The organism is Streptomyces sp. NPDC051921, assembly GCF_040680975.1.
In the GTDB taxonomy this organism is placed as follows: Bacteria; Actinomycetota; Actinomycetes; order Streptomycetales; family Streptomycetaceae; genus Streptomyces.
Map to the genome: position 1 here is coordinate 88457 of NZ_JBFAXU010000013.1, position 54711 is coordinate 143167.

The 54711-nt window shown below is 72.8% G+C and carries 58 protein-coding genes, 3 tRNA genes and 2 pseudogenes (2 of these 63 only partly in view); 34 read left to right on the plus strand and 29 right to left on the minus strand.

Translation table 11 applies throughout. The features are described 5' to 3' along the window. Together AB0M16_RS18795 and AB0M16_RS18800 are read right to left on the minus strand one after the other, a co-directional pair. Positions 1-1645, minus strand: the 5' portion of a protein-coding gene (locus AB0M16_RS18795; protein WP_365344158.1) for a hypothetical protein. 167 nt of this gene lie to the left of the window's left edge; only the first 1645 of its 1812 coding nucleotides appear in the window; the start codon lies at positions 1643-1645; its stop codon lies off the left edge, out of view. Between the two features lie 579 nt (positions 1646-2224). Continuing rightward, positions 2225-2542 (minus strand): hypothetical protein, encoded by a 318-nt coding sequence (locus AB0M16_RS18800; RefSeq protein WP_365344160.1) that lies wholly within the window; start codon positions 2540-2542, stop codon positions 2225-2227. Between the two features lie 168 nt (positions 2543-2710). On the opposite strand from AB0M16_RS18800, the gene AB0M16_RS18805 reads away from it, so the two are divergent. Together AB0M16_RS18805 and AB0M16_RS18810 are read left to right on the plus strand one after the other, a co-directional pair. Next, on the plus strand, positions 2711-3340 hold the full coding sequence (locus AB0M16_RS18805; RefSeq protein WP_365344162.1) for a GNAT family protein: 630 nt from the start codon (positions 2711-2713) through the stop codon (positions 3338-3340). A 214-nt stretch (positions 3341-3554) separates the two neighbouring features. Next, positions 3555-3794 (plus strand): DUF4287 domain-containing protein, encoded by a 240-nt coding sequence (locus AB0M16_RS18810; protein ID WP_365344407.1) that lies wholly within the window; start codon positions 3555-3557, stop codon positions 3792-3794. Between the two features lie 147 nt (positions 3795-3941). On the opposite strand, the pseudogene AB0M16_RS18815 reads toward AB0M16_RS18810, so the two are convergent. After that, a pseudogene (locus AB0M16_RS18815) lies at positions 3942-4961 on the minus strand (MFS transporter); the annotation flags it as partial. Positions 4962-5062: 101 nt separating this feature from the next. Between AB0M16_RS18815 and AB0M16_RS18820 the strand changes: the two are divergent. The 7 genes from AB0M16_RS18820 (at position 5063) to AB0M16_RS18850 (ending at position 11195) form a co-directional block, all read left to right on the plus strand. Beyond that, positions 5063-6040, plus strand: a complete 978-nt coding sequence (locus AB0M16_RS18820; protein WP_365344164.1) for a DUF5937 family protein — start codon at positions 5063-5065, stop codon at positions 6038-6040. Continuing rightward, positions 6037-6933, plus strand: coding sequence for an alpha/beta hydrolase (locus tag AB0M16_RS18825; protein ID WP_365344166.1), 897 nt, complete (start codon positions 6037-6039; stop codon positions 6931-6933). The genes AB0M16_RS18820 and AB0M16_RS18825 overlap by 4 nt, the downstream gene beginning before the upstream one ends. A gap of 10 nt (positions 6934-6943) precedes the next feature. Continuing rightward, a complete protein-coding gene (locus AB0M16_RS18830; protein ID WP_365344168.1) occupies positions 6944-8005 on the plus strand; it encodes an aldo/keto reductase in 1062 nt (353 codons plus the stop codon). A gap of 279 nt (positions 8006-8284) precedes the next feature. Next, a complete protein-coding gene (locus AB0M16_RS18835) occupies positions 8285-9481 on the plus strand; it encodes a winged helix DNA-binding domain-containing protein (protein WP_365344170.1) in 1197 nt (398 codons plus the stop codon). After that, the gene (locus AB0M16_RS18840; protein WP_365344172.1) at positions 9478-10248 is read left to right on the plus strand and encodes an ATP-grasp domain-containing protein; all 771 of its coding nucleotides are present in this window, start codon (positions 9478-9480) and stop codon (positions 10246-10248) included. The genes AB0M16_RS18835 and AB0M16_RS18840 overlap by 4 nt, the downstream gene beginning before the upstream one ends. 140 nt (positions 10249-10388) lie before the next feature. After that, on the plus strand, positions 10389-10820 hold the full coding sequence (locus tag AB0M16_RS18845) for a YciI family protein (protein ID WP_365344174.1): 432 nt from the start codon (positions 10389-10391) through the stop codon (positions 10818-10820). Between the two features lie 87 nt (positions 10821-10907). Further along, the gene (locus AB0M16_RS18850) at positions 10908-11195 is read left to right on the plus strand and encodes a metal-sensitive transcriptional regulator (RefSeq protein WP_365344176.1); all 288 of its coding nucleotides are present in this window, start codon (positions 10908-10910) and stop codon (positions 11193-11195) included. 186 nt (positions 11196-11381) lie between these two features. Here the strand turns inward: AB0M16_RS18850 and wrbA are convergent, their stop codons facing one another. Continuing rightward, positions 11382-11993, minus strand: coding sequence for an NAD(P)H:quinone oxidoreductase (wrbA, locus tag AB0M16_RS18855; RefSeq protein WP_365344178.1), 612 nt, complete (start codon positions 11991-11993; stop codon positions 11382-11384). A gap of 164 nt (positions 11994-12157) precedes the next feature. Between wrbA and AB0M16_RS18860 the strand changes: the two genes are divergently transcribed. From AB0M16_RS18860 to AB0M16_RS18880, 5 genes are all read left to right on the plus strand, one after another. Next, positions 12158-12817 (plus strand): helix-turn-helix domain-containing protein, encoded by a 660-nt coding sequence (locus tag AB0M16_RS18860; RefSeq protein ID WP_365344180.1) that lies wholly within the window; start codon positions 12158-12160, stop codon positions 12815-12817. Positions 12818-12936: 119 nt separating this feature from the next. Continuing rightward, a complete protein-coding gene (locus AB0M16_RS18865) occupies positions 12937-13512 on the plus strand; it encodes an alpha/beta hydrolase (protein WP_365344182.1) in 576 nt (191 codons plus the stop codon). Positions 13513-13522: 10 nt separating this feature from the next. Beyond that, the gene (gene pip, locus AB0M16_RS18870) at positions 13523-14482 is read left to right on the plus strand and encodes a prolyl aminopeptidase (protein ID WP_365344184.1); all 960 of its coding nucleotides are present in this window, start codon (positions 13523-13525) and stop codon (positions 14480-14482) included. Positions 14483-14523: 41 nt separating this feature from the next. Continuing rightward, positions 14524-15126: an HhH-GPD-type base excision DNA repair protein gene (locus tag AB0M16_RS18875; RefSeq protein ID WP_365344186.1), complete on the plus strand. Its 603-nt coding sequence runs from the start codon at positions 14524-14526 to the stop codon at positions 15124-15126. Between the two features lie 133 nt (positions 15127-15259). Beyond that, positions 15260-16813 carry a M28 family metallopeptidase gene (locus AB0M16_RS18880; RefSeq protein ID WP_365344188.1) on the plus strand — a complete coding sequence of 518 codons (1554 nt, stop codon included), beginning with the start codon at positions 15260-15262 and terminating at the stop codon, positions 16811-16813. On the opposite strand, the gene AB0M16_RS18885 is transcribed toward AB0M16_RS18880, so the two are convergent. Further along, positions 16814-18442, minus strand: coding sequence for a helicase HerA-like domain-containing protein (locus AB0M16_RS18885; RefSeq protein WP_365344190.1), 1629 nt, complete (start codon positions 18440-18442; stop codon positions 16814-16816). It abuts the gene before it with no gap. A 95-nt stretch (positions 18443-18537) separates the two neighbouring features. On the opposite strand from AB0M16_RS18885, the gene AB0M16_RS18890 reads away from it, so the two are divergent. Together AB0M16_RS18890 and AB0M16_RS18895 are read left to right on the plus strand one after the other, a co-directional pair. Further along, positions 18538-18834: a type II toxin-antitoxin system VapB family antitoxin gene (locus tag AB0M16_RS18890; RefSeq protein ID WP_003999914.1), complete on the plus strand. Its 297-nt coding sequence runs from the start codon at positions 18538-18540 to the stop codon at positions 18832-18834. 109 nt (positions 18835-18943) lie between these two features. After that, entirely contained in the window at positions 18944-19573 is a 630-nt protein-coding gene (locus AB0M16_RS18895; protein ID WP_365344192.1) for a LytR C-terminal domain-containing protein, read from the plus strand. 114 nt (positions 19574-19687) lie between these two features. Here AB0M16_RS18895 and upp read toward each other — a convergent pair whose 3' ends face one another. Next, a complete protein-coding gene (gene upp / locus AB0M16_RS18900) occupies positions 19688-20323 on the minus strand; it encodes a uracil phosphoribosyltransferase (protein ID WP_365344194.1) in 636 nt (211 codons plus the stop codon). 88 nt (positions 20324-20411) lie between these two features. Here upp and AB0M16_RS18905 point away from each other — a divergent pair, with 88 nt between their 5' ends. The 9 genes from AB0M16_RS18905 (at position 20412) to AB0M16_RS18945 (ending at position 26292) form a co-directional block, all read left to right on the plus strand. Then, entirely contained in the window at positions 20412-20615 is a 204-nt protein-coding gene (locus AB0M16_RS18905) for a hypothetical protein (protein ID WP_365344196.1), read from the plus strand. Between the two features lie 200 nt (positions 20616-20815). Continuing rightward, complete coding sequence (locus tag AB0M16_RS18910) at positions 20816-21346, plus strand: hypothetical protein (RefSeq protein ID WP_365344198.1); 531 nt, start codon at positions 20816-20818, stop codon at positions 21344-21346. Between the two features lie 68 nt (positions 21347-21414). Then, positions 21415-21843, plus strand: a complete 429-nt coding sequence (gene tadA / locus AB0M16_RS18915; protein ID WP_365344409.1) for a tRNA adenosine(34) deaminase TadA — start codon at positions 21415-21417, stop codon at positions 21841-21843. A gap of 79 nt (positions 21844-21922) precedes the next feature. Beyond that, a tRNA-Ser gene (locus AB0M16_RS18920) sits at positions 21923-22010 on the plus strand. A 762-nt stretch (positions 22011-22772) separates the two neighbouring features. Further along, entirely contained in the window at positions 22773-22937 is a 165-nt protein-coding gene (locus AB0M16_RS18925) for a hypothetical protein (RefSeq protein WP_164986384.1), read from the plus strand. Positions 22938-22947: 10 nt separating this feature from the next. Then, a complete protein-coding gene (locus AB0M16_RS18930) occupies positions 22948-23247 on the plus strand; it encodes a Dabb family protein (protein WP_365344200.1) in 300 nt (99 codons plus the stop codon). A gap of 184 nt (positions 23248-23431) precedes the next feature. Continuing rightward, positions 23432-24277, plus strand: coding sequence for an RNA polymerase sigma factor SigF (locus AB0M16_RS18935; protein WP_365344202.1), 846 nt, complete (start codon positions 23432-23434; stop codon positions 24275-24277). A gap of 236 nt (positions 24278-24513) precedes the next feature. After that, on the plus strand, positions 24514-25494 hold the full coding sequence (locus AB0M16_RS18940) for an RNA polymerase sigma factor SigF (protein WP_365344204.1): 981 nt from the start codon (positions 24514-24516) through the stop codon (positions 25492-25494). Positions 25495-25545: 51 nt separating this feature from the next. Then, positions 25546-26292 carry a hypothetical protein gene (locus AB0M16_RS18945; RefSeq protein ID WP_365344206.1) on the plus strand — a complete coding sequence of 249 codons (747 nt, stop codon included), beginning with the start codon at positions 25546-25548 and terminating at the stop codon, positions 26290-26292. Here AB0M16_RS18945 and AB0M16_RS18950 read toward each other — a convergent pair. The 4 genes from AB0M16_RS18950 to AB0M16_RS18965 form a co-directional block, all read right to left on the minus strand. After that, entirely contained in the window at positions 26273-27112 is an 840-nt protein-coding gene (locus AB0M16_RS18950; RefSeq protein ID WP_365344208.1) for an alpha/beta fold hydrolase, read from the minus strand. The genes AB0M16_RS18945 and AB0M16_RS18950 overlap by 20 nt on opposite strands. Further along, a complete protein-coding gene (locus tag AB0M16_RS18955; protein ID WP_365344210.1) occupies positions 27109-27681 on the minus strand; it encodes a WHG domain-containing protein in 573 nt (190 codons plus the stop codon). The genes AB0M16_RS18950 and AB0M16_RS18955 overlap by 4 nt, the downstream gene beginning before the upstream one ends. Before the next feature lie 67 nt (positions 27682-27748). Next, positions 27749-27988 carry a hypothetical protein gene (locus tag AB0M16_RS18960; RefSeq protein ID WP_365344411.1) on the minus strand — a complete coding sequence of 80 codons (240 nt, stop codon included), beginning with the start codon at positions 27986-27988 and terminating at the stop codon, positions 27749-27751. A 36-nt stretch (positions 27989-28024) separates the two neighbouring features. Next, positions 28025-28396 carry a hypothetical protein gene (locus AB0M16_RS18965; protein ID WP_365344212.1) on the minus strand — a complete coding sequence of 124 codons (372 nt, stop codon included), beginning with the start codon at positions 28394-28396 and terminating at the stop codon, positions 28025-28027. A gap of 124 nt (positions 28397-28520) precedes the next feature. Here AB0M16_RS18965 and AB0M16_RS18970 point away from each other — a divergent pair, with 124 nt between their 5' ends. Both AB0M16_RS18970 and AB0M16_RS18975 read left to right on the plus strand, forming a co-directional pair. Continuing rightward, complete coding sequence (locus AB0M16_RS18970) at positions 28521-29468, plus strand: helix-turn-helix transcriptional regulator (RefSeq protein ID WP_365344214.1); 948 nt, start codon at positions 28521-28523, stop codon at positions 29466-29468. Next, positions 29440-29541 (plus strand): annotated as a pseudogene (locus AB0M16_RS18975) (DUF397 domain-containing protein); the annotation flags it as partial. The gene AB0M16_RS18970 and the pseudogene AB0M16_RS18975, both read left to right, overlap by 29 nt. Before the next feature lie 4 nt (positions 29542-29545). Here AB0M16_RS18975 and AB0M16_RS18980 read toward each other — a convergent pair. Beyond that, positions 29546-29887, minus strand: a complete 342-nt coding sequence (locus AB0M16_RS18980) for a DoxX family protein (protein WP_365344216.1) — start codon at positions 29885-29887, stop codon at positions 29546-29548. Between the two features lie 258 nt (positions 29888-30145). Between AB0M16_RS18980 and AB0M16_RS18985 the strand changes: the two genes are divergently transcribed. Next, a complete protein-coding gene (locus AB0M16_RS18985; RefSeq protein WP_365344218.1) occupies positions 30146-31054 on the plus strand; it encodes a hypothetical protein in 909 nt (302 codons plus the stop codon). Positions 31055-31103: 49 nt separating this feature from the next. Here AB0M16_RS18985 and AB0M16_RS18990 read toward each other — a convergent pair whose 3' ends face one another. Then, a complete protein-coding gene (locus AB0M16_RS18990) occupies positions 31104-31550 on the minus strand; it encodes a DUF1772 domain-containing protein (protein ID WP_365344220.1) in 447 nt (148 codons plus the stop codon). Between the two features lie 90 nt (positions 31551-31640). On the opposite strand from AB0M16_RS18990, the gene AB0M16_RS18995 reads away from it, so the two are divergent. Further along, positions 31641-32219 carry a TetR/AcrR family transcriptional regulator gene (locus AB0M16_RS18995; RefSeq protein WP_365344222.1) on the plus strand — a complete coding sequence of 193 codons (579 nt, stop codon included), beginning with the start codon at positions 31641-31643 and terminating at the stop codon, positions 32217-32219. Positions 32220-32347: 128 nt separating this feature from the next. On the opposite strand, the gene AB0M16_RS19000 is transcribed toward AB0M16_RS18995, so the two are convergent. After that, positions 32348-33568: a glycosyltransferase gene (locus AB0M16_RS19000; RefSeq protein ID WP_365344224.1), complete on the minus strand. Its 1221-nt coding sequence runs from the start codon at positions 33566-33568 to the stop codon at positions 32348-32350. 174 nt (positions 33569-33742) lie between these two features. Between AB0M16_RS19000 and AB0M16_RS19005 the strand changes: the two genes are divergently transcribed. Beyond that, positions 33743-34852, plus strand: a complete 1110-nt coding sequence (locus tag AB0M16_RS19005) for a hypothetical protein (protein WP_365344226.1) — start codon at positions 33743-33745, stop codon at positions 34850-34852. A 110-nt stretch (positions 34853-34962) separates the two neighbouring features. Here the strand turns inward: AB0M16_RS19005 and AB0M16_RS19010 are convergent, their stop codons facing one another. Beyond that, a complete protein-coding gene (locus AB0M16_RS19010) occupies positions 34963-35196 on the minus strand; it encodes a hypothetical protein (RefSeq protein ID WP_365344228.1) in 234 nt (77 codons plus the stop codon). Between the two features lie 221 nt (positions 35197-35417). On the opposite strand from AB0M16_RS19010, the gene AB0M16_RS19015 reads away from it, so the two are divergent. Both AB0M16_RS19015 and AB0M16_RS19020 read left to right on the plus strand, forming a co-directional pair. After that, entirely contained in the window at positions 35418-35861 is a 444-nt protein-coding gene (locus AB0M16_RS19015) for a MarR family transcriptional regulator (RefSeq protein ID WP_365344230.1), read from the plus strand. A gap of 29 nt (positions 35862-35890) precedes the next feature. After that, the gene (locus AB0M16_RS19020; RefSeq protein WP_365344232.1) at positions 35891-37489 is read left to right on the plus strand and encodes an MDR family MFS transporter; all 1599 of its coding nucleotides are present in this window, start codon (positions 35891-35893) and stop codon (positions 37487-37489) included. Between the two features lie 180 nt (positions 37490-37669). Here AB0M16_RS19020 and AB0M16_RS19025 read toward each other — a convergent pair whose 3' ends face one another. The 15 genes from AB0M16_RS19025 to AB0M16_RS19095 all read right to left on the minus strand — a co-directional run bounded on the left by AB0M16_RS19025 (position 37670) and on the right by AB0M16_RS19095 (position 53334). Continuing rightward, a complete protein-coding gene (locus tag AB0M16_RS19025) occupies positions 37670-38443 on the minus strand; it encodes a TetR/AcrR family transcriptional regulator C-terminal domain-containing protein (RefSeq protein WP_365344234.1) in 774 nt (257 codons plus the stop codon). 35 nt (positions 38444-38478) lie between these two features. Then, positions 38479-40014, minus strand: a complete 1536-nt coding sequence (locus tag AB0M16_RS19030) for an MFS transporter (protein WP_365344236.1) — start codon at positions 40012-40014, stop codon at positions 38479-38481. A gap of 96 nt (positions 40015-40110) precedes the next feature. After that, positions 40111-42300: a glycosyltransferase family 39 protein gene (locus AB0M16_RS19035; protein ID WP_365344238.1), complete on the minus strand. Its 2190-nt coding sequence runs from the start codon at positions 42298-42300 to the stop codon at positions 40111-40113. Continuing rightward, a complete protein-coding gene (locus AB0M16_RS19040) occupies positions 42297-43568 on the minus strand; it encodes a bifunctional glycosyltransferase family 2/GtrA family protein (protein ID WP_365344240.1) in 1272 nt (423 codons plus the stop codon). The genes AB0M16_RS19035 and AB0M16_RS19040 overlap by 4 nt, the downstream gene beginning before the upstream one ends. 63 nt (positions 43569-43631) lie before the next feature. Further along, entirely contained in the window at positions 43632-45113 is a 1482-nt protein-coding gene (locus AB0M16_RS19045) for a HAMP domain-containing sensor histidine kinase (RefSeq protein WP_365344413.1), read from the minus strand. A gap of 21 nt (positions 45114-45134) precedes the next feature. Further along, positions 45135-45872, minus strand: a complete 738-nt coding sequence (locus AB0M16_RS19050; RefSeq protein ID WP_365344242.1) for a response regulator transcription factor — start codon at positions 45870-45872, stop codon at positions 45135-45137. 41 nt (positions 45873-45913) lie between these two features. Beyond that, positions 45914-46849, minus strand: coding sequence for an amidohydrolase family protein (locus AB0M16_RS19055; RefSeq protein ID WP_365344244.1), 936 nt, complete (start codon positions 46847-46849; stop codon positions 45914-45916). Then, positions 46836-47171: an antibiotic biosynthesis monooxygenase gene (locus AB0M16_RS19060; protein ID WP_365344246.1), complete on the minus strand. Its 336-nt coding sequence runs from the start codon at positions 47169-47171 to the stop codon at positions 46836-46838. The genes AB0M16_RS19055 and AB0M16_RS19060 overlap by 14 nt, the downstream gene beginning before the upstream one ends. An 87-nt stretch (positions 47172-47258) precedes the next feature. Next, positions 47259-48146, minus strand: coding sequence for a DUF2797 domain-containing protein (locus AB0M16_RS19065; RefSeq protein WP_365344248.1), 888 nt, complete (start codon positions 48144-48146; stop codon positions 47259-47261). Between the two features lie 41 nt (positions 48147-48187). Further along, positions 48188-49009: a Bro-N domain-containing protein gene (locus AB0M16_RS19070; RefSeq protein WP_365344250.1), complete on the minus strand. Its 822-nt coding sequence runs from the start codon at positions 49007-49009 to the stop codon at positions 48188-48190. A gap of 56 nt (positions 49010-49065) precedes the next feature. Continuing rightward, complete coding sequence (locus AB0M16_RS19075) at positions 49066-49671, minus strand: histone deacetylase (RefSeq protein ID WP_365344252.1); 606 nt, start codon at positions 49669-49671, stop codon at positions 49066-49068. Positions 49672-49998: 327 nt separating this feature from the next. Further along, entirely contained in the window at positions 49999-51984 is a 1986-nt protein-coding gene (locus AB0M16_RS19080; RefSeq protein ID WP_365344254.1) for a calcium-binding protein, read from the minus strand. 369 nt (positions 51985-52353) lie between these two features. After that, positions 52354-52485 carry a hypothetical protein gene (locus AB0M16_RS19085; protein ID WP_365344256.1) on the minus strand — a complete coding sequence of 44 codons (132 nt, stop codon included), beginning with the start codon at positions 52483-52485 and terminating at the stop codon, positions 52354-52356. A 90-nt stretch (positions 52486-52575) separates the two neighbouring features. Continuing rightward, positions 52576-52648, minus strand: a tRNA-Arg gene (locus AB0M16_RS19090). 592 nt (positions 52649-53240) lie between these two features. After that, a tRNA-Ser gene (locus AB0M16_RS19095) sits at positions 53241-53334 on the minus strand. A gap of 266 nt (positions 53335-53600) precedes the next feature. On the opposite strand from AB0M16_RS19095, the gene AB0M16_RS19100 reads away from it, so the two are divergent. Both AB0M16_RS19100 and AB0M16_RS19105 read left to right on the plus strand, forming a co-directional pair. Continuing rightward, positions 53601-54026 carry an SSI family serine proteinase inhibitor gene (locus AB0M16_RS19100; RefSeq protein WP_365344258.1) on the plus strand — a complete coding sequence of 142 codons (426 nt, stop codon included), beginning with the start codon at positions 53601-53603 and terminating at the stop codon, positions 54024-54026. 239 nt (positions 54027-54265) lie between these two features. Then, positions 54266-54711 carry the 5' portion of a PAS domain-containing protein gene (locus tag AB0M16_RS19105; RefSeq protein WP_365344260.1) on the plus strand. The gene runs 3646 nt beyond the window's last position, so the window shows 446 of its 4092 coding nt (coding positions 1-446); it begins with the start codon at positions 54266-54268; the stop codon falls past the right edge of the window.

Genomic DNA, 54711 nt, shown 5'->3' on the forward strand with positions numbered 1-54711 from the left:
TGCCGAAGTGGCAGGTCACCGTGTCGGTCGTACCGGTCGGCGGGGTCTCGCAGAATCCGGTGGAGGGTGTGGCGCTCGCGTAGCGGACGTTGGAGGGCAGGCGGTCGGTCATGACCACGTTCTCCGCGGACGTGGGGCCGTAGTTGTGGACCCGGATCGTGTACGTGAGGGTGCCGCCGTCGGCCACCGGCTCCGGGCTCGCCGCGATCGACGTGGCCAGGTCGGCGAGCGGGCGGGAGACGGCCAGGCTGTGCTCGTCGCCGGTGCCGATCGACGTGACGCCCTCGAGGAGCCGGCTGCAGGGCGCCGTCTGGCCGACGGCGCAGACCCGGACGGGCGTGCGGCGGGTGGTCCTGGTGCCGTCGCCGAGCTGGCCGGTGCCGTTGTAGCCCCAGGCGCGGACGGAGCCGTCGGTGCGCAGCGCCAGGGTGTGGAAGCCGGAGGCGGCGGTGCTGACCGCCGTGACACCGGTCAGTTTGGTCGCGCAGCCCTCCGGCGCGCAGACCTGCACCGGGACGTTCCTCGACGCGACGGTTCCGTCACCGACCTGGCCGCTGGAGTTGTCGCCCCAGGCGACGACGGTGCCGTCGTCGCGGACGGCCACGGTGTGGAAGCCGCCGGCGCCCACGGACTTCACGTTCGTCAGGAACGCGGCGCAGGGAGCGGTCTGCCCGATCGCGCAGACCTGCACCGGGGAGTTGGTCTGCGTGCCGACGCCGTTGCCCAGCGCATCGCCGGCGCCCCACGCGTAGGCGGCGCCGTTCGATCGGACCGCCGCGCTGTGGAACGCTCCGGCCGCCACGGAGATCAGGTCACCGGGCCCGCCCACGAACACCGGGATGTTGCGGGCCGTGGTGGTGCCGTCGCCCAGCTGCCCGTTGCCGTTGGCGCCCCAGGCGAGGGCGAGACCGTCGGAGCGCAGCGCGAGGCTGTGCATGTAGCCCCCGGAGAGGCTGGTGATCCTGCTGAGGAACGCGGTGCACGGCGCGGTCGCGCCCGGCGCGCAGACCCGGACGGGCGAGTGCCGCTCGGCCGACGTGCCGTCGCCGAGGCGCCCGTCGGAGTTGAACCCCCACGAGACCACGGTCCCGTCCTTGAGCAGCGCGAGGCTGTGGAAGTCGCCGATCGCGACGGAGACGACGCCCGTCAGCACGGACGCGCACGGGGCGGGCTCGCCGACCGCGCAGACCTTCACGGGGGTGACGCGGTCGGTCGTGGTGCCGTCGCCCAGCTGGCCGACGTCGTTCCTGCCCCAGCCGACGACGGTGCCGTCCTCCAGCAGCGCGACGCTGTGCTGGTCGCCGCCCGCGACCTGCACGGCCTTGTCGAGCGGCGCGGTGCAGGTGACGTTCCCGCAGGCCCGCCCGGGGACCGGCTGGTCGCCCGCGGTGTTGCCGTCGCCAAGCTGCCCGTAGCCGTTGCTGCCCCAGGCGAGGACGGTCCCCGGCGGGCCGGTGCGGATGTCCCGGGCTCCCACGCCGTCGGCGTACGCGGGAGCCGAGGGGACACCCATCACGAGGGCCGTGACGAGGCCGGTGGCCAGGGCGGCTACGGCCGCCAGCGGTCGCGCGGCGAGCGATCTGAACGGTCTTCGGGGTGACGGCCTGCGGCGGGCTCCGGGCGGCCTGGGGTCCGTATCGGACATGCGCGTTCCTCTCACGGGGCGGGACCGGACCGCGGGCGGGGTCGCCGACGGCTCCGGCCGACGCGCTCACCATGCGGGCGCGTCCCGACGCGCAGGGGTCAGCCACACCCCGGCTTCACCCGAAAAGTGCGTGTGCCGGGGCCGGGTGGAGGGTGCGGGTTGCGCTGCGGCGCCGCGGCGTGGAGCCGGTGCCGGGCCGTCACCGCTGGACGAGCTCGCCGGACCGGGTCTGGCCGGCGGTGCCCAACCAGCGCGCCCGGGCCGGCGGTGCCCAACCAGCGCGCCGGGCCGGCGGTGACGGACCTGGTGCGCCGGACATCGTGCGCCTGGCCGGCGGTGACGGACCGGGAGCGCCGGGCCGGCGGTGCCGGACATGGTGCGCCTGGCCGGCGGTGACGGACCGGGAGCGCCGGGTCGGCATTGCCGGAGCCGCCGTGCCGGGCCGGCGGTGCCGGATCGGGTCCGCCGGGTCGGCATTGCCGGAGCCGCCGTGCCGGGCCGGCGGTGCCGGACCTGGTGCGCCTGGCCGGCGGTGACGGACCGGTCACGCCGGACCAGCTCGCGGACCAGCGTGTCGGCTCAGTCGAAGTTGTCGCTCGCCAGCCGCAGGGCCAGCTCCTGGAGGATCGTCTCGGTGTCCGGCTGCGCACCGGCCGCGTCATGGGCGTCGGCCACGGCGTCGAAGGCGAGGATGAAGCCGTTGACCAGGGCGCTCAGCGGGTCGGAGAGCTGCGCGAGCACCGACAGGCCGGCCTCCTCCGCGGTCGCCTCGGCGGGCACGGCGAACTGCCCCGGGATCACCTCGCCGAGAAGGTCCGAGACGAGTCTCTCCTCGACTCCGCCGCGCAGCGCCGTGAGGGCGGCGATGGCCTTGAGCTTGATCTCGTTCTCGGTCACGTCCCGAGCCTAGGAGCAGGCGCGCGCCCAGGGGCGGAAATCACGCGACACGCGGGAGGAGATCTGGGAGGCTGCGGGCGATCACGCGGGCCGCCCGGATCCGTGGCACCGGCCACGGGACCGTGGCCCGCCGCCCGCGCGCGGGCGGGACGGGGAGGTACGCACGCCATGACGTTCGCACTCAAGGGACCGGTCCTGGACGGCGACCTCGTCCGACTGGAGCCCCTCGACCACCGCCACGCGGCGGACCTCGCGGTGGCCGTGGCGGAGGACCGCGGCACGTACACCTACACATGGGTGCCGACGGCCGCCGAGGTCGGCGCGTACATCGACAGCCACCACGGCCGGGCGGCCGCCGGCACGGTCGCGCCGTACGCCCAGATCCGGAAGTCCACCGGCCGGGCCGTCGGCGTCACCTCCTTCCTGGACCCCAGGCTGCGGCCCGGCGGCGAGGCCCTGCAGGCGGTGGAGGTCGGCTTCACCTGGCTCGCCGCCTCGGCGCAGGGCACCGGCGTGAACACCGAGGCGAAGTACCTGCTGTTCCGGCACGCCTTCGAGGTGTGGGCGGTCTCCCGCCTCGACCTCAAGACGGACGCCCGCAACGCCCGCTCCCGCGCCGCGATCGGGAAGACCGGTGCCCACTTCGAAGGCGTCCTCCGCAACTGGGCGCCGTCCTGGGTCCCGGGCGAGGAGGGCCGCCTCCGCGACTCCGCGATCTTCTCGGTGACGGACGCGGAGTGGCCGGAGTGCCGGGCGCGCCTGCTGAAGCGGCTGGAGCGGTACGCGGTGACCCGCTGAGGTGGTGACCCGGTGACCCGGTGACGCCGTGACGCGGTGACGCGCCGGCCACCCCGCTCGCGAACGACCGCGCAGAGAAGGCGAAAAGACCGCCGCCCCACCGATGAGTTCTCGGTGGGGCGGCGGTCTGCCCTCGTGAAGGTCGTGAGTCGTCAGCAGCGTTCAGCAGCGCTCAGCAGGCTCAGCAGGAACCGCGAAGAGAAGAGGTCGCCTCATGTCCGCCACCCCCGCCGCCAAGGGCCCCGCCGTCAAGGGACCCGCCGGCTACTTCCCCTCCATCGAGAAGAAGTACGGGCGCCCCGTCGCCGAGTGGTTCGAGCTCATCGACACCTCCCCGCTCACCCGGCACATGGAGCTCGTCTCCTGGCTCAAGTCCGCGCACGGGCTCGGTCACGGTCACGCCAACGCCCTCGTCGCCCACGTGCTCGCGGGCCGGGGCGGTGCCGGCCGCTAGGGCGGTGCGGGCGGCCACGCGGCGGGACAGGGTGAGGACGGCGACCGCGGTGGTGAGCCCGGCGACGAGGGCGGTCCACCAGAGGGCGGCGGGGCCGACGCCGGTGTAGAGGGTGACGCCGAGGGTGAGGGCTCCGAAGCGGGCGACGCCCCAGGTCCAGCTGTAGGCGCCCTGGTAGCGGCCGCGGGCGTGGGCCGGGGCCAGGTTGGCGACGACGGCGGCGGCGATGCCGGCGACGATCACCTCGCCCAGGGACCAGATCACGACCGAGAGCGCGAAGGTGAGGGCTCCGTCGGCCACGCCCGTCAGGGCGACGCCGATCGCGATCAGGGCGCTGCCCGCGGCCTGGACCGGGAGTTGGGGCAGGCGTGCCAGACGGGCGGTCGTGAAGGGCTGGATCGCGACGACCAGGACCGCGTTGACGGCCGCCATCACGCCGTACACCGCCGGCGAGAGGCCGCTGTCGTGGATCGCGAGCGGCAGGGCGACCTCGGTGAGCGAGTAGACGAAGAGCTGCACGCCGTAGAGGGGGAGCAGGAGCATCGCCAGGCGGTCGCGGAGCACGACGCCGTAGCCGAGGCCGTCGCCGGTCGGGCGCGGCCCGCGCGGCGGCTCGGTCAGGCGGGTGACGACGACCGCCGCGTAGACCAGCATCGTGCCGGCGTCGACCGCGAAGAGCAGCCAGTAGCCGTGCGCGGCGAGCAGGCCGCCGAGGACGCCGGAGACGGCGGTGCCGATGTTGACGCCCCAGCCGAAGAGCGCGTACGCCCGCTGCCGGCGTTCGGCGTCGACGGCGTCGGCCATCAGCGCGTACGCGGCCGGGGGGACGACCGTCCCGGCGGCGCTGATCAGGAGCGCGGCCGCGGCCATCGTCCACACCCCGGGCGCCACGAACAGCGCGCCCTGCGCCGCCGCGGCCCCGATCAGGCCGATGAGCATCGTGGGGCGGCGGCCGAGGCGGTCGGCGAGGACGCCGCCGACGGCCGGACCGAGCAGATTGCCGGCGCCGAGCGCGCCGAGCACGTACGAGGTCTCGGTGCCGGTGACCCCGCGCGAGGCGAGGAAGAACACCAGGAACGGGGTGACCATGTGGCCGAGGCGGTTGACGATCGTGCCGCCGAAGACGGTCCAGACGGTGGCCGGAAGGCCGGTGAAGGAGGAGGGCATGCGCCGAGACTGCGCCCCTGCACGCGCTCCCCTCCAATGATTAAGCTCAGGCCGAATCCGGACGCTCACCACGCCCGTGGCGCGTCACATCAGGGGGATGCATGGAGTCCGAACTCAGCTTTTCCGCCGCCGATCTGGCCCAGACCCGCTTCGCCGTCTCCCCCATGTGGGAGGTCGTGACCAGCTTCCGGCTGCTCCGGGACACCGTCGACCCGCCGCTGCACCGGCGTTGGGCGGCCCAGGTCCGCCCCCGGGTCGAACGCGCCGGGCTCGACCACGGGCTGCTCGCGAAGCTGGTCCCCGGCGGCACCTTCCTGGCGGACTTCCTCACCCCCACCCCCACGGGGCCCTTCCCCACCCTCGCCGGGGAACTCGACGCCGTCCGCGGCGCCTCGCCCGAGCTGGTCCGCCGCGACGCAGGCAAGCTCCCCGTGGAGGAGAGGGACATCGACCTCGACCGGCTGTGCGCCGAGATCGAGACGTACTGGGAACTCGCCCTCGCTCCCTATTGGGCCCGCATCCGCAGCCTGCTGGAGGCCGATGTCTTCCACCGCGCCCGGCAGGTCGCCGAGCACGGCTCCGCACGCGTCCTGGGCGAACTCCACGAGACCGTACGGTGGGACGACGGGACGCTCAAGCTGGTACGGCGGTCCTGCGCGCTCACCCGCGACAAGGCCGGCTCCGGACTGCTGCTCATCCCGTCCGCGTTCGCGTGGCCCAAGGTCCTGACCCGGTCCGTCGCCCCCGACCCGCCCCAACTGGCCTATCCCGCCCGCGGTATCGGCAATCTGTGGGAGCCCCGCACCGCCGGCTCCGCGACCGAGGCCGTCGCCGCCGTGATCGGGCGGTCGCGCGCGCTGCTCCTCGCCGAGCTCGACACACCCGCCTCGACCACCCGACTCGCCGCGACGGCGGGCCTGTCGGCGGCGGCCGTCTCCCAGCACCTGATCGCCCTGAAGCACGCGGGCCTCGTCAGCGCCCACCGCAGCGGCCGGTCCGTGCTCTACGCCCGTACGGCCGTGGCCGACGCGCTGCTCTGCCCCGAGAGCACCGCGCACCGTCAACTGGAGACTCTGTGACCCCCGGCCCCGCCCCGCGGACCCACGCCCCAGCCCCGACCCCGCCCGCGCCCGCCTGGACCGAGCGCGCCCTCGTTCGCGACGGCGTGCGTCTCGTCCTGCGCGACTGGGGCGGCGAGGGGCGCCCGTTCGTCCTCCTCCACGGGCTCGCCGGGCACGTCGGCGAGTGGGACGCCCTCGCGCGCCGGCTCCGTGCCGACGGGCACCGGGTCGTCGCCCTCGACCAGCGCGGGCACGGCGCGAGCGAGCGGCACCCGGCCGACGTCTCCCGGGCCGCGTACGTCGCCGACGTCCTCGCCGTACTCGACGAGCTCGGCCTCCGGAACGCGGTCCTGGTCGGGCAGTCGTACGGCGGGCACGCCGCCCTCCTCGCCGCGGCCCACCTCGCCACCGCGCACGGTCCGTCCCACCTCTCCGGCGCCGTCCTCGTCGAGGCCGGGCCCGCCGGCATCACCCCGCGGACCGTGGCGGACGTCGGGGACTGGCTGCGGGCGTGGCCGGTGCCGTTCCCGACCCGGGAGGCCGCCGTCGCCCACCTGGGCGGCGGGCCCGTCGGCGAGGGCTGGGCGGACGGGCTGGAGGAGCGGGACGGCGGCCTGTGGCCCCGCTTCGACCCCGAGGTGATGGTCGCCTCGCTCACCGAGGACGCCGGCCGGTCCTGGTGGGAGGAGTGGGCGGCGATCGGCGTGCCCGTCCTGTCCGTGGTCGGGCAGCACGGCTTCGTCGAGCGGGCGGAGTACGAGGAGATGGCGCGGCTGCTGCCCGCGCTGCGCGGCGTCTGCCTGCCGGGCGCCGGGCACGACCTGCACCTGGAGCGGCCCGAGGTCCTGCACCGCCTGGTGACGGAGTTCCTCGCCGGAACCCCTTGCCCTGGAGTGGACTCCAAGGCCTAGGGTGCGGCGCATGCGCTATCGGGTACTCGGCGGGACCGGGATCGAAGTCAGTACGTACTGCCTCGGCACGATGATGTTCGGAGCGGTCGGCAACCCCGACCACCAGGACTCCGTGCGGATCATCCATGCCGCCCTCGACCAGGGCGTGAACTTCGTCGACACCGCCGACATGTACTCGGCGGGCGAGTCCGAGGAGATCGTCGGCAAGGCGCTGCGCGACCCGCGCCGGCGCGAGGAGACGGTGCTCGCCACGAAGGTGTACTTCCCGGTCGGCGGTGAGGGCCCCAACCGGGGCGGCACCTCCCGGCGCTGGATCACCCGTGCCGTCGAGAACAGCCTCAAGCGGCTGGGCACGGAGTGGATCGACCTCTACCAGGTGCACCGGCCCGACCACCGCACCGACATCGAGGAGACCCTCGACGTCCTCGGCGACCTCGTCTCCCAGGGCAAGATCCGGGCCTTCGGCTGCTCGACCTTCCCCGCCGAGCAGATCGTCGAGGCGCACGCCGTCGCCGAGCGGCGCGGCCTGCGCCGCTTCCGCAGCGAGCAGCCCCCGTACTCGCTGCTCGCCCGCGGCGTCGAGACCTCGGTGCTGCCGGTCGCGCAGCGCTACGGGATGGGCGTGCTGACCTGGGCGCCGCTGGCGTCGGGCTTCCTCACCGGCAAGTACCGCAAGGGCCGGCCCATCGACCTCACCAGCGGGCGGCCCGCGCTCACGCCGCACCGCTTCGACCCGGAGCTGCCCGTCAACGCGGCCAAGCTGGACGCCGTCGAGCAGTTCGTCGCGCTCGCCGACGAGATCGGCTGCACGTTGCCCGAGCTGGCGATCGCGTTCGTCGCCGCGCACCCCGCGGTGACGTCGGTGATCCTCGGGCCGCGCACGATGGAGCAGCTGGAGGGGCTCCTGAAGGGCGCCTCGGTGGTCCTGACCGACGAGGTCCTGGACCGCATCGACGCGATCGTGCCGCCGGGCACGGACCTCTACCGTGCGGACGGCGTCTGGCAGCCGCGCGCCCTGACCGACCCGGCCCTGCGGCGCCGGCCGGTCGGCGAGCGGGCGGCGTCCGACTAGGACGCGGGACGTCCCAGGGCCCGTCCGGCCGGTCGGTGCCGGACGGGCCCTGGTCCGCTCCGGGCCTGCGGCGCCGAGGAGGGCGCGTTCGTGAGGACGGTGCCGGACCTCTGGGCGGTGCCGGACCTCCTGGACGGTGACGGACCTCCTGCACGGTGCCGGAGACGGACCTCCTGGGCGGTGCCGGAGACTTCCTGCACGGTGCCGGAGACCTCCTGAGCGGTGCCGGACTTCCGGACGGTGCCGGACTTCCTGGGCGCCTGAGGCCATCCTGGCCCCATGAGCGAGAAGAGCACGGGTACGACGAGGCCGATCGGCGCGGAGGAGCGCCGGGCCAGGCTCGCCCTGCGGCACCGGCTGGCCGGGGCAGCACGGGCGGCGACGCCGGAGGAGGTCGCCGGTTCGCTGGTGGCGCTGCACGCGACGGACGCGGCGACGGTGTTCCTGGCGACGGGGGCGCGGCTCGCCGCGGACCGGGACCCGGTGGCGGAGGTCGAGCGGGCGGTGTACGAGGACCGGACGCTGACCCGGATGCACGGGATGCGCCACACGGTCTTCGTCGTTCCGACCGGGCTCGCCGCGGTCGTCCACTCCTCCTCCTCGGAGGCTGCCGCCGTCCGCGAACGCGCCATGCTGGTCAAGCACTTGGCGGCGGGCAGCGACCTCGACGCAGCGTGGCTGGCCGAGACGGAGCGGCAGGTGCTCGCCGAGCTGGCGGACCGGGGCGAGGCGACGGGGGCGGAACTCGGCACCGCGGTACCGCGGTTGCGGGCGCAGTACGTGTACGGCGTCGGCACCGGCCAGGAGGGCCCGCAGCCGGTGTCCAGCCGGATCCTGCGGCTCCTCGGCATGGAGGGCCGGATCGCCCGGGGCCGCCCTCAGGGCGGCTGGACGTCGAGCCGCTTCCGCTGGGCGCTGGTGCCGCCGCACACCGACCTGCCGGCCGCCGAGGCGCAGGCGGAGCTCGTACGGCACTGGCTGGCCGCGTACGGGCCGGCGACGGAGGCCGACCTGAAGTGGTGGACGGGCTGGAAGGTCACGGACGTCCGCCGCGCCCTGGCGGCCCTCGGCGCGGAGCGGGTCGCGCTCGACGAGGGCATCGGCCACGTCCTGCCGGCCGACCTCGACCCCGTGCCCACCCCGGCGGAGCCCTGGGCGGCGCTGCTCCCGGCTCTGGACCCGACGTCGATGGGATGGCAGGCCCGCGACTGGTACCTGGACCCGGACCATCGGGCCGCCCTCTTCGACCGCAGCGGCAACATCGGCCCGACGGTGTGGTGGAACGGGCGCGTCGTGGGCGGCTGGGCACAGCGCCCGGACGGCGAGGTGACCTGGCGTCTCCTGACGGACGTGGGCGAGGAGGCGGTCGCGGCGGTCCGGGCCGAGGCCGCTCGGCTCGCCGCCTGGGTCGGCGACGTCCGTGTCACCCCCCGCTTCCGTACGCCCCTGGAGCGCGAACTGGCGGCGGGCGCATGAGCGTCGACGCCCTCCTGATCTCCGCGCAGCGCACCTCCACCGCGCTCCTGCTCGCCGAGGCCGCCGCCCGCCGGGGCCTGGCCACGAGGGTGCTCGACGGCCCGCCGGACGCGGTCGCGCGCCCGGACGAGGCGGTGCACTGGTACGGCGGCCCGCTCCTCGCCGACCGGGTCGCGGGGCCGCTCGGACTCGGCCTCCTCGAACCGCCGGACGCCTGGCTGGCGGAGCTGTCCGAGGAGTTCACCGGCCGCCGGGTCACCCTGACGACCCTCGCGGCGGCCCGCCGTGACCTGGCCGGCCCGGCGTTCGTGAAGCCGCCGGGTGACAAGTCCTTCCCGCCGGCGGTGTACGAGGACGGGGGCGCCCTGCCCGACGGCCTGCCCCCGGCCACCCCGGTCCTGGTCTCGGAACCGGTGACGTTCGCGGCGGAGTACCGCCTGTTCGTCCTGGACGGGCAGGTCAGGGCGGGCAGCCGTTACGTCTCGTACGGGCGGCTCGACCCGGGTCCGCTCGCCGGGGGCGCACGGACGTTCGCGGAGCGGCTGCTCGCGGCGGTGGGCGGTTCGCTGCCGAGCGGGGCGGTGGTGGACGTGGGCCGCACGGACCGGGGCACCTGGGCGGTGGTGGAGGCGAACATGGCCTGGTTCGCGCACAGCTACGCGGCCGACCCGGCGGCGGTCCTCGACGTGGTCCTGCGGTCGGCCGGCCCGCGCGGACGGGTCGGGGAACGGGACCGTTCGTACCTCCGGACGCGCCCGATGAGGTGACCTCCGGCGAGGTGTCGGGAAACGCGCGCCGGCTCCGACGTCTCCTGTGGAAGGACCGCGGAGGGAACGCGAGAACCCCCCGCACGAACCCGAAGGATCCGAAGGACCCGAAGGACCCGAAGGACGCGAAGGAGAACGTCATGAAGTACCTGGTGATGGTGCAGGGTGCGCAGGCCGACTACCACGCCATGAACGGCAAGGCCTCGGACCACAGCCCGGCCTGGAGCGAGCAGGACCTCAGGGCGATGTTCGCCTACATGAACGCGATCAACGACGACCTGTCCGAGACCGGGGAGTTCATCGACGGCCAGGGGCTCGTCGAGCCCGCCAGGACCCGGTTCGTGACCGCGGACGACGAGGGCCGTCCGGTCGTCACGGACGGCCCGTACGGGGAGACGAAGGAGGTCCTCGCCGGCTACTGGGTGCTCGACTGCGCGAGCCTGGACCGGGTGACCGAGATCGCCGCCCGTGTGGCCCAGTGCCCGGCCCCGCCCGGATCCCCGGTCTACCCGGTGGTCATCCGTCAGATCGACGAAGCCGGCGGCAGCGACCTGGGCGGCGCGAACGCCTGAGCCGCCCGCGCCCCGGGATGTCATCCTTGGTCTTCGAAGGCCCCGTCGCCGCCGCCGCACGGGGAAGCGGATGTTCGAGGAGTGGTCGTGGAACTGGATCTCGCCGGCGCGGAGCTGAAGGCCGTACTGAACCGGCTGCGCCGGGCCCAGGGACAGATATCCGGGGTCATCCGCATGATCGAGGAGGGCCGGGACTGCGAGGAGGTCGTCACCCAGCTGGCCGCGGCCTCCCGCGCGCTCGACCGGGCCGGGTTCGCGATCATCGCGACCGGACTGCAGCAGTGCCTCGTCGACATGGAGAACGGGCGCGGGACGGGCGAGGACCCGGAGAAGATGCGGGCCCGCCTGGAGAAGCTCTTCCTGTCGCTGGCCTGACCGCGGCCGCCGGCCCGCCCGCCCGCCGGCCGGCCCGCCCGGCGCGGGTGACGCGGGTACGCGCGGAGTCCCGCACGCCGGATGCCGCACGCCGGATGCCGCACGCCGGATGCCGCACGCCGGATGCCCCTGGGGTTACACGTCCCCAGGGGCATCCGGCGTCAGCGGGCGGGCGCACAGGGCGGGTCAGTCGACCGGCAGGCCCTTCAGGCGCTTCGCGATCTTCGTCAGGCGCCGGCCCTGGTAGCGGGCGGCGGCGAGGGCCTTCTCGTCCGGGGCGCCGTTGGCCCCCGGGTGGGCGGTGCCGTAGGGGTTGCCGCCGGCCGCGTAGACGGTCTGGTCGGTGTAGCCGGGCGAGACGATGACCGAGCCCCAGTGGTGGAAGGTGTTGTAGATCGCGAGCAGCGTCGACTCGTTGCCGCCGTGGACGTTGTACGCGCTGGTGAAGGCGGTGGCCGGCTTGTCGGCCAGGACGCCCTGGTTCCACAGGCCGCCGGAGGTGTCGACGAACTGCTTCAGCTGGGCGGCGACGTTGCCGAAGCGGGTCGGCGAGCCGAGCGCGTAGGCGTCGCCCCACTCCAGGTCGTCGAGGGTGGCGATCTCGACCTCGTCGGCGGTGGCGTCGACGTGGGCGCGCCAGGCGGGGTTGGCGTCGATGGCGGTGTCGGGGGCGAGCTCGGGCACGCGGCGGAGACGGACCTCGGCTCCGGCCTTCTCGGCGCCCTCGGCGACGGCCTGGGCGAGCTGGTGGACGTTCCCCGTGGCCGAGTAGTAGATGACGGCGACCTTGACGGACATGACGTGCCCTCCTGAAAACCGGATTACTTTCCGCTTCAACGCGAGAAAGCGTAAGCGGACACCTATCCGCTTTGCAAGGGGGCCAGGTATGCTCAGGTCAGGACCGGACCGGACCGAGGAGACGGACCGCGAGGGGGAAGCGAGCGAGAGGCAGGCGGCAGGACATGAGCACGAGGAAACCGGCGACCGGTAGGGGACCGGCGGACGCGCCCGCGCCGAAGCACCTGCTCAGCCTGCTCCCGACGGTCGGCGGCCCGGCCCCGGAGCGCGCCGACGCGGCCCGCAACCGGCGCAAGATCCTGGACGCCGCCGCCCGGATCGTCGCCGAGCAGGGCCCCGAGCGCGTGACCATGAACCAGGTCGCGCACGCCAGCGGCATCGGCGTCGGCACGGTCTACCGCCGCTTCGGAGACGTCTCCCAGCTGCTGTGGGCGCTGCTGGACGACCGCGAGCGCCAGTTCCAGGAGGCGTACATGAGCGGCCCGCCGCCGCTCGGCCCCGGCGCGCCCGCCGAGCAGCGGCTCGACGCCTTCCTCGACGCGCTCGTCGACCGCGTGGTCGAGCAGCGCGAGATCCTGCTCGCCGCCCAGACGGCCGCCCCCACCGCGCGCTACACCAGCGGCGCGTACCTCGCGATGCACGCCCATGTGACCCTCCTGGTCACCCAGGCCCGCCCCGCCGCCAACGCCCCCCTCCTCGCCCACCTCCTGCTCGCCCCCTTCTCGCCGAGCCTGATGCACCACCTGTCCCAGGAGCAGCGCCTGTCGGCCGACGAGCTGAAGGCGGGCATACGCCAGCTGCTGAGCCTGCAGCAGCCCTCCTAGCCCGGCCGACCCGCCGGTCGCGGACACGGTCCGCGGACCGGGGACCGCGGACCGCACACACCGTCCAGCCCTCGAAACCGTCTGGACCGCTCCCCCGCACCCGCCCCACGATCAGCACCATGACCGCCTACTTGATCCTTCACGGCTTCCAGAACCACCGTCCTCCCGGCCACTGGCAGCACTGGCTCGCCGGTGAGCTGCGCGGGCGGGGGCACGAGGTGCGGTATCCGCAGCTGCCGGAGCCGGACGCGCCCGTGCTCGGGGCCTGGCTGGACGCGCTGGAAGAGCACGGCGAGCGGCCCGGTGACGGTTCCGAGTTGGTCGTGCTCGCGCACAGCCTCGGCGTGTTGCTGTGGCTGCGGGCGGTGGCCGCCGGCCGTGCGCCCGCGGCCGACCGGGTGCTGCTCGTCGCGCCTCCGTCGCCGTCGGTGACCGCCTCGATCCCCGAAATCGCGGAGTTCGCGGACGGGCTGGACCTCAGCGCCCCCGCCGGCGTGCCCGCGCGGCTCGTGTACGGCGACGGCGACCCGTACTGCCCCGGGGGCGCCGACGTGCACTACGGCCGTCCGCTCGGGCTCGACACGGACCACGTGCCGGGCGGCGGGCATCTGAACCCGGACCACGGCTACGGGGCCTGGGACGCCGTCCTGGAGTGGTGCGAAAACCCGGCGACGCGGGTGCGCGGCAACCGGTAGCGTCGGCCGGATGCCGACAGACAGCTCCCCGCAGCGCTTCCCCGAACTCGCCCCGTACGACGAGGGCCTGCTCGACGTCGGCGACGGCAACCACGTGTACTGGTCCGTCGCCGGCAACCCCGAAGGAAAGCCCGCGCTCGTCGTGCACGGCGGGCCGGGATCCGGCTCCTCCGCCGGGGCCAGGAGGGTCTTCGACCCCGCGCGCTACCGGATCGTCCAGTTCGACCAGCGCGGCTGCGGGCGCTCGACCCCGCACGCGAGCGACCCGGCCGCCGACATGTCCGTCAACACCACCGGCCACCTCGTCGCCGACATGGAGCGGCTGCGCGTCCGTCTGGGGATCGAGCGCTGGCTGCTGTACGGCGGCTCCTGGGGTTCGACGCTGATCCTCGCGTACGCCGAGGCGCACCCCGAGCGGGTCAGCGAGATCGTCATCACCGCCGTGACGACCACCCGCCGCTCCGAGACGGCCTGGCTCTACGAGGGCGTCGGCCGGTTCTTCCCCGAGGCGCACGAGCGCTTCCGCGCCGGGGTCGACCACGCCGGGGACCTGGTCGGGGCCTACGCGGCCCGCATGGACCACCCCGACCGCGCCGTACGCGAGAAGGCCGCGGCCGACTGGTGCGCCTGGGAGGACGCCGTGCTGTCGATGGAGGGCCAGGGCACCCCGTACACCGACCGGGTCGACGACACCCGGCTCGGCTTCGTACGCATCTGCTCGCACTACTTCGCCCACGGCGCCTTCCTGGAGGAGGGCGTCCTGATCCGGGACGCGCACCGGCTCGCCGGCATCCCCGGCGTCCTGGTCCACGGCCGGCTCGACATGGGCGGGCCGCTCACCACCGCCTGGGAGCTCAGCCGCGGCTGGCCGGACGCCGAGCTGCACGTGGTGGAGAACGCCGGGCACCTGGGCGGTGACGAGACCCGCCGTCTCGTCATGGGCGCCCTCGAACGCTTCGCGAAGGAGTGAGCCGCCGGGCGGGAGCGGGCGCCCGGCGGGATGATCGTGACATGAGCCCCGCGATCCACCTCGCCCAGCAGCCGGAGGCCGACGAACTCCTCGGGCGTTCCCCGCTCGCCGCACTGGTCGGCATGCTGCTCGACCAGCAGGTGCCGATGGAGTGGGCGTTCTCCGGCCCGTACACCATCGCGACCCGCATGGGCCACGACGACCTCGACGCGCACGAGATCGCCGCCCAGGACCCGGAGGCGTTCGCCGCGCTGCTCTCCGAGAAGCCGGCCGTGCACCGCTACCCGGGCTCCATGGCCAAGCGGATCCAGCAGCTGTGCCGCTTCCTCGTCGACGAGTACGGCGGCGACGCCGAGGCCGTCTGGCGGGACGCGGCCGACGGCAGGGAGCTGCGCGTACGGCTGGAGGCGCTGCCGGGCTTCGGCAAGCAGAAGGCGCAGATCTTCCTCGCCCTGCTCGGCAAGCAGTACGGAGTGCGGCCCAAGGGCTGGCAGGAGGCGGCCGGCGCGTACGGCGAGAAGAACTGCTACCGCTCCGCCGCCGACATCACCGGGCCGGAGTCCTTGGCGAAGGTGCGCGCGCACAAGCAGGAGATGAAGGCCGCCGCCAAAGCCGCCAAGGCCGCGGACGCCGCCAAATCATGACAGAGGACAGGGAATTGAGAATTCCCTATGTCAATCCTGTTCAACCTGACAGGAATTGTGTGAGATGTGTTCACAGAATCCCCTGGCGATCGCTAACTTCCCCTCAACCACGCACGAACCGGGAAGGACTTCTGTGAACGCATCGCAGCGCAGAGCCGCCGCCGTTCTGGCCGCCGCAGCACTCGCCACCCCGCTGGTGCTCGCCGCGCCGGCCACCGCCACCCCCGACCCCGGGGCGGCGCCGGCCCGCGACGCCGCCAAGCTGGCCAGGAAACTGGTCCGCGAGACGACCGCGCAGGACGCCTTCAAGCACCTGCAGAAGTTCCAGGCGATAGCCGACTCGGCCGGCGGTCACCGCGCGGCCGGCTCCCTCGGCCACGACGCCTCGGCCGCGTACGTCTACACGCAGCTGAAGAAGGCCGGCTACGCCGTCACGTACCAGAAGTTCGACTTCCAGTACACGGAGACGCTCGCCGAGAAGGCGGCCGTCCTCTCGCCCGCCGCGCGCGACCTGCCGATCCGGGCGATGACCTACACCAAGTCGACGCCGGTCGGCGGCATCAAGGCCGACCTGGCCGCGGCCCCCGTCGACGCCGACGGCACCAACGGCTGCGAGCCGGGCGACTTCGCCGCCGGCGCCTTCACCGGCAAGATCGCACTCATCAAGCGCGGCGGCTGCACCTTCGCCGCCAAGCAGGAGAACGCCGCCGCGGCCGGTGCCGTCGGCGCGATCATCTACAACAACGCCGACGGCGCCCTGTCCGGCACCCTCGGCGACGCGGCCGCCGCCAAGGTCCCGACCGGTGGCATCACCAAGGCGGAGGGCGAGAAGCTCGCCGCCGAGCTCGCCGCGGGCCCGGTGAACATCTCCTTCGAGATCCGCCAGCTGCAGGAGAAGCGTTCGACCAACAACGTCATCGCGGAGACCCCGGGCGGCAACGCCGCCAACACCGTGATGCTCGGCTCCCACCTCGACTCCGTCACCGCCGGCCCCGGCATCAACGACAACGGCTCCGGTTCCGCCGGTCTCCTGCAGACCGCCCTGGAGCTCGCCAAGTCGAAGGACAAGGTCCGCAACAAGATCCGCTTCGCCTGGTGGTCCGCCGAGGAGAACGGCCTGCTGGGCTCCGAGCACTACGTGACCAACCTGAGCTCCCTCGGCAAGAAGGAGATCAAGCTCTACCTGAACTTCGACATGATCGCCTCGCCGAACTACGGACTCTTCGTCTACGACGGCGACAACTCCGACGGCGTCGGCGCGGGCGCCGGCCCCGAGGGCTCCGCCCAGCTGGAGCGTGACATCACCGACTTCATGGACCGGAGCGGGGCCCCGCACGAGGGCACCGACTTCACCGGCCGCTCCGACTACGGCCCGTTCATCGAGGTCGGCATCCCCTCCGGCGGCACCTTCACCGGCGCCGAGGGCATCAAGACCGCCGGCCAGGCCCAGAAGTTCGGTGGTGAGGCGGGCGTCGCCTACGACGTGAACTACCACGCCAAGGGCGACACCATCGAGAACATCGACATGACGGCCTTCGACGTCAACATCGACGTCATCGCCAACGCCGTGGGCACCTACGCCCACGACATCAGCTCCCTGAAGAAGCCGGTCCCCTTCGTCCCCACCACCGGTGACGCGGGCAGCGGCGGCGGTCTGCACGCCGACCACGACGAGCTGACGCGGTAGTCACCGCCTCCTGCGCGCGGTCCCGAAGACCGACCGGCTGATCTCCCGGCCCAGCTGGGTGCCGATCGACCGCGCGAGAGACGTGAACAGGCCGCTTCCGACGACCTGTTCGGCGAGCGAGGGCTCCTCCTTCGGCTGCCGCCGAGGAGCCCTCGCCGCCTCCTTCTCCGCCTCCGCCGCCGCCTTCGCCGCCTCCTTCTCCGCCTCCGCCGCCGCCTTCGCCGCCGCGGCCTCCTCGGCCGCGCGCAGCGCCTCCGCCTCCGCCGCCCGCTGCTCGGCCGTCAGCTTCTCGTACGCCGACTCCCGGTCCACCGCCTGCGCGTAACGCCCGTACAGCGGCGAGCCCTTGACCGCCGCCTCCAGGTCGGGCGCCGGGACCGGACCCATCAGCGACTGCGGCGCCCGCAGCCGGGTCGCCGCCACCGGGGTCGGGGCGCCCCTCTCGCTCAGCACGGTGATCACCGCCTCGCCCGTGCCGAGCCCGGTCAGCACCTCCTCCAGGTCGTACGCCGAGTTCGGGAAGGTCCGCACGGTCGCCTTCAGCGCCTTCGCGTCGTCCGGCGTGAACGCCCGCAGCGCGTGCTGGATCCGGTTGCCGAGCTGGGCGAGCACGTCCCCGGGCACGTCCTTCGGGGTCTGCGTCACGAAGAACACCCCGACGCCCTTGGAGCGGATCAGCCGCACCGTCTGCGTGACCGAATCCAGGAACGCCTTCGACGCGCCGTTGAAGAGCAGGTGCGCCTCGTCGAAGAAGAAGACCAGCTTCGGCTTGTCCAGGTCGCCGACCTCCGGCAGATCGCCGTACAGATCGGCCAGCAGCCACATCAGGAAGGTCGAGAACAGCTGCGGCTTGTCCTGCACGGCCGGCAGCTCCAGTACGGAGACCAGGCCGCGCCCGTCGGACGCCGTGCGCAGGAACTCGCCCGTGTCGAACTCCGGCTCCCCGAAGAAGCCACCCGCGCCCTGCTGCTCGAAATTCGTGATCGCCCGCAGGATCACCCCCGCCGTCACCGTCGACAGTCCCCCGATCCCCTTCAGCTCGGCCTTGCCGAGGTCCGAGACGAGGAACGCGACCACCGCCCGCAGGTCCTTCAGGTCGACCAGCTCCAGGCCCTTGCCGTCGGCGTAGTGGAAGATCAGACCGAGCGACTGCTCCTGGGTCCGGTTGAGCTGGAGCACCTTCGACAGGAGTACCGGGCCGAAGCTGGTCACGGTCGCCCGGACCGGAATGCCGGGGCCGGTGCCGCCGAGCCCGTAGAACTCGCAGGGGAAGCCGGTCGCCGCCCACTCCTGGCCGACCTGCCCGGCCCGCTCCCGCACCTTCTCGCCGTCCTGGCCGGGCGCGCAGACGCCGGAGACGTCTCCCTTGACGTCCGCGAGGAAGACGGGCACCCCGTTGGCCGAAAGCTGCTCGGCGAGCAGCTGGAGGGTCTTGGTCTTGCCGGTGCCGGTCGCTCCGGCGACCAGTCCGTGCCGGTTGAGCATGGGCAGCGGGATGCGGATCCGCGCGTCCGGGTGACACGCGCCGTCCCACAGCAGCGCCCCCAGTTCGAGTGCGGCTCCGTCGAAGGCGTACCCCGCCGCGATCCGCGCCCACGGGTCGGAGGACGGCTGCTCGCTCTCGCTCATGACGGACCCCTGTCCATGTTGCGCATGATTTGTCCCAGCTTCGCATCGGGCCCGCGTGGCTGCGCCGGGAGCCGCTCGCCCGGTAGGCTTTCCGTGTGATCTTCAAGCGCATCGGAAACGGCCGGCCGTATCCCGACCACGGCCGGGAAAGCACCCGGCAGTGGGCGGACGTGGCACCGCGCCCGGTCCGCCTCGATCAGCTGGTGACGACCAAGGGCCAGCTGGACCTGGAGACGCTGCTCGCCGAGGACTCGACCTTCTACGGCGACCTCTTCGCGCACGTCGTGAAGTGGCAGGGCGATCTCTATCTGGAGGACGGGCTGCACCGCGCGGTCCGCGCCGCGCTCCAGCAGCGCCAGGTGCTGCACGCGCGCGTCCTCGAACTGGACTGACCCGGCCGGCCCCTCCGACTGATCCTTTCGGGGCCACTTCGCGCCCATCCGGACGCGATCACATGATCATCCAGTAGGCATCCCCGGCGGGCCGCATTACGCTGCGTTCATGAGCATGCTCACTCCCCCCGGAATGGGCGGAAAGTACCGCATCACGGGGGATGTCTACCCGCGCATGCGCCGCCCCCACCGCCGGCGCAGGATCGTCCTCGGGGCCGCGGCCGCCGTGCTCGTGCTCGGCGCGGCCGGCTGGGGAACGCTGCAGCTCGTCGACGTCTTCTCGGGCGACGAGAGGACGAAGACGACCGCCGGCAAGCAGGCCGACTGCAAGCCGGCCGCCAAGCCGAGCCCGCAGCCCGCGGCGGCAGCCTTCCCCAAGCCCGCCCAGATCACGGTCAACGTCTACAACGCGACCCCGCGCAGCGGCCTCGCGAAGACGACCGCGGACGAGCTGAGGAAACGTGGCTTCGTCATCGGCAAGGTCGGCAACGCGCCCGCCGCGTACGACAAGAAGGTCACCGGTACCGGCCTGCTGCTCGGCGCCCCGGGGGCCGTCAAGGGCACGTTCTCGGTCGTCGGCACCCAGCTGAAGGGCGCGACGACGAAGGTCGACGCCCGCACCACGGCGGACGTCGACCTGATCATCGGTACGGCCTTCAAGACGCTCGACCCGAAGGCGGCGGCGGACGCCGCGCTGGTCGCGCTCAACAAGCCGAAGCCGGTACCGGGCCGCTGCTGAGGGCTCGGTACCGGCTTCGGCCGAAGGACTGAGGGCCCGGCAGGTGCCGGGCGGGACACCGGCCTGCCGCAGGCCCGCTCGTGCGCGGGGCCCGGCAGGCCCGTTCGTCCGTGCCTACTCGGCGGCGCCGTACATGCGGTCACCCGCGTCGCCGAGGCCCGGGACGATGTAGCCGCTCTCGTTCAGACGCTCGTCGACCGAGGCCGTCACGACCGTCACCGGCGTGCCCGCCAGCTCGCGCTCCATGACCTCGACGCCCTCCGGGGCGGCGAGCAGCACGACCGCGGTCACGTCGTCCGCGCCGCGCTTGATCAGCTCCTGGATCGCCGCCACCAGCGTGCCGCCGGTCGCGAGCATCGGGTCCAGGACGTACACCTGGCGGCCGGACAGGTCCTCCGGCATCCGCGTCGCGTAGGTCGACGCCTCCAGCGTCTCCTCGTTGCGGATCATGCCGAGGAAGCCCACCTCGGCCGTCGGCAGCAGCCGCACCATGCCGTCCAGCATGCCGAGACCGGCGCGCAGGATCGGCACCACCAGCGGACGCGGGTACGACAGCTTCACACCGGTCGTCGGCGTCACCGGGGTCTCGATGTCGACCTGCTCGGTCCGCACGTCCCGGGTCGCCTCGTAGGCGAGCAGGGTGACCAGCTCGTCGGCGAGCCGGCGGAAGGTCGGGGAGTCCGTGCGCTTGTCGCGCAGCGTGGTGAGCTTGTGGGCGACCAGCGGGTGATCGACGACGTGGAGACGCATGCCCCAACAGTAGCCGGGACTGGCGTCAACCCACGCCAGCGAGGGAAGGTGGGGGCACAGGGAACCCAGCGATGGGGTGGTGTGGCCTATGCCCGACCTGGAGAACAAGCGCGGCGGCAAGGCTCCGGAGGAGGAGCCCCGCCAGGAGACCGACGCCGAGCGCCGCAGGCGCCGCGCGCAGTTCCTGCGCGAGCTGAACGAGGCCAAGGCGCTGCGCGACCGCGTCCAGCCGCGGCGCGCCCGGGCGGCCCGGATGCGGCAGGCGATGCGCATGCGGACGTTCCGGTGGTGACCCCTGGAACGGAGGGGCCGTGCGCCCCCTCCGTGCGCCGGGGTCGCGCGCCCGTCCGATCGCGGTGTCGTTCAGACTGATGCACGACGCAAGAGCCGAAGACCTCTCCTGACGGCGAGGTTTCTGTCACGATGCCGATTGGGCGGGGCATCAGGAGCGCGCCGCCGGATCATCACACCTCTGATCAGTGGGAGAGTCAGGTGTACTTCGCCGCACTGCTCGCGCGCACCGAAGACGGGTGGGAAGCGAGCGATACAGAGCTCGACAACGTGGAGACGCTGGCGGACCTGGCCGATCTGGCCCGCGAGTCCGCAGCCGATGACGGGGAAACGGTGATCGTCTTCATCGAGCAGGAGGACGCGTGGTTCGGCATCGTCCGCGTCGACGGCGAGGACGACCCCCGGGTCTTCGTCTCGAACGCGACCGCCGCGGCCCGCTCCTCCTACGGGGAGATCCTCACCTCGGAGCTCCTCGGCGACGACGACCAGGACAGCGCGCTCGACGAACTGGACCTGGACGGCACCGAGGACGGTGAACCGGAGGCGGAGGCCGACGACGACACGGCGGAAACGGACGGCAAGATCCTCCCGGCCGGACCGCTCGGCGACGGGCGGATCCTGGCGGACCTGGGCGTGAGCGAGCGGGACCTGCTCTCCCTGGAGTCCGGCGACGCCCTGGGGGAGATCGCGGAGGCGATCGGCGCGGGCGAGATCCTGGAGGCCGTGCGCTAGTGCCGCCGCTCGCAGCACCCGGCCCGGTCGCGGGCGCCGATCCCGTACGGGACCCCTGGCGGGACCCGATGCGGCGCGCCCTCGCCGAGGCCGACCTGGCCGCGCTGGCCGGTGACGTACCGGTCGGCGCGGTCGTGCTCTCCCCGCAGGGCGCGGTCCTCGCCGTCGGCCACAACGAACGCGAGGCCGCCAGCGACCCGACCGCCCACGCCGAGATCCTGGCCCTCCGCCGGGCCGCCGCGGCCACCGGCGAATGGCGGCTCACCGGCTGCACGCTCGTCGTGACCCTGGAGCCGTGCGTGATGTGCGCGGGGGCGCTCGTCCAGGCGCGGGTCGAACGGGTGGTGTTCGGCGCGTGGGACGAGAAGGCCGGCGCGACCGGCTCCCTCTGGGACCTGGTCCGCGACCGCCGCCTCAACCACCGCCCCGAGGTGATCCAGGGCGTCCTGGAGTCGGCCTGCTCGGCCCAGCTGACCAGCTTCTTCCGGGACCGCTGAGCCGCCTGAGACCTGCCTTTCGACCTGCGAGGGGATATGGATTTCAGTCCACGGGCACCTTTGGGCTAAGCTCTCTCTCGGTAGCGTGTCCGAGCGGCCGAAGGAGCTCGCCTCGAAAGCGAGTGTGGCGCAAGTCACCGAGGGTTCAAATCCCTCCGCTACCGCCAGAAAACCTCCCCGAACTGCGGAAACGCGGTCCGGGGAGGTTTTTTCATGCCCTCGTCCCCGGCCCGCGCAGGGCGGGTCGTAGGCAATCCCGGGACGTAATGGGCCCATTGGGCCGGCGTGAGGACGTCGCCGGTGCTGTCACGGATCCAACGGGCGGCGGCGTCGGGGGCGGTGGACCAGAGGCGGACGGCCTGTGAGCGCGCGCCCCAGGTCCGTGCGGTCCGCCGGGTGAAGGTGGACGCCGTCCTGCTCGGGCGACGTCCGTGCCGCGACCGGAGGCGTGGGGGCGCGCGGACGGCTCCCCCTCCGTCCCGTCGGTCCGGCCGACGCCGCCGACGTCCGCCGCGCCCACCCCTCGGATCCCCTTCGGAAACGCCGTTCACGTGCGTCGCACATGCGAAGCGCAGCCATGCGCATGTCGTACACGGAGGGGGCCGGGGAGGGCGTCCGGGCGGGACCTGGGGAGGGTGGGGGCGGGGGGAGCGGCATCGGGGGGACAAGCCGCTCCCCCCGACGAGAACCGGTCCTGCACGTCCGACGCCGCAGTCAGGGGGAAGCGCGCGGCGTGGACCCCGCAGTGAGGGCCGGTTCCACAGCCCCGCGGATTCCTGCCAGACCCGCCGGGCTCGTCATCCATCCTGCTCCGCCGTCACCCGTTCGGGGGCCGGCAAAAGACCCCGATCGCCGGGCCCTTGGTCCATAAGGGCTCGGTTAGACTCACGCGTCCAAGGGAGGGCACGAGGCCAGGGGAGGGCAGGCGAATGGCGCAGGCGAAGAAGATCGCGCTCTATGCGGTGGTGGTCTTTGTTCTGTACACGATCATCACGTCCCCGGCCCGGGCGGCGGATCTCGTCCAGGTAGGGTTCGAAGGGATATCGAGCGCCGCTCAAGGCGTCGGCCAGTTCATGACCGAGCTCGTCAACTAGGAGTCCCGCCGTGATCCGCCATCTGGTCCTCTTCAAGCTCAACGACGGCGTGCAGCGCGACGAGCCCCGCGTGGTCGCGGGCGTCGAGGCCTTCCGTGCCCTCGGTTCGCAGATCCCGGAGGTGAAGTTCTGGGAGTGCGAGTGGAACATCACCGACCGTCCGATCGCCTACGACTTCGCGATCAACTCGGCCGTCGAGGACACCGCCGCGCTCCAGCGCTACCTGGACCACCCGGCACACCAGGCGGGCGTCGCCCAGTGGCGCGAGTTCGCGACCTGGGTGATCGCCGACTACGAGTTCAAGGGCTGAGCCCCACCCCCCCTTCCCCCCGGGCCCCTCGCCGTCCATCGGCGAGGGGCCCGGATCTTTACCCGCCCAACTTGCCCTCAACACGTGCTTATACGGTGCTTGCACACAGTGGACATGTCTTGTGATGCTATGACCGCTTTTGACGGATGAGTCGACGAAGTTGACATGAAGGGGTGGCGTGAACGTGCCGGCCAGTGCAGCGCCTCAAGTCCCGCCCCAGAACGAGGCCGGGGCCCCGGACACCCCGCGCCCGAGGCCCCAGAGCACCCGGGGCGCCGACACCCGCGCCCTCACCCAGGTGCTCTTCGGGCAGCTCAAGAACCTCGAGCCGGGCAGCCCGGAGCACCACCGCGTGCGCGGGGCCCTCATCGAGGCCAACCTGCCCCTCGTGCGGTACGCCGCCGCCCGCTTCCGCAGCCGCAACGAGCCGATGGAGGACGTCGTCCAGGTCGGCACCATCGGCCTGATCAACGCCATCGACCGCTTCGACCCCGACCGCGGCGTCCAGTTCCCGACCTTCGCCATGCCGACCGTCGTCGGCGAGATCAAGCGCTACTTCCGCGACAACGTCCGCACCGTGCACGTCCCGCGCCGCCTCCACGAGCTGTGGGTGCAGGTCAACGGGGCCACCGAGGACCTGACCACCGCCCACGGACGCTCCCCCACCACCGCCGAGATCGCCGAACGCCTCAAGATCGGCGAGGACGAGGTGCTCGCCTGCATCGAGGCCGGCCGCTCCTACCACGCCACCTCCCTGGAGGCGGCGCAGGAAGGCGACGGACTGCCCGGCCTGCTCGACCGGCTCGGCTACGAGGACCCCGCGCTCGCCGGCGTCGAGCACCGCGATCTCGTCCGCCACCTGCTCGTCCAGCTGCCCGAGCGCGAGCAGCGGATCCTGATGCTGCGCTACTACAGCAACTTGACGCAATCTCAGATCAGCCAGGAGCTCGGCGTCTCGCAGATGCATGTGTCAAGGCTCCTCGCCCGGAGCTTCGCCCGCTTGAGATCCGCAAATCGGATCGAGGCGTAACCGGAACGGGTAGACCGTTTCAGAGCAGTTTTTCGGCGTACCAAATGCCGCACACCCCTTGTTTCCTGCGGATATTCACCACCGCCATGTCGACATGTCACTACAGCGCGTTGCCGACATGTGACATTCTGCAGAAACCGCGTTTGCCGCAGCCCCGCCTCCGGTATTCAGGTGGAGGCTGCGTTCCTCCGATGGTCGTGGCCGCCACGACCGTCCGCGACCTCAAAGGGGGTGGCATGTCCGCAGAACAGGGCAGCTCGAAGGTGCTCACGCTCACGCCCATGCCCGCGTCCATGCAGACGCCCGTGCCCACGCAGACGACGGCACCGACGGCCGCCGAGGCCACGGCGGCGGGGACGGCGACGATCACCGCCACCGCCCCGGCCCCGACTCCCGAGACCGACGAGACGATCGCCGCCCCGCCGGCCGTCACGCCGGAGGCCATCGACACCCGCACCCTCTCCCGCTCCCTGTTCCTGCGCCTGCGCGCCCTCGACGAGGAGGGCGCCGCCGCGGACAGCCCGGAACGGACCTACGTCCGCGACACCCTCATCGAGCTCAACCTCCCGCTCGTGCGCTACGCGGCGGCCCGCTTCCGCTCCCGCAACGAGCCGATGGAGGACATCGTCCAGGTCGGCACCATCGGCCTGATCAAGGCGATCGACCGCTTCGACTGCGAACGCGGCGTGGAGTTCCCGACGTTCGCCATGCCGACGGTCGTCGGCGAGATCAAGCGCTTCTTCCGCGACACCTCGTGGTCGGTGCGCGTCCCGCGCCGCCTGCAGGAGCTCCGCCTCGCCCTCACCAAGGCCAGCGACGAGCTCGCCCAGAAGCTCGACCGTTCGCCGACCGTGCCCGAACTCGCCGCGGTGCTCGGGGTGTCGGAGGAGGACGTGGTCGACGGCCTGGCCGTCGGCAACGCGTACACCGCCTCCTCGCTCGACTCCCCTTCCCCCGAGGACGACGGCGGCGAGGGCTCTCTCGCCGACCGCCTGGGCTACGAGGACACGGCCCTGGAGGGCGTCGAGTACCGCGAGTCGCTCAAGCCGCTGCTCGCCAAACTCCCGCCCCGCGAGCGGCAGATCATCATGCTCCGCTTCTTCGCGAACATGACCCAGTCGCAGATCGGCGAGGAGGTCGGCATCTCCCAGATGCACGTCTCCCGGCTCCTGACCCGGACGCTCGCGCAGCTGCGCGAGGGCCTGATCGCCGACTGAATTCGCCCGTTCCCCTTCCTGGCTGACGACCCGTCAGCCAGACTGTCGGACATGACAGCGGTCATACGGCGAAGGAAGCGACCGGGACTCGTGGTGGTCGCGCTCTGCCTCGGCGGAGCGCTGACCGCGTGCGGGACGGGCGACGACGGCGAGGGGTACGCGGCGGTCGGTGCCGGCTCCTCGCCGAAGGGCGCGGTCCCGCCGTCCGGATCGGTCACCCTGGTCCCCCTGGACCCGGCCCCCACGACGGACCCGGGACTCACCTCCAGCACGTCGTCCCCGTCACCGCGACCGCCGGGCGCCACCGGCACGGGCCGGGGCACCGCCCCCGGCGGTACGGCCACCGCACCCCCTCCCGTACCGGGCGGCCCTCCACCCCGTGCCCCGGGAGAGCCCGCCGCCCCGGGCACGACGCCCGCGCGGCCGCCGGCCCCGGGGCCCTCGGCACCCGCGCCCCCGCCCACGCCCGCACCGTCCACGAAGCCCCCGGCACCCGCCGCGCTCACGCTCTCCGCGCCCGTCCTCACCGACTCCGCCCAGCGCTGGTGCGAGAACGTCACGGTCACCTTCCGCAACACCGGCGGCACGGCGGTCCGTTCGGGCACGGTGCAGTTCGCGACCCACGTCATCGGCGCCCTCGGCGTCGACTGGGCGACCCTGAGGTCGAGCCAGCCGCTGCCCGCGCCGATCGCGGCCGGGGCGACGCAGACCCGTACGTACACGGTGTGCGTGGACTCCTGGCGGGTGCCGCTCGGCATGCACGTGGACACCCGCGAGGTCACCGCCGCATGGCAGTGAGCAGCAGCTCCGCGAACTCCTCCGGGTGTTCCACGCAGCCCACGTGCCCGCCGGGGAACTCGACGAGCTCCGCCCCGGTCAGCTCCGCGATCCGCCGGGACGGGCCGACCAGCGCCTCCTGATCCGCCGAATCCCGGCCGACCCCCAGGACCAGCTTCGCTGCCGCGGCGCGCAGCCCGTCGAGATCGGGAGCCGAGGACGAGAAGGGGCACAGGACGTGCTCCAGGAAGACGGGCATGTTGGCGGCCATGCGCGAGGCCATCGGCCGGACGGAGGGCGGCAGCTCGCCGTGCCGGCGCTCCGGCTTCCGGCCGTCCGGCGTCTCGGAGAACCGGGCCATCGCGGGTCCCAGCCCCTGCGTGCGGCACAGCTCGCGCACCTCGGCGAAGTGGTCGCGGTACGGGACCGGGTCGGCGAGCAGCTCCACCAGGGGCGGCTCGTGGGCGACGAGCCGGCGCACCCGGTCCGGGCGGGCGGCGAGCAGGGCGAGGGCGGTGATGCCGCCGGAGCTGCTGCCGAAGACGTACGCCGGCTCGTCCGGCGAGACCTCGTCCAGGACGGCCAGGGCGTCCGCGCCCCACTCGGCGACCCGCTGGTCGTCGGGCGGCCCGTCGAGCGGGCTGCGGGAGAGGCCGCGCTGGTCGTACGAGACCACCGTGTACCCGGCGTCCGCGAGCAGGTCCGCCATCCCCTCGAACAGCCCGGCGTCCCCCGCACCGCCCGGCACGAGCAGCAGGACGGGCCCGCTGCCGCGCACCTCGTGATGGAGGGCGGCCCCCGGGACCTTCACCGTGCCGACCGTGATGCCGCTGACGTTCATGACGCGTTCCCCCAGTTCTCCAGCAGGTGGTGCAGGGCGTCGAGCGAGCGCGCCCAGGACGCGGCGACGGGCCGCTCGTGGGCGAAGCCGCCGCTCAGTTCGATGTGGATGTAGCCGTGGAAGGTGCTGCGGAGCAGGCGCCCGGCGTCGGTGAGGTCGGGCTCGGTCAGGCCGTAACCGCGGAGCATGCCGTACGTCAGCTCGACGGAGCGCCGGAAGACGGCGGTGTCGGCGACCTCTTCGAGCTCGATGCGCTGCTGGGTGGCCGCGTACCGCCCGGGGTGGGCGAGCGCGTAGTCGCGGTAGGCGTCGCCGAAGGCGACGAGCGCGTCCTTGCCGGACCGGCCGGCCACGGCGGCGCCGATCGCGTCGTTCATCTCGCCGGAGGCGAGCAGAGCGAGCCGGACCCGCAGGTCGCGCAGGTTCTTGACGTGCGAGTAGAGGCTCGCGTCCTTCACCCCGAAGCGGCGGGCGAGGGCGGAGACGGTGACCTTGTCGAGTCCTTCCTCGTCGGCCAGCTCGGCTGCGGCCCGGACGAGACGGGTGACGGTGATTCCGGCGCGGACCATGACCGACTTCCTTCCTAGAGGCTCTAGGAAGAAAGCTAGCACCTCTAGGAAGAGGGAGGGTGGGGATTTACGGCCGGGAGTGGTCGATGACGTTGCCGTTGGAGCAGTTGTTGACGTGGTCCCCGACCCAGTCCCCCAGGACGGGCACGACGGCGACCTCCTGCAGACAGACGGCGGCCGCGGTGAAGTTCCAGTTGTCGGCGGCGTTGACGCCGCCGCCGAAGTTGCTGTCGTCGTCGGCGTGGGCGGGCGCCGCCAGGGCGACGGCGGCGAGGGCGAGGGTGGCCGTGGCGGCCGGCTTCTTCATGTTCACGGCCGACCAAACGACCCGGCGACCGGCACGTCACTCGGGGTGACCCGCTTGGAGGTGCCTCCGCATCAGGACGTTCGCGTCCGTCTCGGCGCTCCAGTCGTAGCGCGCCCGGGCGGCGGCCCTGGCTCCGGCGAGTTCGCCGCACTCGACGCAGTGCGGAACGGGCACGGGCGGGCGGCTCAGCTCGTACGTCACCTCCGTGCGCTGGTTCGCGGCCCGCACCCCCGCGCTCAGCCGCTCGGCCGTGGTCGCGGGCCGCACCTGCTCCGGGTCCGCCTGCCACTCCCGTCCGCCGCCGAGCGGTCGCAGCATCGCGTACGGCCCGGCCTGGCCCCGGTACTCACCGACCTTCCGCGCCACCGGGTCGTACAGATAGGCCCCGCAGTCCGTGTGCCCTGCCATTCCTCGTTCCTCCCACGCTCACCCGATCGGGCGATTACTCTCTGTGCTTCCAGCGTTGCTCAATGGGAGAGGCGGCCACAACACTCACGGCGTGCCAAGGCCCACTGTCACGAGGGGGGTTGGGGTGACCCAGCGAAACGCGCGGGCCGGCACGGAGGCCGCGACGACGGCGGAGGTCTTCGGCGAACTCCTCCGCCACTACCGGGAGTCAGCGGGCCTGACACAAGAGGCCCTGGCCCGGCTCATCCCTTGCGACCGCTCCATGGTCGCCAGGGTGGAGGCGGCGAAGCGCGTGCCACAGGAGGCCTTCGCGAAGGCGTGCGACGAAGTCCTGGGGACGGGTGGGGTGTTACTGAGGCTGTGGAGGCGGATCGACTGGTATCCACAGGTGGAGCATCCGGACTGGTTCGAGCGCCGGGCGGAGATGGACGCGGAGGCGGTGGCCTTACGGGAGTACCAGACGCAGGTGATGCCGGGGTTGCTGCAAACGCCGGAGTACGCACATGCCCTGTTTTCGCGAGTGTCGAACGGCGAGTCGGTCGAGGACCGGGTCCGAGCGCGAATGAGCCGCCAGCAGCGCTTCCTGTCGGAGGACGGGCCGCTCTACATCGTGGTGTTGGACGAGAGCTGCCTTCGGAACGTGGTAGGCGGCGCCAGTGTCATGCGGGACCAGTGCGCGCATCTGCTGGAGGTGGGCAAGCGGCCCAACATCGCGGTGCAGGTCGCACCTTCCGACCGTCCTGAGCTCCGTCGGCCCAACACCTCGGTGTCCCTCATCAGGCTCCCCGACGGGCATGACTGGGTCTACTCGGAATCGCTCGACTGGGGCCATTTCAGCGATGATCCAAGCGACTTCGCGCGCCACTGGCAGACCTATGATGTGCTGAGGGCAGACGCTCTGTCAGCCCGCGAATCCGCCGCTCTGATCAGCGACACGAGGGAAGGGTACGGGCAGCATGCAGAGGCGCGACCTGGACGCGGTGACCTGGATCAAGAGCAGCTTCAGCGGCGACAACGGCGGCAACTGCCTCGAAGTCGCCCCCGGATTCCCCGACCTCGTCCCCGTGCGTGACAGCAAGGCCCCGGAGGGCCCCGCTGTCGTCTTCGGGCGTTCGGCTTGGGACGCGTTCGTCCACAGCCTGTGAATCGTCACGCCGCCAGGACCAGGACGGCGACCGCCGGGGCCATGTAGAGCAGCGGGAACGGGGCGTGCGCGTAGGCGCGGGCGCGGATCACGGTGATCACCGCGCCGGTGAAGTAGAGGACCAGGCCGATCGCGGCGGCGATGCCGATCGCCGGGATCGCGTAGCCGACGAGGAGGCCGATCGCACCGGCCAGCTTGGCGGCGCCGAGCAGGTTCCAGATGCGGCGCGGCACGCCGTACTCGGCGAGCGGATCGACGACGAACTTGGCGCGGGCGAAGACCGACACCCCGGAGAATCCGGCCATGAAGGCGGCGACGGCGGTGACGACGATGGCGGTGGTGGACATCTCGGGCTCCTCTGCGAGTGGTTGCCGTCGCGGTGACGGTTTCAACGCACTGACACCGCCCGTCGAGAACGTGTGACACGGACGCCGAAGTTTTTTCCGGGACGTGGGACCCGAGTCGTACGCGCCCTCGCCCCGGCGGCCGAGGCGGATCGGAGGCGAGGTCGACGACCCGCCCGCACGGTCGGGGCGAGGGTCGGGGCATGACCGATGACGTGCGGAAGCAGAGGGGCCGGACGGCGGCGTGGGGGGTGGCGTGCCGTGTTCGGGCTCGTGGGGGCGCTGAGCGGGACACCGCTCCTCGGAAGGGGCGGCGGCGCGCTCGGGTGGGGGATCGGAGCCGTGGGCGCGCTGGCGGCGCTGGCCGGCGGGGCGGTGGTGCGGTACGGGCCGCGGCCGGGGCTGCGGGTCCTGCTCCGGGGGGCCTGCGGGCTGGCCGGTCTCGCCGCGTTCGGGCTGCTGATGGACGTGATCACGTTGATGTTCGCCCAGGAGGTGGACAGTTGGGCGGTCACCGCGAACCGGCTGCTCGCGGCCGTCGGGGCGGTGTCGCTCGCGGCGACGGCCCGCCCCCTCCACCCGTCGGCTGCCCGTGGGGCCGTCCCGCCGACGCCGTCCGCGGCCCCGGCCAGGGTCCAGCTGGTCGCGTGGGCGGGGACCGCGGCCTTCCTTCCGTACGCGGCGATGAAGCTGACCTGGGCGTGGGGCGGCAGCTACGCCGGGGTGGACAAGGAGGAGCTGCTCGCGATCTCCGAGCGCAACGGGGCCTCGGGGATCTGGCTCACCCTGGGGTCCTGGGGCCTGGACGCCACCGTCCTGCTGGCGGTGCTCGGCGTCTTCCTGCTCTGGGGGCTGCTCCGCCCATGGGGCCAGGTCTTCCCGCGCTGGGTGCCGTTCCTGCGGGGCCGCCGGGTGCCGCGCTGGCTCCCGCTGACCCCGGCCCTGCTCGGCGCCGCCAGTCTCGCCCGGTACGGGGTGATCGGGATCGGGTACTGCGCCCTGGCCACGGCCGGGGTGGTGACCATGCGGCAAGGCGATTTCGCGAGCTCCGGGGACATGCTGCTCGCCGCCTGGCCCGGCATGATCGCCTTCGGTGGGTACGGGGTGGCGCTCGCTGTCGCGGCCCGCTCGTACTGGCTCCGGACCCGTCGGCCGCCGGCCCGCCCTTGAGGACGGGTGCCGGGTGGTGCTCGATGAGCGGGCTTCTCCCCGCACCCCGTCAGACGAGGGCGGCGACGAGCAGGGTGAAGGCGGCGACGATGACGGCGACGCGGACGTAGTGGTAGCGGTCCCAGCGGTTCATCTGCTCCTTCCAGTCGGCGGGCCGGTTCTCGGGGGTCCAGGTCTTGCCCCGGTTGTTGATCGGGACGAGCAGCAGGAGCGACATGATCACGCTCACGATCAGCAGCCCGGCGGCGGTGACGACGAGGCCGGTGCCTTCGTCGTGCCATCCGACGACGGCCCAGACCCCGGCGAGGACGAGCGAGCCGATGTACCAGAACGGCATCAGGGCGCCGAGCATCCGGCCCCCGTGGGAGCGGGCGAGCTGGTCGCTGTCCTCGGGGAGCGCGCTGAAGATCCGGTTCATGACGAAGGCGACGGAGAACTCCACCCCCACCATCAGGCCGACGGTGACGGTGGTGAAGACCTCGAGTGCGGTGAGCATGCTGCCCCTCCTGGGATCTAGCGCTGCTAGCTGATGAGGCAACGCTAGTACTACTGCCGCTCGATTGTCTAGCAGTGCTAGAATCCAGGCATGTCGGTACAGCAACGCAAGGAACGCGAACGGGCGGAGCGCGAGCGCCTCATCGTCGCGACGGCCCGTGAACTCGCCGAGCAGCAGGGCTGGGACGCGGTCACCACGCGCCGGCTCGCCGAGCGCATCGAGTACAGCCAGCCCGTCCTCTACAGCCACTTCCGCGGCAAGCGCGAGATCATCGGCGCCGTCGCCCTGGAGGGCGCCGCCGAGATGGCCACGGCCCTGCGGGCCGCGACCTCCGCCGCGGACGGCCCGCGCGCACGGGTCACCGCGCTCGCCCGCACCTACCTCGACTTCGCCGAGCGCAACCCGGCGGTCTACGACGCCCTGTTCCAGCTCGACGGCGGCCTGGCGTATGCGCAGGAGGACACCCCGGAGCCGTTGAAGGACGCCTTCGCCGCGCTGATGGAGAGCCTGGGCGAGGTCGCCGGGGACGGTGTCCACCCGGGGCTGTTCACCGAGGTGTTCTGGGCGTCCCTGCACGGCCTCGCGACCCTGACCCGGGCGGGACGGCTGCTGCCGGAGGACGCCGCGCAGCGGGTGGAGCTGCTGGTGGACCGGCTGGCCGTGGCCTGACGCGCCGTCCCGGCCGACGGTCCGCGGGCGCTCAGGGGCGGCCGGCCACGGCCCTGACCGGCCTGCTGCCCGCCGCCCGTGAGGCGGCGGCGGACAGCAGCGGGCCGCCCCGATCCGCCGCGCAGGCCCTAACGGCCGATCGCGGCCCGCAGCAGCTCCGCCGCCACCGTCGTCCCGTCGGTGCGGATCGCCCCGGCGAGGTCCTTGGCGCGGGAGCGGGATTCGGGGGTCAGGGCCGTCGCGAGTGCGGCCGACAAGGACGCGGTGGTAGGGGTCGGACCCTCATGGGCAGCGCCGATGCCCAACTCGGCCACCCGGCCCGCCCAGTAGGGCTGGTCCGCCATCTGCGGCACCACGACCTGCGGAGCGCCGGCGCGGGCGGCCGTGGTGGTCGTGCCGGCGCCACCGTGGTGCACGACGGCGGCCACCCGGCCGAACAGCGCCTGCTGGTTGACCTCACCGACGGCGAAGCAGTCGTCGGCCTCGTCCGTCAGCGCCAGGCCGGCCCAGCCGCGGGAGAGCAGGACGCGGTGGCCGTGGGCGCGGACCGCCTCGACCGCCGCGCGGACGACGTCCGCCGCGTCGCGTACGGGCATGCTGCCGAAGCCCACGAAGACCGGCGGGGTGCCGGCCTCCAGGAAGGCCTCCAGATCGGCCGGGAGCGGGCGCCCGTCCGGGCGGATCCACACCCCGGTCTGCGCCACGTCCAGGTCCGCCGGCCGCGGCCAGGGAGCCAGGGTCGCGTCCGCCGCCAGCCACGGGCGGTCGGTGAAGACGTGGGCGCGGACGTCGTCGACCGGCGGCAGGCCGATCGAGGCCCGGTGGGCGTTGACCGGCTCGCCGAACAGGTCGTTCAGGGCCTCGGCGTTCAGGTCCCACAGCACCCGGTTGTCGGTGACGTCGGCCGGGAGCGGGCGGCCCGGCCAGGCGAGCGGCGGGTGGTGGGGCGACGGCAGGTAGTTCGGGAAGTAGGAGACGAAGGAGTAGGGGACGCCCCGCTCGTCGGCCACCGCACGGGCGGCTGCCGCGGCCGGGACCAGGCCGGTCGCCACGACCGCGTCGCAGCCCTCGGCGACCTCGACGACCGCTTCGTACGTCGTCGCGATCAGCCGCGCGGCACGCTCGGACATGCTCAGCGGCTCGGCGGCGCCGGTGACGGCCTCGGTCGCCATCTCCTTCAGCGACCGCCCGATCGGCACCAGTGGCAGCCCGGCACCCTCCAGGAGCTCCGCGAAGTCGGGCGGCGCACACACCCGCGCCTCCACGCCCAGCTCCCGCAGCCGCACCGCGAGCCCGACCATCGGCTCGACGTCCCCGCGCGACCCGTACGACAGCAACAACACCCGCATCTGATGACCCCCATGACGGCACGTTCCGGATTCGAGCCAAGTCGATCACGGAGTGGGGTGGAGCCGCCCCCCGTACGCGGAGAGGTGCCGCGGAAAACCCAAGATCAAAATGCGCCTACTCTACGTCACTCATATGTTGCTTTACGTAGCCACATCGAGCGGATAGGGACGGACGTGTTCGGACGTACAAGACGTGCCACTGCCTTCGCGAGAGCGACCACGGCGACCACGGCGACCGCGACGGCCACGGCGGTCGCCGCGGTCGCGGCGGTCGTGGGCCTACCGGCGAGTGCCACGGCCCAGGACTTCGTGCCCTGCGGGCAGGCGGCGCTGAAGAATGCCGTCGCCCTGGCCAACACGACCCCGGGCCCCAGCCTGCTCATCCTCTCCCCCGGCTGCCCGTACTCACTGACGACGCCGCACAACGCCTCCAACGGCCTGCCGGTGATCACGAGCCAGATCACCGTCGTCGGCAACGGGAGCACCATCGGGCGGAGCACCCGGACGGGCACGCCGGACTTCCGGATCTTCGAGGTCGCCGGACCGAACGGCGACCTGCGGCTCGGCGGGGTGACCGTACGGAACGGCCGTACCCCGACGGGCTCCGGAGGCGGCGTCTGGGTGCACGACGGCGGAAGGCTCTCGGTGGACCGGAGCAAGGTCATCCACAACTCCGCCCTCCTCGGCGGTGGAATCGCCTCCGCGAGCAGCACGGTCACCTTCACGAACAGTGACCTCATGTACAACGTCAGCGGCGGCGACGGCGCCGGATACCTCGATTACCCCCAGAGCGTCACGACCTTCCGGAACAGCACGGTCGGCGGCAACACCGCCCTCTTCGGCCAGGGCGGGGGGATGGAGGTGGACGGGAGGCTGACCGTCAGCGGCAGCAGGGTCGTCGACAACTCCGCCGGGGCCGACGGCGGCGGCATCATGATCGCGCCCGACGCGAACGTGACGCTGACCGACACCGTCGTCCGCAGCAACACGTCAGCGGCCATCGGCGGCGGCATCAACAATTACGGCACGCTGCAGATGACCGGGGGCGAGATCTTCGCCAACCGGGTCACCGAAGGGGCCATCGACAGCAGACAGGGCGGCGGCATCGCGAACCGGGGCGGGTCGGTGACGCTCAACAGCACCCGGGTGACGAACAACGCCGCCCGCAACGCTCCGGGCGGCATCCTCAACTCCGGGGGCCAGGTGGTGCTGAACTCGACCGTCGTCACGGAGAACCTGCCCACCAACTGCGCTCCCGGCACCGTGCCCGGGTGCACGGACTGAGCAGCGCCCGACGCCACGCAGAGGGCGGTCGGGGCAGGAGCCCGGCAGAGCTCCCGGCCCGACCGCCCTCAGCCGTACGCGTGCGTGCCGCGCACGCGCAACCCGCCGGGTCAGCCGAGCGCCAGCCAGGCCACGCCGGCCAGGACGGCGATCGCGACGATCACGCCGACGATCAGGCCGACGCGGGGGCCGGAGGACGGCGCGACGGCTGCCTGGTGCTGCTGTCGCTGCGGGGTGCCCTCGTCGACGAAGGCGCGGAACATCTGGGTGCTGCCGGCGGGGTCGTAGGAGCCCTCGGGGCCCTGGGCGCCCTGGCCGTACGGTGCTTGGGGGTTGTGTGCCATGGCCCGGACCCTAGCGAAGTCGGGCTCGCCGCCCCAAGCCCTGGTCATCCGCCCTTCCCCGGACCTGCACCTTCCCTCCCCGCCCGGGCCGCCCCCGGCCCCTCCGGGCCCCCTTCCGAGCCGCTTTGCCGATTCTTTAGCGCGCTTTGACCGATTTAGTTTGCCTGAAGCAACCATCCATCTCTATCGTTGCCCTAAGCAACAAGATGGAGGGGAGTTCGATGGAGACGCGGAACCGGTACGAGGACCTCGCCCGTTCGGTGAGCGCCATCGGCGCCGTGAAGCGCGGCCTCGCCCGCGTGCTGCCCGCCCATTGCCAGGGCGGCGCGGCAGCCGTACTCGCCCTCGTCAAGACCCACGGCGACATGCGGATGAGCCGGATGGCCGAACTGATGGCCGTCGACATGTCCGTCTGCAGCCGGCACGTGACGCACACCGTGGAGCACGGCTGGATCGAGCGGCTGCCCGACCCGGACGACAAGCGCTCCCGGATCCTGCGGCTCACCGCCGAGGGCCACGCGATGCTCGACGACCTCGACCGCCGGGTCACCGAAGCCTTCACCCGCCGCCTCGCGGAGTGGTCCGACGAAGACGTCGCACTGCTCACCACCCTGCTCGCCCGCCTCCGCGACTCCTTCGGGGACTGCCGGGCCCACCACGCCTGACCGACGCTGACTTCACGCAAAGGAAATTCATGGCCACCACCGCGCCTGCCACGGGTGCTCGGGAAGGCAGCACCGGCACCACCGGTGCCCCGATGACGCACCGGCAGATCATGGAGGCGCTGTCCGGGCTCCTGCTCGGCATGTTCGTCGCGATCCTGTCCTCGACGATCGTCTCCAACGCCCTCCCCCAGATCATCACCGACCTCGGCGGCGGCCAGTCCGCCTACACCTGGGTCGTCACCGCCGCCCTCCTCTCGATGACGGCGACCACCCCGCTCTGGGGCAAGCTCGCGGACCTCTTCTCCAAGAAGCTGCTGGTCCAGATAGCCCTCGTCATCTACGTCGCGGGCTCGGTCGTCGCCGGTCTCTCGCAGAACACCGGCATGCTCATCGCCTGCCGCGTCGTCCAGGGCATCGGCGTCGGCGGTCTCACCGCCCTCTCGCAGATCATCCTCGCCGCGATGATCGCCCCGCGTGAGCGCGGCCGCTACAGCGGCTACCTCGGCGCGGTCTTCGCCGTCGCGACCGTCGGCGGCCCGCTGCTCGGCGGCGTCATCACCGACACCGAGTGGCTCGGCTGGCGCTGGTGCTTCTACGTCGGCGTGCCCTTCGCGATCATCGCGCTGCTCGTCCTGCAGAAGACCCTCAAGCTCCCCGTCGTGAAGCGCGAGGTCAAGGTCGACTGGGCCGGCGCCTTCTTCATCAGCGCCGCCGTCTCCCTGCTCCTCGTCTGGGTCACCTTCGCCGGCGACAAGTACGACTGGATGTCCTGGCAGACCGCCGCCATGGTGGGCGGCTCGATCCTGCTCGGCGCGGTCTTCGTCCTCGTCGAGTCCAAGGCCGCCGAGCCGATCATCCCGCTGCGGCTCTTCCGCAACCGCACGATCGCGCTCGCCTCGACGGCCTCGCTCTTCGTCGGTGTCGCGATGTTCGCCGGCACGGTCTTCTTCAGCCAGTACTTCCAGCTGGCCCGCAACGAGTCGCCGACGATGTCCGGCGTCCTCACCATCCCGATGATCGGCGGCCTGTTCGTCTCCTCGACGGTCTCCGGCATGATCATCACCAAGACCGGCCGCTGGAAGGCCTGGCTGGTCAGCGGCGGCGCCCTCGCCGCCGGCGGCCTCGGCCTGCTCGGCACCATCCGTTACGACACGGAGTACTGGCACATCGCGATCTTCATGGCGGTCCTCGGCCTCGGACTCGGCATGATGATGCAGAACCTGGTCCTGTGCACCCAGAACCAGGTCGCCCCCTCCGACCTCGGCGCCGCCTCCTCCGTCGTCACCTTCTTCCGCTCCCTGGGCGGTGCGATCGGTGTCTCGGCACTCGGCGCGGTCATGGCCCACCGGGTCACCGACTACGTCAAGGACGGCCTGGCGGAGCTCGGCCCGAAGGCCGCGGCGGCCATGGGCCAGGGCGGTGGCGGTGGCGGCATCCCCGACATGGACAAGCTGCCCGCCCCGATCCGTACGGTCATGGAGAGCGCGTACGGCCACGGCGTCGGCGACGTCTTCCTCTACTCGGCGCCCTTCGCACTGCTCGCCTTCGTCGTGACCCTGTTCATCAAGGAGGTCGCGCTGAAGAGCAACACCGTGAAGGCGGACGACAAGCAGGCCGTCGAGGCCTGACGGGTCCGGGCCGGACGGTCCGGGCACGACAGCCCGACCTACGGACCGAGCCGGACGGTCCGAGCCGGACGGTCCGAGCCGGACGGTCGGGGGCGCACAGAAGACTCCCGGCCGCGCTTCGAGCGGAGGCGCGGCCGGGTGGGGTACGGAGCGGCGGGCAGGGGACGGCCCGCCGCTCCGTCATGGACCGGACGCCTCGCGGGCGACCATGACCTCGATGCCCGCGACGAGCACGTCCAACGCGTAGTCGAAGTCGCGGTCCCAGATCTCGCTGACGCTGCCGTGCGAGGCACGCTCGTCGAGGATCTCGGCCATCGGTTCGAGCGCGTCCTCGAACTGCGGGTCGTCCCGGAAGGCCTTGATCGACTCGCCGTAGAAGTCGTCCTGCGACATGCCGGCCTCGGCCGCCCGGCGCTGGAACTGGGACTCGATCGTCCCGTAGCCGTAGACGAACTGGAAGACGGCCGACATCGCGCTCGGCTGACGGTTCATCGGCAGGCCGGTGTCCCTGATCGCCTCCTGGATCTTGGCTCCGACGGCGATCGCGTGCGGGCCGATGTTCAGGTACTGGCCGGCGCTCGGCGACATCCACGGGTGGCGGACCAGCATCCTGCGGTAGTCCAGGGCGAGCACCCGGATCCGGTCCCGCCAGCCGCCGGCGGCGTCGACCGCGGCCAGGTCGATCTCCGCGTAACAGGTGTCGATGGCGTACTCGATGATGTCGTCCTTGGTGTCCACGTACCAGTACAGGGACATCGCGGTGACGTTCAGCTCGGTCGCGAGCTTGCGCATCGAGAGCTTGGACAGGCCCTCCTCGTCGAGCATCCTGATCGAGGCGGCGACGATGCGCTCCCGGTCGAGCCCGGCCGGGCCGCCTCCACTGCGGGCGGCCCTGGTCTCCAGCCAGACGCTGGCACCCGCCGGGTTCTTGGCCCTGTCCGCCGCCTTGACCATCGCGTTCCTCCGCCTGTCAGTGGTTCCCGCTCATGCTATGCAGCCACGGTCTGCTGCTCGGCCGCCCCCGCCGCCTTCTGCTCCGTGCGCTCGGCCCGCTTCAGCAGGAAGGCCGCGAGGAGACCGCCGGCGAAGACGGCGACCGCGCCGACCAGCTGGCTGGTCTGGAGGCCGGAGGCGAAGGCGTCGGAGATCTGCTGCCGCTCGGCGTCCGTGCCCGCCGCGGCCAGGGCGGCCGGGAGGGAGGTCGCGGTGACGGTGACGAGGGCGGCGAAGCGGGCGTTGAGGACGGCGCCGAGGATGGCGACGCCGAGGCCGTTGCCGAACTCGGCAAGGGTGCCGTTGACGCCCGCGCCGACACCGGCCTTCTCCGGGGGGATCGCGCTCATGATGGCGTTGGCCATGGCCGGGTTGGAGAGCGCGATGCCCGCGCCCATGAGGACCAGGCCCAGCAGCATGCCGGCGTACGTGCCGTCGGTGCCGCCGCCGAGCAGGGCGATCGAGGTGAGACCGCCGGCGACCAGGCCGAGGCCGAGGGCGACGGACGGAGCGGTGCCGATCTTCATGACGAGCCTCGGTCCGACGCCGGAGAGGTTGAGGACGACGATCGTCAGGGCGAGCGGCGCCATCCGCAGCCCCGCCTCCAGCGGCTCGTAGCCGAGGACGAACTGCAGGTGCTGGGTGAGCAGGAACAGTGAGCCGCCCATGCCGAGCATCACCAGGATCGCGCCGGCGACCGCGCCCACGAACTTCTGGTTCCGGAAGAAGTGCATGTCGAGCATCGGGTACGGGATGCGGAGCTCCCACCCGACGAAGCCGGCGAGGACGACGAGCCCGACCGCGGCCGGGACCAGGACCTGCGCCGACGTCCAACCGTGCTCCGGGCCGGTGATGATCGCGTAGACGACCGAGGACATCCCGATCGTGGAGAGCAGCGCGCCGAGCAGGTCGGGGCGGTCGCCCTGCGGGTTCTTCGACTCCGGGACCAGCTTGAGCACGGCGACCAGACCGACGGCGGCGACCGGGATGTTGACCAGGAAGATCATCCCCCACCAGAAGTGGTTCAGGATCACACCGCCGATCAGCGGGCCCGCGGCGAAGCCGAGGGAGCCGATGGTGGCCCAGATGGCGATGGCCTTGACCCGCTGGGAGTCGTCGAAGATCTGCATGACGACGGCGAGGGTCGTGGTCATCAGGAGCGCCCCGCCGACGCCCATGCCCGCGCGGGCGGCGATCAGCTGCCCGGTCGACTCGGCGAGGCCGGCGGTGAGCGAGCCGAGGCCGAAGAGCGCGAGGCCGAGGGCCAGCAGCTTCTTGCGACCGTAGCGGTCGGCGGCGTTGCCCGCGGTGAGCAGCAGACCGGACTGGACGAGCGAGTAGGCGTTGATCATCCACTGGATGTCGCTGGTGGACGCATGGAGCTCGGTGGTCAGCGAGGGGATGGCGACGCTGAGCACGGTGTTGTCGAGCAGCACGGTGAGCTGGGCGAGGCAGATGACGCCGAGGATCAGCCAGCGCTGCGGGTGGCCGCCGGTGGCGGCCCGTTCGTTCGCGGCGGTCGTCGCCGTCATGGAAACTCCTTATACGGTGTACGAGGCGATTGCTCGTACACCGTACAGGAGATCCTCGTACGCTGTATAGGAGTTTCTTCGGGGGGCCTCCGAGGGCTAGTTCTTGCTGGTCAGGTCGTAGAAGGTGACGCCGTCGACGGTGACCTTCTCGAAGGTGTCCTCGACCCAGGAGGTGATCGCGCTGCCGGCCCCGCCACCGCCCATCCCGCCGCCGGACGCGATGAAGTAGTGGATCCTCCCCTCGGCCACGTACTGCTTGAACTGCGCGAGGGTCGGCGAGGGGTCACTGCCGTTGAAGCCGCCGATCGCCATCACCGGCTTCTCGGTGGCGAGCTGGTAACTGGCCGCGTTCTGGGCGCCGATGGCGGCGGCGACCCAGGTGTACGCGTCGGCGTCGGCGAGGAGCTTCCGCTCGGCCTCGGCACCGACGTCGGCGCCGTCGAGCAGACCGCCCATGCCGCCGGGCCCGCCGCGCTGGTTCTCGCCGCCCGTCGCGGGCGCCTGACCGCCGGGAGCCTGGCCACCGGGAGCCTGACCGCCCGGAGCCTGGCCACCGGGAGCCTGCCCGCCCGGAGCCTGACCGCCGCCTTGGCCGCCGCCGGGGGCCTGGCCACCGCCCGGGAACTGCCCCGCGCCCTGGCCACCGCCCGGGAACTGCCCCTGGCGCTGCCCCTGGCCGCCCTGCCCCGGGCCCTCCACGAAGAACATCCGGCCGTTGCCCGGGCCGCCGCGCATGCCGCCCGGCCCGGCCATGCCCGCCGGGCCGGCCGTCACGATCGAGCCCTGGTGGCCGTCGGCGAGCGTCGCCAGGGTGTACGCGAAGGGGCCCGCGAGGCCCGCCACGAGACCGAGGCCGGCCGCCACCAGGCCGAGACGGTGGGCCCCCCTCGTCAGGCGGACCGCGATCGGCAGGGCGAGCGCCGCCGAGCAGCCCGCGACGAGGACCGCCCAGCGCAGCCACGGCTGCCAGTCCGGCGTCCGGCCGAGCAGCACCCAGCCCCACACCGCCGTCACCGCGACCGCGGCGGCGAGGGCGGCCGAGGCGGGGAAGCGGGTCCGCTCCTCCCACAGCACCGCCGCGCCCATGCCGATCAGGGCGGCGACGTACGGGGCCATGGCCACCGTGTAGTACTCGTGGAAGATGCCGGCCATGAAGCTGAAGACGCCCGTCGTCATCAGCAGCGAGCCGCCCCACACCAGGAACGCCGCCCGCGCCGTGTCCGTGCGCGAGGCCCGCCAGGTCACCACGAGACCGGCGACGAGGAGCAGCAGCGCCGCCGGGAGCAGCCAGGAGATCTGACCGCCGACCTGGTCGTCGAACATGCGGCCGATGCCGGTCTCGCCCCAGCCGCCGCCACGGCCCAGGGTGGGCGGCTCCGCGCCCGCGGGAAGATCCACCGACATGCCGCCGGGCCCGCCCCCGCGACCGCCGCCGCCCACGCTGCCGACCTCGTCACCGTTGAGCCGGCCGAGGCCGTTGTAGCCGAAGGTCAGCTCAAGGAAGCTGTTGTTCTGCGAGCCCCCGACGTACGGGCGGGAGGACGCCGGCCACAGTTCGACCAGGGCCACCCACCAGCCCGCCGACACGAGGAGCGCGAGACCGCCGAGGCCGAGCCGGCCCAACCGCCGCGCCAGGCCGCCCGGCGCGCACACCACGTACACGAGCGCGAGCACCGGCAGGATCAGGAAGGCCTGCAGGGTCTTGGCCAGGAAGGCGAACCCGAGCGCGACCCCGGCCCACGCCAGCCACCGCGCGGCGCCCCCGTCGAGCTCCAGGGCACGCAGCACGCAGTAGACGGCGACCGTCATGAGCAGGGCGAGCAGCGCGTCGGGGTTGTTGAAGCGGAACATCAGCGCGGCGACCGGGGTGAGCGCGAGCACCACACCCGCGATCAGGCCCGCGCCCGCGCCGAAGCGTCGCCGGACGGCCGCGTAGAGGACGGCGACCGTACCCACCCCCATGAGCACTTCGGGGACCAGGATCTGCCAGGAGCCGAGGCCGAAGAGACGCACGGACAGGGCCATCGGCCACAGGGCCGCCGGCGGCTTGTCGACGGTGATGGCGTTCGCCGCGTCGAGCGAGCCGAAGAAGAAGGCCTTCCAGCTCTGGCTGCCGGCCTGGACGGCGGCGGAGTAGAAGGAGTTGGCGTAGCCGCTCGCGCTCAGGTTCCAGAGGTACAGGGCCGCGGTCGCGAGGAGCAGGCCGAGGAAGGCCGGCCGCACCCAGGGCGCGTCCTCGGGACGCCCGCGCCAGAGGCGTCGGCCTCGCGTGTTCGGGGAGTTCATCGAGTGGTCCTTGTCCTTGTGGTGGCCACGCGCTCCGGGAAGACCCAGAGCCGGAAGAGGAGGAAGCGCACGACGGTCGCGGCGAGGTTGGCGACGATCAGTACGGCGAGCTCGGTCGAGTGCGCCGGATCGCCCGTCGCGGCGCCGAGCGCGGCGAGGGAGCCGCTGGTCAGGGCGAGACCGATACCGAAGACGACCAGGCCCTGCGCCTGGTGCCGGGCGGCCCGGTCCCGGCCCCGCACGCCGAAGGTGAGCCGGCGGTTGGCGGCCGTGTTGGCGACGGCGGAGAGCAGGAGGGCACCGGCGTTGGCGGGCTGGGCACCGACGCCGAGCCGGAAGAAGGAGTAGAGGGCGAGGTAGAAGAGCGTCGACAGGACGCCGACCACGCAGAAGCCGACCAGCTGCCGCGCCAGCCCGCCCGGCACGCCGTTGAGTTCACGGTCCCGCGGGTCGTCCCCGAAGGGCCGGGCGAGGCGGTCGAGCGGCAGCGAGCCGGTCGCGAGGGCCCGGCCCACCCGCCACACGCCCTTCAGGTCGTCGGTGGCGGTCCGCACGAGGTGCACGGTCGAGTCGGGGTCGTCGACCCAGTCGACCGGCACCTCGTGGATGCGCAGCCCGGCCCGCTCGGCGAGCACCAGCATCTCCGTGTCGAAGAACCAGCCGGTGTCCTCCACCATCGGCAGCAGCCGCTCGGCGACCTCCCGCCGGATCGCCTTGAAGCCGCACTGGGCGTCCGAGAAGCGGGCGGCGAGCGAGCCGCGCAGGATCAGGTTGTAGGCCCGCGAGATGAACTCCCGCTTCGGGCCGCGCACCACCCGCGAGGAACGCGCGAGCCGCGAGCCGATCGCCAGGTCGGAGTGGCCGGAGATGAGCGGTGCGACGAGCGGGAGCAGCGCGTTGAGGTCGGTGGACAGGTCCACGTCCATGTACGCGAGGACCGGCGCCTCGGACGCCGACCACACGGACCGCAGCGCCCGGCCACGGCCCTTCTGCTCCAGCCGTACGAACCGCACGGCGTCCGGCAGGCGGGCGGCGAGCGCGCGGGCGACGTCCGGCGTGGAGTCGGTGGAGGCGTTGTCGGCGACGGTGATGCGGTAGTCGTACGGGAAGGTGCGGTGGAGGTGCTCGTGGAGCCGCAGCACGCACGGCTCCAGGTCCTTCTCCTCGTTGTAGACGGGGATCACCACGTCGAGGACGGGCCTGCCGGCCGCGCCCACGGGGAGGTGCTCCCGGGCGGGAAGGGTTTCGGCGGACACTGTCGTTTGCATGCCCCCGACCCTCACCGGGCCCGCTGTCACGGCCGTGTGGTGAGGCTGTGCCCTGCCTGTGAGTCAGCGCTCGCCGGGCAGCCGCACGGCGAAGACGGTGCGGCCGGGGCGGCTGTCGACGGTCACCTCGCCGCCGTGGGCGAGCGTGACGGCCCGGACGATGGCGAGCCCGAGCCCGGTGCTGCCGGCCTGCCGGGAGCGCGAGGCGTCGCCGCGTGCGAACCGCTCGAAGACGGTCGGCAGCAACGCGGCCGGGACACCCGGCCCGTCGTCCTCGACCTCGACGACGGCATGCCCCGGCGCGGTACGGACGCGGGCGGTGACGGTCGTGCCGGGCGGGGTGTGGGTACGGGCGTTGGCGAGCAGGTTCACCAGCACCTGGTGCAGCCGGGCGCCGTCGGCGGGCACCTTCACCCCGGCGTCCCCGTCGGGGAGTTCGAGCCGCCAACGGTGCTCGGGCCCGGCCGCGCGGGCGTCCGAGAGGGCGTCCACGACGAGCAGGGAGAGATCGGTGCGCTCGTACGACAGCGGCCGTCCGGCATCGAGCCGGGCGAGCAGCAGCAGGTCCTCCACCAGTCCCGTCATCCGGGTCGCCTCGGACTCGATGCGCCCGAGCGCGTGCCGGGTGTCGGGCCCGCACTCCTCCCGGCCGCGCCGGGTCAGTTCCGCGTACCCCCGGATCGAGGCCAGCGGGGTGCGCAGCTCATGGCTGGCGTCCGCGACGAACTGGCGCACCCGCGTCTCGCTCTGCTGGCGCGCGTCGAGCGCCGAATGCACGTGGTCCAGCATGCGGTTGATGGCCGCGCCGACCTGCCCGACCTCCGTCCGCGGATCGGCCTGCGCCTCCGGCACCCGGTGGTCGAGCGCCACCTCGCCGCTGTGCAGCGGCAGCCGGGACACCTGCGCGGCGGTCGCGGCGACCCGGCGCAGCGGCCGCAGGGCGACCCGCACGAGCACCGTCCCCGCGAGCGAGGCGGCGACGAGCCCGGCGCCGGTGACGCTCAACTCCACGACGATCAGGGTGGACAGGGCGTCCCTGACCTCGGTCAGCGGAATGCCTATGAGGTAGTCGCCGTTCTTGCCGGACGCGTACTGCACCCGGTAGTCGCCGAGGCCGCCGGGCAGCGACACCGTGTGCGGGTCGCCGTCGCGCGGGACGGCGGCGAGGCCGGCGGACTGGGCGGCGCTCAACGCCTCGATCCGGTACCTCGGCCCGTACGGCCCGTCCTCCGGCGGTACGGAACGGTCCGCCCACGTCAGTTCCCCGTCGACCACCCGTCCGCCGACCGTCCCCAGCGGCGCCCCGGGCCCGATGACGAAGTCCTGGGGCGCGTCGAAGCCGCCGGGCGAGGGCCCGGCGGCCTCGAGCGGCGGACCGGCCGCACGGTTCGCGACCTCCTGCAGCCGTGTGTCCGCCTGGTCGTAGAGGTAGGACCGGAAGGCGATCGTCGTCACCGTGCCGATGACCGCGCAGACGACGGCGATGAGCGCGACGGCGGAGACGACCAGCCGGGTCCGCAGCGACCAGGGCCGACCGCCGCCCACTCGGGGGAACCGCACGGCCGACTACTCCCCCGGCTTGATGAGGTAGCCGGCCCCCCGCCGGGTGTGGATCATGGGGCTGCGTCCGGCGTCGATCTTCCGCCGCAGGTACGAGATGTAGAGCTCGACGACATTGGCCTGGCCGCCGAAGTCGTACGACCAGACCCGGTCGAGGATCTGCGCCTTGCTGAGCACCCGGCGCGGATTGCGCATGAGGAAGCGCAGCAGCTCGAACTCGGTGGCGGTGAGGTGGATGGACTCACCGCCCCGGGTCACCTCGTGGCTGTCCTCGTCGAGGGTGAGGTCCCCGACGGTGAGCAGCGACTCGGCGCGCGCCTGCGCGGCCCCGGACCGGCGGATGAGCCCCCGCAGCCGGGCCACGACCTCCTCCAGGCTGAAGGGCTTGGTGACGTAGTCGTCGCCGCCCGCCGTGAGCCCCGCGATCCGGTCCTCGACGGCGTCCTTCGCCGTCAGGAACAGCACCGGAACGTCCGGCAGTTCGCGCCGCAGCCGGCCGAGGACGGACAGTCCGTCCATGTCGGGCAGCATCATGTCGAGCACGACGGCGTCGGGCCGGAAGTCGCGGGCGGTGCGCAGCGCCCCGGCCCCGTCGCCCGCGCTGTGCACCTGCCAGCCCTCGTAGCGCAGGGCCATCGAGAGCAGCTCGGCGAGCGCGGCCTCGTCGTCGACGACGAGGACCCGGACGGCGGAGCCGTCGGTGCGGAGCAGATCGGTACGCGAGCGGGACGTGGTCGCAGTCATACGCGTCACGGTTCCGGGCCGGCCTGAGACGCGTCTTTCGCTTACCTGTGAATTTCCTGAGAAGTGCCCCTGGACCGGTCGGCGGCCCGCGAGGGCCGGTGCGACAGCCCGAAGAGCCGGGCCGCGTTGTCGTGGCAGACGGCCCGCAGCCAGTCGTCGCCCAGCCCGAGCCGTTCGAGGGCGTCGAGCTGATGGACGTACGGATAGGGGATGTTGGGGAAGTCGGAGCCGAGCAGGATCCGGTCGCCGAGCCCCTGCAGCCTCGTGAGCTCCCCGGCCGGGAAGGGCGCGAGACGCTCGCTGAAGTCGGTGAACGCCATGGTGGTGTCGAGGTGGACGCCCTCGTACCGGTCGGCGAGGTCCAGGAACTCCCCGTACTCGGGCATGCCCATGTGGGCGACGACGAGCCGCAGCCGGGGCCGGCGGGCGAGCAGCCGCCCGATCGGCCCGGGCCCCGTGTACGCGCCGGGCGCGGGCCCGGACCCGCAGTGCACGACGACCGGCGCACCGGCCTCCTCGACGAGCCCCCACACGTCGTCGAGCAGCGGATCGTTCGGGTCGAAGGCGCCGACCTGGAGGTGCACCTTGAACACCCGGGCGCCGCGTTCGAGGGCCCGCCGGACGTAGCCGGGGGCGCCGGGTTCGGGGAAGAAGGTCGCGGTGTGGAGGCAGTCGGGCGTGCGGGCGGCGAAGTCGGCGGCCCAGTCGTCGAGCCACTCCGCCATGCCCGCCTTGTGCGGATAGAGCATCGAGGTGAACGCGAGCACCCCGAAGTCGCGGAGCAGCGCGACCCGCCGGTCCTCCTCCTCGCGGTAGGTGATGGGCCACTCGACGCCGGTGAGGGGGCCGGCGGAGTCGAAGTAGGCCCAGACCTTGTCGAGGACGTTGCGGGGCATGAAGTGGGTGTGGACGTCGACGAGCCCGGGGAGGCCGAGGCGGTCGATCCACGGCCGGACGTCCGCGTCAGTCCCGGACATGGCCGTACGTCCGCTCGACCTTGCCGATGTGCACGCGGTAGTTCTCGTACCAGTGCTCGCGCCCGTACTCCTTGGCGGCCATGTGCTCGGGGTGCCGCCGCCAGGCGTCGAGGCCGTCCAGGTCGCGGAAGTACGCGACGGTGATGCCGATGCCGCCGGGGGTGCGGGCGGACTCGTAGCCGAGGAAGCCGGGGACGTCCCGGACGAGCTCCTGCATCCGGGTGCTGGTCTCGGCGTAGCCCTCGGGGTCGTCGGGACGGATCGACGTGAAGACAGCGGTGTAGTAGGGCGGTTCGAAGCCGCCCACGAGGTTCGGGGTCATGTGATCACCCTGCGGGGGCGGTGGTCGCGGTGTCCATGGACGGGCCCGGAAGGGATCCAAGACTTTACGGTTCAGCGCTTCGGCCCCTCAGAACAACGGTTCCTGCCCGTCCGCGCGGTCCGGGGACGTGTCCGCGGTCGCGGCGACGGCGACCGTGACGGCGTGACCGGCCGGCGCGGCGGCCAGCTCCCATCCGGACAGCAGCCGGGTGTCGAGGACGAGGGGCAGCCCGTCAGGGCCGAGCAGATGCAGATCGGGCCCGGCGGCGGCGACCAGCCGCCCGGCGAGGACCCCGCCGTCGACGCACTCGGTGACCGCCAGCTCGGGAGAGGGGTGCCGGTCGGCGAGCGCTTCGAGGCGGAAGACGTCGACGTGATCACGAACCTGGCAGGGCAGCGTGTGGAGCGTCTCGGCCCAGGCGGGGACGGCCACGGCCCGCCCGTACAGCTCGGCGACCTCGTCGGCCCGTTCGGCGGCGGGCGGCAGGGCGCGCCGGACGGCCCGCTTGCGGGCGTACGGGATGCGGTCGGGCACCGCGAGCGCGTGCCGGAGCACCTCCTCGGTCCGTCGCGCGGCCATCAGCGGGCCCCGCCCGAGCCAGCTGTAGGCGACGGCCCCCTGTTCGAGCAGCCGGGCGTCGCCGCGCTCCTCCCCGGTGATCCCGACCTTGACCATGCCGGGCCCGAACCAGGCGAGGTACACCCGGTACGGCCGGGGGTCGTCCGCGATCGTGTCGGCCGCGACGGAGTGCGCCCGGTCGAGCCGCGCGCACTCGGGGCACCGCCCGCCGGTGCTGCGCCCGGACACGACGGCGGCGAGCGGGCAGGGATTCCCGCGTGCGCCGGGGCACCGCCGCTCGCCGAGGGCCCGGAAGGCGATGTCCCGCCCGTACGCGAGCGCGCTGACGCGACCGCCCTCCCACCGCAGCGCGGGCACACCGCCGCGCCACGAGATCCCGGCACTCCGCCACACCATGCGTCCAGTGTCGTACGGGCCACTGACATCGGTCACCGGGGTCAGGGCAGCACGTACAGCAGCCCCTCGTCGGTGCCGGCCGCGTCGCCCGCGTGCCGCATGCAGCCGCGCTCGACGAGCACGCGCACGCAGTCGCGGACGCGCTCGGCGGTGAGCCCGGTGCGGCGGGCGACCTCCTCCAGGCGGTAGCGCACTCCGCCGCGTACGAGGGCCGGGGCCAGACAGGCGGCGACGGCGTGGACGTCGGCGCTCTCGACGACCTTCCGCTCGCACCAGGAGTCGAGGAGCTCCTGAGGGGTGAGCGCGGGCCCGGAACGCTGGCCGGGCACGGAGAGCCGCTCCAGGGAGGCGGCGATCCGGCGCAGGTCACGCCCGGCCTCGCGCAGCAGCTCACAGCCCTCCTCGTCGAGCCGGAGGCTGCCCTCCTCCAGGCGGACGAGCGCGTCGAGGAGCTGCTGCGGGAGGAGGAATCCGGTGGCGCCGACGGGGGACGGATCGAGCCGGTAGGCCCCCTCGCGCTGCACGTCGGCGACGACCTGGGCGACCCACTCCTTGAACGGCGCGGCCTCGGCCCTGCGGGACGCCTGGACGAGCTGCACGACCCCTTCGAGACAGACCATGCGCGTCGACTTCTTGAGGCTCCTGTACCCGGTCGTCGGGGCGATCTCGACGGGAAGCTCCCCGAGCGGCGTGTGCAGCGCGTCCCCGACGTACGCGCGGAGGGCCTGCCGTGCGCTGGTGTACCCGAGCCGGCGGGCCACGTCCACGGCGGGGAACCAGTGCGTCCCGTCCGGCAGCGTGATCCTCCGCAGCCGCGCTCCCGTGGCGGCGTACACGAAGTCGTCGATGTCGATGGCGTTCATCGGACATCACCTCCCTCTGCACGCTAGGCCGAGGGCATATTCAACTGACATGGAAATCAGCCTGGTTCACCCGAAGGTGTGGAGCTCGTGCTGTCGATGAGGGCGAGCACGTCGGCGGCGCTCCAGTGGCCGAGGGCCCCGGGGCACCGGGCGAGATAGCCGGCCACCTCGCCGGCGTCCCAGACGCCGGAGGCGCACAACCCGGCGGCGATGCGCCGCAGATATGCCTCGGACGGCACCCGGAACTCCACCTCGCCCACCGCCCAGGGCGCGGTCAGGGCGAGCAGCGGGACGCCGTCGATGTCCCCGGCGCAGACCACCGTCTCGTAGCGCCCCGGCCCGAACGAGACGCGCCCGCGGGCCACCGCCTCGGACACGTCGAGGTCAGCGACCGGCTCCCGGTACATCTCCTGGGCGGCGATGTCGGAGAACTGCCCGACGGTGATCAGATGCGCCCGCGCGAAGACGCTGCCGGACGCGTCCGGGTCGTAGAAGCCGCGGCCGCCGCCCCACACGGGCGACTCGGTCGCGAAGTACACGGCACCGCCGAGCACGACACCCCGGGACTCGACGGGCGCGGCCCGGTCCCGGCACCTGACCAGATAGCGCCCGAGGCGGGCGCCGTCCGTGTTCGCCCCGTACGCGGCATACCAGACGTACATGCCGCCGGACGCTACCGCTCCCACCGGCGGACCACCAGCGACCGGCCACCGCCCGCCGCGGCGAGCCCGGCGAGAGGCCACCGGCCGCCCCCGGGGAGCAGGGCGAGGGCCACCACCCACCCCGGAGAGCACGGCGAGGGCCACCACCCACCCCGGAGACCACGGCGAGGGCCACCACCGACCCCGGAGACCACGCCAAGAGCCCACCACCCATCCCGGAGAGCACGGCGAGAGGCCACCACCCACCCCGCGGAGCACGCCAAGAGGCCCGGACGTGCGTCCGGGCCTCTCGCGGGCTGCCCGCCGTGGGGGCTCCAGGGCCTGCCCCTAGGGGCAGCTGTTGCGGAAGTCGCCCGTGTCGGTGGTGCAGGTGTCGGACCCGTCGCCGCCGTAGGCGGCGTCGTTGCCGCCGATGCCGTCGCGGGTGTCCAGGGTGTCGTTGCCGCCGTCGCCGTTGAGCCGGTCGCCGCCGGACTGGCCGATCAGCCGGTCGTTGCCGGTGCCGCCGCTGACCCAGTCGCTGCCGGCGCCCGCGTGGACGGTGTCGCTGCCGCCGTTGCCGTACACCGTGTCGTTGCCGCTGAGCGCGCAGATCACGTCGTTGCCGGAGGTGCCGTTGAGCGTCTCGGTGACGCTCGTGCCGACGATCGTGCAGCCGCGCGAGTTGTTCACGACTGTCGCCGCGTTGGCGTTGTTGTTGGCCGGGACGGGGTCCTCCTCCGCGGCCCCGATCGCCACCCAGTCCGTCAGGGTGCCGGTCGTACGCGGCTCGGCGACGACGCTGACCGTCGCGGACGCGCCGGGGGCGATGCTCCCGAGGGTGCAGCTCATCGTGGTCGGGTTCACCGTGCACGGGCCGCCCTGACTGGGCGTGGCCGACAGCAGCCGACCGGAAGCGCCGGTGAGCGTGTCCGAGAGCGACACCCCGGTGGCCGTCGTGGCGGTGCTGTTGTTCGTCACCCGGATCGTGTACGTCGCCTGGTCGCCCAGGACGAGCGTGGCGGGCCCGGTCTTGGTGACCGACAGGTCCGCCGTCGGGGGTTCGACGCCGCCGCCGCCCAGGTAGCGGGCCACGGCGCTCTCGACCAGGTCGTCGCCGGAGACGACGATGCCGCCGTCGGGCTGCAGTGCCACGGCGTTGCCGTAGAACGTGTAGGTCCCGGGATCGGTGGTCACCCGCCCGTCGCCGCCGAAGTCGACGTCCAGACTGCCGCCGGTGTTGTAGCGCGCCAGCGCGAACTCGCCGCTGTGGTAACCGGCGGCGACGATCCTGCCGTCCGGCTGCAGCACCACGCCCATGGCCCTGGTCTGCCCGGTCCCGAAGGACGTGGTCAGCCTGCCGTTGCCGTCGAAGGTCGGGTCGGGCGCGCCGTCGGCGGTGAACCGCACCACCGCGAAGGCGTCGTTGAAGGCGCCGACTCCGACGATCCTGCCGTCCGGCTGCAGGGCGATGCCTTCCGCTCCGGACGTCCCGCTCCCGAAGGTGATGCTCGCGCGGCCGTCGCCGCTGAAGCCCGTGTCCAGGCTCCCGTCCGCGTGGTAGCGCGCCACCGCCATGCCACCGGCACCGTAGCCGCCGGCCACGATGCCGGTGTCGGGCTGCACGGCCAGGTCGAGGACCGTCGCGCCGGTCCCCTCGAAAGCGGTGGTGACCGTGCCGTCGCCGCCGAAGCCGGTGTCCAGGCTGCCGTCCACGTCGTAGCGCGCCAGGGTGAACCCGCCGGCGCTGGACCCACCGACGACGATCTTGCCGTCCGCCTGCAGGGCCACGGCCTCGGCCTGCGCGTTCCCCGACGGGTCGTCGAAGGCGGTGAACACCGACCCGCCCGTGCCGAATCCGGTGTCCGGAGTGCCGTCCGCGTTGAGCCGGTGGACCGCGAACATCCATCGGCCGAAACTCCGGAAGCTGCTGCCCACCGCGATGATCTTGCCGTCCGGTTGCAGCGCCAGGGCCTTGCCCATGTCGTCGTACGCCGCGCCGAGATCGGCCAGGACGATGCCGTCGCCCTCCCCGAACTCCGTGTCGAGGCTGCCGTCGGCGTTGTAGCGCATCACCAGGAAGTCGGTGGGCTCCTCGGGGAAGTTGTTCCCGGTGCCGAGGGTGACGATCTTGCCGTCGGGCTGGACGGCCACGTCGCCGTTGTTCTCGATGTACCCCGCGTCCGTGACGACCGTGCCGTCGCCGCCGAACGTGGGGTCCAGGTCGCCGGGGGCGGCGGTCGCCACTCCGGGCAGGCCGAGGACCAGCGCCAGGGACGCGCCGATCAGCGCGCCGACGCGCCGGGCTCGGCGCCGTGGGGGATGAAGGGGCATGGGCGACCACTCCGTCTGTGGGGATGCTCGGGCCCCACAGCTTTCTGGCGCCCCCGTTCCTGCCCGAGAGCGACCCGGCGGGCTGCGCCCCACTGGGCGCCGGGTTCCACTCTCCAGAGTGAGGCGCCGCACCCGCCCGCCCCACCCGCCCGCCGGCCCACCCCGCTCCGCCCACCCAGCCCGCTCCGCCCACCCCACCCCGCTCCGCCCGCTCGCGCGCTCGCGCGCTCGCCGCGGATGCGGACAGGGCCCGATCGTTCGGCAGGCTCCCCGGCGACCGAAGTCGGGTTCGGCGGACGTGCGTTCACAGCTGTACGGGTAGGACTGGCCGGGCTCCCCGATCACCGGGACGGCGCGGTGCATTCGCAGCTACCCCTGTTCCGAGGTGAAGGGCAGAAAGGCGCTGTCGTGGTGGCTGTCGCAGTTGAGGACCAGATAGGGCGTCAGGCCGGGGTCCTTGTTGACCGCATGCCATCGCCCCTCGGTCGACCGGCGCGTCACCTTCGAGTCCTACCCGGGGCCGACCCCCCGATCTTTCCGGCACGGCACAACGCAAGAGGCCCGGACTCTCGTCCGGGCCTCTTGTCTCTGTGCACTCGGCAGGATTCGAACCTGCAACCTTCTGATCCGTAGTCAGATGCTCTATCCGTTAAGCTACGAGTGCTTGTTTTGTTTTTCGCCTCCGCTCCCCGGCCTTTCGGCCCGCTCGCGGCGACAGGAAGAACATTACATGACTGCCGCCGTCATGTGAAATCCATTGACCACACCCCTTGCGACCTGCGAAAACGCCCCACGGACGACCTAGGGGCGCACGGCGGGCGAGGGCGCGCGGGCGGGCGTTCGCGGGGGAAAAGGCGGGAAAAGAGACCGGGGTCACATGCGGCCGGACGGGGAGCCGCGCGCTCACGGCGGCGCGCGCTCGGAGCTCGACGCGGCGGGGGTACCGGAGCCGCGCTCGCGGGGGCGGACGGGGCGCCCGCGGTCGCGGTCGCGGCGCGCGATCACAGGACGAGGTTCGAGGTGGCGGGGCGCCGGTCGGGTCGTCGCTCGCGGGGCGCGGTCGCGGGTCATCGGTCGCGGGGCGCGGTCACAGGTCATCGGTCGCGGGTCGTCGGTCGCGGGGCGCGGTCACGGAGCTCGGTCGCGGGGCGTCGGTCGTGGCTCGCGGGGGCGCGGGGTGTGGGGTGGGGCGCCGGGCGCGACCCGCGGCTCCGGGAACGACCGAAGCCCCGGTCGGGACGACCGGGGCTTCGGGTTGGCGGAGGCGGAGGGATTTGAACCCTCGATGGGCTTTAAGACCCAAACCGCATTAGCAGTGCGGCGCCATAGACCGGACTAGGCGACGCCTCCTTCGCACCGCGCGCGTATGCGGGTGGTGCGTGCAGATGATGACACAGACGAGCGCCGCGCCACCAATCGCTTATCACCGTACTAGGACCCCGGGGCCCAGGGCAAAGGGCCGTGCCCTCCCGCGCGCCTCTCCGCCCGCCCCCGCCCGGAGCATCCCCCGTTGCGCAACGGAGCGGGGTCCGGAGCGTTAGTGAGGGGGGAACGGCCCGCCGGTTCCCCGTCGCCACCGCCGCGCCCCACGCACCGCACCACAACGGGAGTACGTCATGCTGCGCCCCCTCCTTCTCGCCAGCCTCGCCACCGCCGCCTCCACCGCCATCGGGCTCGGGGCGCTTCCCCCGCTGCCGCTGCTCTCCGCGCCCGACTCCCTCACCGTGAGCATCGAACGGAGCGGGCACCAGGAGGCCGACGGGACGTTCGAGCTGAGGTGCGGCGCGTCGCCCGGCGGCACCCACCCCGCCGCCGAGAACGCCTGCAAGCGGCTCGCGCAGCTCACGCAGGCCGGCGACGACCCCTTCGCGCCCGTGCCCGCCGACCAGATGTGCACGGAGCAGTACGGCGGCCCGGCCACCGCACGCATCACCGGCAACTGGCAGGGGCGCGCCGTCGACGCCCGCTTCTCCCGCGCCAACGGCTGCGAGATCGACCGCTGGGAGAACCTCCGCCCCGTGCTCCCCCGCGTGAAGGGCTGAGGACCGAGCCCGGCCGGGGGCCGGGCACGGCGGGCCCCGGCCGGGCGGGCAGCCGGGCACGAGCCGGGCGACGAGCCGGGCACGGAACCTCCACCCCGTGTCCCTAGGCGGAGCGTCTGCCTCCCTTAGACTCCCTCCGTGACAGGCCGCGACCCGAGGGGCAAGATGGGGCCCGCAGGCCACTAGGCACCAGGCAAGGGCTGCAGGCAAGTGCAGTGGGTTCAGGGAGGAAGCGTCGCGTGAGCAGCAGGCCATCCCGAGGCGCTGCTCGCCTCGCAGCCATACTCGACGCCCTCCCCGACGGCCTCGTGCTCGTGAACTGCAACGGCACGGTCGTCAACGCCAACACCATCGCCCTCGGCATGTTCGAGACCCCCGGCACCGCGCTCGTCGGGCGCGGGCTGCTCGACCTCCTGCCGGACTTCGACTCGCGCCTCATCCCCGGCTCGATGCGCCGCCCCGAGGGCACCGACGACCACGGCCGCACCCGGCCCACCCGGATGATGGCCCGCCGCACCGACGGCGGAGAGTTCCCGGTCGAGGTGACCAGCGCCAGCCTGGAGGACGGGCGCGAGGCCTACGACTCGTACAGCGGCTACACCGGCGACGAGCTCCTCATGCTCGTCGTCCGTGACCTCACCGGCACCCTCGACACCGAGGCCGAACTCGCCCGCTCCCAGCGCCA

Coding starts and splice junctions, on each gene's coding strand:
- AB0M16_RS18805 (WP_365344162.1), top strand. CDS start 2,711: ATGACGTTCGCACTCAAGGGACCGGTCCTGGACGGCGACCTCGTCCGA.
- AB0M16_RS18810 (WP_365344407.1), top strand. CDS start 3,555: ATGTCCGCCACCCCCGCCGCCAAGGGCCCCGCCGTCAAGGGACCCGCC.
- AB0M16_RS18820 (WP_365344164.1), top strand. CDS start 5,063: ATGGAGTCCGAACTCAGCTTTTCCGCCGCCGATCTGGCCCAGACCCGC.
- AB0M16_RS18830 (WP_365344168.1), top strand. CDS start 6,944: ATGCGCTATCGGGTACTCGGCGGGACCGGGATCGAAGTCAGTACGTAC.
- AB0M16_RS18835 (WP_365344170.1), top strand. CDS start 8,285: ATGAGCGAGAAGAGCACGGGTACGACGAGGCCGATCGGCGCGGAGGAG.
- AB0M16_RS18840 (WP_365344172.1), top strand. CDS start 9,478: ATGAGCGTCGACGCCCTCCTGATCTCCGCGCAGCGCACCTCCACCGCG.
- AB0M16_RS18845 (WP_365344174.1), top strand. CDS start 10,389: ATGAAGTACCTGGTGATGGTGCAGGGTGCGCAGGCCGACTACCACGCC.
- wrbA (WP_365344178.1), bottom strand. CDS start 11,993: ATGTCCGTCAAGGTCGCCGTCATCTACTACTCGGCCACGGGGAACGTC.
- AB0M16_RS18860 (WP_365344180.1), top strand. CDS start 12,158: ATGAGCACGAGGAAACCGGCGACCGGTAGGGGACCGGCGGACGCGCCC.
- AB0M16_RS18865 (WP_365344182.1), top strand. CDS start 12,937: ATGACCGCCTACTTGATCCTTCACGGCTTCCAGAACCACCGTCCTCCC.
- pip (WP_365344184.1), top strand. CDS start 13,523: ATGCCGACAGACAGCTCCCCGCAGCGCTTCCCCGAACTCGCCCCGTAC.
- AB0M16_RS18875 (WP_365344186.1), top strand. CDS start 14,524: ATGAGCCCCGCGATCCACCTCGCCCAGCAGCCGGAGGCCGACGAACTC.
- AB0M16_RS18885 (WP_365344190.1), bottom strand. CDS start 18,442: ATGAGCGAGAGCGAGCAGCCGTCCTCCGACCCGTGGGCGCGGATCGCG.
- AB0M16_RS18895 (WP_365344192.1), top strand. CDS start 18,944: ATGAGCATGCTCACTCCCCCCGGAATGGGCGGAAAGTACCGCATCACG.
- upp (WP_365344194.1), bottom strand. CDS start 20,323: ATGCGTCTCCACGTCGTCGATCACCCGCTGGTCGCCCACAAGCTCACC.
- AB0M16_RS18905 (WP_365344196.1), top strand. CDS start 20,412: ATGCCCGACCTGGAGAACAAGCGCGGCGGCAAGGCTCCGGAGGAGGAG.
- tadA (WP_365344409.1), top strand. CDS start 21,415: ATGCGGCGCGCCCTCGCCGAGGCCGACCTGGCCGCGCTGGCCGGTGAC.
- AB0M16_RS18925 (WP_164986384.1), top strand. CDS start 22,773: ATGGCGCAGGCGAAGAAGATCGCGCTCTATGCGGTGGTGGTCTTTGTT.
- AB0M16_RS18940 (WP_365344204.1), top strand. CDS start 24,514: ATGTCCGCAGAACAGGGCAGCTCGAAGGTGCTCACGCTCACGCCCATG.
- AB0M16_RS18945 (WP_365344206.1), top strand. CDS start 25,546: ATGACAGCGGTCATACGGCGAAGGAAGCGACCGGGACTCGTGGTGGTC.
- AB0M16_RS18950 (WP_365344208.1), bottom strand. CDS start 27,112: ATGAACGTCAGCGGCATCACGGTCGGCACGGTGAAGGTCCCGGGGGCC.
- AB0M16_RS18955 (WP_365344210.1), bottom strand. CDS start 27,681: ATGGTCCGCGCCGGAATCACCGTCACCCGTCTCGTCCGGGCCGCAGCC.
- AB0M16_RS18960 (WP_365344411.1), bottom strand. CDS start 27,988: ATGAAGAAGCCGGCCGCCACGGCCACCCTCGCCCTCGCCGCCGTCGCC.
- AB0M16_RS18965 (WP_365344212.1), bottom strand. CDS start 28,396: ATGGCAGGGCACACGGACTGCGGGGCCTATCTGTACGACCCGGTGGCG.
- AB0M16_RS18980 (WP_365344216.1), bottom strand. CDS start 29,887: ATGTCCACCACCGCCATCGTCGTCACCGCCGTCGCCGCCTTCATGGCC.
- AB0M16_RS18990 (WP_365344220.1), bottom strand. CDS start 31,550: ATGCTCACCGCACTCGAGGTCTTCACCACCGTCACCGTCGGCCTGATG.
- AB0M16_RS18995 (WP_365344222.1), top strand. CDS start 31,641: ATGTCGGTACAGCAACGCAAGGAACGCGAACGGGCGGAGCGCGAGCGC.
- AB0M16_RS19000 (WP_365344224.1), bottom strand. CDS start 33,568: ATGCGGGTGTTGTTGCTGTCGTACGGGTCGCGCGGGGACGTCGAGCCG.
- AB0M16_RS19010 (WP_365344228.1), bottom strand. CDS start 35,196: ATGGCACACAACCCCCAAGCACCGTACGGCCAGGGCGCCCAGGGCCCC.
- AB0M16_RS19015 (WP_365344230.1), top strand. CDS start 35,418: ATGGAGACGCGGAACCGGTACGAGGACCTCGCCCGTTCGGTGAGCGCC.
- AB0M16_RS19020 (WP_365344232.1), top strand. CDS start 35,891: ATGGCCACCACCGCGCCTGCCACGGGTGCTCGGGAAGGCAGCACCGGC.
- AB0M16_RS19025 (WP_365344234.1), bottom strand. CDS start 38,443: ATGGTCAAGGCGGCGGACAGGGCCAAGAACCCGGCGGGTGCCAGCGTC.
- AB0M16_RS19030 (WP_365344236.1), bottom strand. CDS start 40,014: ATGACGGCGACGACCGCCGCGAACGAACGGGCCGCCACCGGCGGCCAC.
- AB0M16_RS19035 (WP_365344238.1), bottom strand. CDS start 42,300: ATGAACTCCCCGAACACGCGAGGCCGACGCCTCTGGCGCGGGCGTCCC.
- AB0M16_RS19040 (WP_365344240.1), bottom strand. CDS start 43,568: ATGCAAACGACAGTGTCCGCCGAAACCCTTCCCGCCCGGGAGCACCTC.
- AB0M16_RS19050 (WP_365344242.1), bottom strand. CDS start 45,872: ATGACTGCGACCACGTCCCGCTCGCGTACCGATCTGCTCCGCACCGAC.
- AB0M16_RS19055 (WP_365344244.1), bottom strand. CDS start 46,849: ATGTCCGGGACTGACGCGGACGTCCGGCCGTGGATCGACCGCCTCGGC.
- AB0M16_RS19060 (WP_365344246.1), bottom strand. CDS start 47,171: ATGACCCCGAACCTCGTGGGCGGCTTCGAACCGCCCTACTACACCGCT.
- AB0M16_RS19065 (WP_365344248.1), bottom strand. CDS start 48,146: ATGGTGTGGCGGAGTGCCGGGATCTCGTGGCGCGGCGGTGTGCCCGCG.
- AB0M16_RS19070 (WP_365344250.1), bottom strand. CDS start 49,009: ATGAACGCCATCGACATCGACGACTTCGTGTACGCCGCCACGGGAGCG.
- AB0M16_RS19075 (WP_365344252.1), bottom strand. CDS start 49,671: ATGTACGTCTGGTATGCCGCGTACGGGGCGAACACGGACGGCGCCCGC.
- AB0M16_RS19080 (WP_365344254.1), bottom strand. CDS start 51,984: ATGCCCCTTCATCCCCCACGGCGCCGAGCCCGGCGCGTCGGCGCGCTG.
- AB0M16_RS19100 (WP_365344258.1), top strand. CDS start 53,601: ATGCTGCGCCCCCTCCTTCTCGCCAGCCTCGCCACCGCCGCCTCCACC.